At 69.7% G+C, this 47323-nt stretch carries 51 protein-coding genes and 3 tRNA genes (1 of these 54 only partly in view); 32 read left to right on the top strand and 22 right to left on the bottom strand.

Annotated elements, in window-relative coordinates; all coding sequences use genetic code 11:
* Window positions 1–634: 634 nt before the first annotated feature.
* A complete protein-coding gene (locus B042_RS0112580; RefSeq protein ID WP_028648590.1) occupies window positions 635–943 on the bottom strand; it encodes a hypothetical protein in 309 nt (102 codons plus the stop codon).
* A 258-nt stretch (window positions 944–1201) separates the two neighbouring features.
* On the opposite strand from B042_RS0112580, the gene B042_RS0112575 reads away from it, so the two are divergent.
* From B042_RS0112575 to B042_RS0112555, 5 genes are all read left to right on the top strand, one after another.
* Window positions 1202–2032 (top strand): helix-turn-helix transcriptional regulator, encoded by an 831-nt coding sequence (locus tag B042_RS0112575; RefSeq protein ID WP_081748752.1) that lies wholly within the window; start codon window positions 1202–1204, stop codon window positions 2030–2032.
* Window positions 2033–2177: 145 nt separating this feature from the next.
* Complete coding sequence (locus B042_RS26545) at window positions 2178–2300, top strand: DLW-39 family protein (protein ID WP_014912962.1); 123 nt, start codon at window positions 2178–2180, stop codon at window positions 2298–2300.
* A 165-nt stretch (window positions 2301–2465) separates the two neighbouring features.
* Window positions 2466–2538: transfer RNA gene (locus tag B042_RS0112565), tRNA-Ala, on the top strand.
* 721 nt (window positions 2539–3259) lie between these two features.
* Window positions 3260–3586 carry a WhiB family transcriptional regulator gene (locus B042_RS0112560; protein WP_051415656.1) on the top strand — a complete coding sequence of 109 codons (327 nt, stop codon included), beginning with the start codon at window positions 3260–3262 and terminating at the stop codon, window positions 3584–3586.
* A 175-nt stretch (window positions 3587–3761) separates the two neighbouring features.
* On the top strand, window positions 3762–4349 hold the full coding sequence (locus B042_RS0112555; RefSeq protein ID WP_231493977.1) for a DUF1707 and DUF4870 domain-containing protein: 588 nt from the start codon (window positions 3762–3764) through the stop codon (window positions 4347–4349).
* A gap of 77 nt (window positions 4350–4426) precedes the next feature.
* Here B042_RS0112555 and B042_RS0112550 read toward each other — a convergent pair whose 3' ends face one another.
* Window positions 4427–5029, bottom strand: coding sequence for a hypothetical protein (locus B042_RS0112550; RefSeq protein WP_028648586.1), 603 nt, complete (start codon window positions 5027–5029; stop codon window positions 4427–4429).
* Window positions 5030–5271: 242 nt separating this feature from the next.
* Between B042_RS0112550 and B042_RS0112545 the strand changes: the two genes are divergently transcribed.
* Together B042_RS0112545 and B042_RS0112540 are read left to right on the top strand one after the other, a co-directional pair.
* A complete protein-coding gene (locus B042_RS0112545; protein ID WP_028648585.1) occupies window positions 5272–5796 on the top strand; it encodes a peptidylprolyl isomerase in 525 nt (174 codons plus the stop codon).
* 41 nt (window positions 5797–5837) lie between these two features.
* A complete protein-coding gene (locus B042_RS0112540) occupies window positions 5838–6752 on the top strand; it encodes a rhomboid family intramembrane serine protease (protein ID WP_197024286.1) in 915 nt (304 codons plus the stop codon).
* 156 nt (window positions 6753–6908) lie between these two features.
* Here the strand turns inward: B042_RS0112540 and B042_RS0112535 are convergent, their stop codons facing one another.
* The 8 genes from B042_RS0112535 to B042_RS0112500 form a co-directional block, all read right to left on the bottom strand.
* Window positions 6909–7163, bottom strand: a complete 255-nt coding sequence (locus B042_RS0112535) for a cell division protein CrgA (RefSeq protein WP_028648583.1) — start codon at window positions 7161–7163, stop codon at window positions 6909–6911.
* Window positions 7164–7321: 158 nt separating this feature from the next.
* Window positions 7322–9145 (bottom strand): Stk1 family PASTA domain-containing Ser/Thr kinase, encoded by a 1824-nt coding sequence (pknB, locus tag B042_RS23035; protein ID WP_036554826.1) that lies wholly within the window; start codon window positions 9143–9145, stop codon window positions 7322–7324.
* 89 nt (window positions 9146–9234) lie between these two features.
* The gene (locus B042_RS0112525; RefSeq protein ID WP_028648582.1) at window positions 9235–10695 is read right to left on the bottom strand and encodes a protein kinase; all 1461 of its coding nucleotides are present in this window, start codon (window positions 10693–10695) and stop codon (window positions 9235–9237) included.
* On the bottom strand, window positions 10695–12161 hold the full coding sequence (locus B042_RS0112520; RefSeq protein WP_028648581.1) for a penicillin-binding protein 2: 1467 nt from the start codon (window positions 12159–12161) through the stop codon (window positions 10695–10697). Before B042_RS0112520 ends, B042_RS0112525 begins: the two co-directional genes overlap by 1 nt.
* A gap of 2 nt (window positions 12162–12163) precedes the next feature.
* Window positions 12164–13570 carry an FtsW/RodA/SpoVE family cell cycle protein gene (locus B042_RS0112515; RefSeq protein WP_028648580.1) on the bottom strand — a complete coding sequence of 469 codons (1407 nt, stop codon included), beginning with the start codon at window positions 13568–13570 and terminating at the stop codon, window positions 12164–12166.
* 4 nt (window positions 13571–13574) lie between these two features.
* On the bottom strand, window positions 13575–14969 hold the full coding sequence (locus B042_RS0112510; protein WP_028648579.1) for a Stp1/IreP family PP2C-type Ser/Thr phosphatase: 1395 nt from the start codon (window positions 14967–14969) through the stop codon (window positions 13575–13577).
* Complete coding sequence (locus B042_RS0112505; protein WP_081748757.1) at window positions 14966–15463, bottom strand: FHA domain-containing protein; 498 nt, start codon at window positions 15461–15463, stop codon at window positions 14966–14968. The genes B042_RS0112510 and B042_RS0112505 overlap by 4 nt, the downstream gene beginning before the upstream one ends.
* A 293-nt stretch (window positions 15464–15756) precedes the next feature.
* Entirely contained in the window at window positions 15757–16482 is a 726-nt protein-coding gene (locus B042_RS0112500; RefSeq protein ID WP_051415661.1) for a DUF3662 and FHA domain-containing protein, read from the bottom strand.
* A gap of 256 nt (window positions 16483–16738) precedes the next feature.
* Between B042_RS0112500 and B042_RS0112495 the strand changes: the two genes are divergently transcribed.
* The 9 genes from B042_RS0112495 to pheA all read left to right on the top strand — a co-directional run bounded on the left by B042_RS0112495 (window position 16739) and on the right by pheA (window position 23699).
* A tRNA-Leu gene (locus B042_RS0112495) sits at window positions 16739–16821 on the top strand.
* Window positions 16822–16931: 110 nt separating this feature from the next.
* Window positions 16932–17549 carry a TenA family protein gene (locus B042_RS0112490; protein WP_028648576.1) on the top strand — a complete coding sequence of 206 codons (618 nt, stop codon included), beginning with the start codon at window positions 16932–16934 and terminating at the stop codon, window positions 17547–17549.
* A 181-nt stretch (window positions 17550–17730) separates the two neighbouring features.
* Window positions 17731–18060, top strand: a complete 330-nt coding sequence (locus B042_RS0112485; protein WP_028648575.1) for a rhodanese-like domain-containing protein — start codon at window positions 17731–17733, stop codon at window positions 18058–18060.
* Between the two features lie 90 nt (window positions 18061–18150).
* The gene (locus B042_RS0112480; RefSeq protein ID WP_028648574.1) at window positions 18151–20196 is read left to right on the top strand and encodes a PAS domain S-box protein; all 2046 of its coding nucleotides are present in this window, start codon (window positions 18151–18153) and stop codon (window positions 20194–20196) included.
* Window positions 20197–20318: 122 nt separating this feature from the next.
* Window positions 20319–20912, top strand: coding sequence for an ATP-binding protein (locus B042_RS0112475; protein WP_028648573.1), 594 nt, complete (start codon window positions 20319–20321; stop codon window positions 20910–20912).
* A gap of 95 nt (window positions 20913–21007) precedes the next feature.
* The gene (locus B042_RS0112470; protein WP_197024284.1) at window positions 21008–21361 is read left to right on the top strand and encodes an STAS domain-containing protein; all 354 of its coding nucleotides are present in this window, start codon (window positions 21008–21010) and stop codon (window positions 21359–21361) included.
* A 9-nt stretch (window positions 21362–21370) separates the two neighbouring features.
* A complete protein-coding gene (locus B042_RS0112465; protein ID WP_028648571.1) occupies window positions 21371–22198 on the top strand; it encodes a glycosyltransferase in 828 nt (275 codons plus the stop codon).
* Between the two features lie 36 nt (window positions 22199–22234).
* A complete protein-coding gene (locus tag B042_RS23030) occupies window positions 22235–22741 on the top strand; it encodes a DUF4446 family protein (protein ID WP_231493976.1) in 507 nt (168 codons plus the stop codon).
* Window positions 22742–22751: 10 nt separating this feature from the next.
* Entirely contained in the window at window positions 22752–23699 is a 948-nt protein-coding gene (gene pheA, locus B042_RS0112455; RefSeq protein ID WP_028648570.1) for a prephenate dehydratase, read from the top strand.
* A gap of 151 nt (window positions 23700–23850) precedes the next feature.
* Here the strand turns inward: pheA and B042_RS26105 are convergent, their stop codons facing one another.
* Complete coding sequence (locus B042_RS26105) at window positions 23851–24012, bottom strand: hypothetical protein (protein ID WP_197024282.1); 162 nt, start codon at window positions 24010–24012, stop codon at window positions 23851–23853.
* A 142-nt stretch (window positions 24013–24154) separates the two neighbouring features.
* On the opposite strand from B042_RS26105, the gene serS reads away from it, so the two are divergent.
* On the top strand, window positions 24155–25435 hold the full coding sequence (gene serS, locus B042_RS0112445; RefSeq protein WP_028648569.1) for a serine--tRNA ligase: 1281 nt from the start codon (window positions 24155–24157) through the stop codon (window positions 25433–25435).
* Between the two features lie 66 nt (window positions 25436–25501).
* Here serS and B042_RS0112440 read toward each other — a convergent pair whose 3' ends face one another.
* Complete coding sequence (locus B042_RS0112440; RefSeq protein ID WP_028648568.1) at window positions 25502–26038, bottom strand: bacterial proteasome activator family protein; 537 nt, start codon at window positions 26036–26038, stop codon at window positions 25502–25504.
* A 34-nt stretch (window positions 26039–26072) separates the two neighbouring features.
* Window positions 26073–27047: an NAD(P)H-quinone oxidoreductase gene (locus B042_RS0112435; RefSeq protein WP_028648567.1), complete on the bottom strand. Its 975-nt coding sequence runs from the start codon at window positions 27045–27047 to the stop codon at window positions 26073–26075.
* Window positions 27048–27225: 178 nt separating this feature from the next.
* Here B042_RS0112435 and B042_RS25020 point away from each other — a divergent pair, with 178 nt between their 5' ends.
* The 5 genes from B042_RS25020 (at window position 27226) to B042_RS23025 (ending at window position 32114) form a co-directional block, all read left to right on the top strand.
* Complete coding sequence (locus tag B042_RS25020; RefSeq protein WP_155989054.1) at window positions 27226–28800, top strand: MinD/ParA family protein; 1575 nt, start codon at window positions 27226–27228, stop codon at window positions 28798–28800.
* An 82-nt stretch (window positions 28801–28882) separates the two neighbouring features.
* A complete protein-coding gene (locus B042_RS0112425) occupies window positions 28883–29812 on the top strand; it encodes a universal stress protein (RefSeq protein WP_028648565.1) in 930 nt (309 codons plus the stop codon).
* Between the two features lie 85 nt (window positions 29813–29897).
* The gene (locus B042_RS0112420; protein WP_028648564.1) at window positions 29898–30827 is read left to right on the top strand and encodes a universal stress protein; all 930 of its coding nucleotides are present in this window, start codon (window positions 29898–29900) and stop codon (window positions 30825–30827) included.
* A gap of 128 nt (window positions 30828–30955) precedes the next feature.
* On the top strand, window positions 30956–31438 hold the full coding sequence (locus B042_RS0112415) for a DUF1269 domain-containing protein (RefSeq protein ID WP_028648563.1): 483 nt from the start codon (window positions 30956–30958) through the stop codon (window positions 31436–31438).
* A 67-nt stretch (window positions 31439–31505) separates the two neighbouring features.
* Window positions 31506–32114 carry a GAP family protein gene (locus tag B042_RS23025; protein WP_231493974.1) on the top strand — a complete coding sequence of 203 codons (609 nt, stop codon included), beginning with the start codon at window positions 31506–31508 and terminating at the stop codon, window positions 32112–32114.
* Here the strand turns inward: B042_RS23025 and B042_RS27075 are convergent.
* Window positions 32041–32400 carry a helix-turn-helix domain-containing protein gene (locus B042_RS27075; protein ID WP_369797699.1) on the bottom strand — a complete coding sequence of 120 codons (360 nt, stop codon included), beginning with the start codon at window positions 32398–32400 and terminating at the stop codon, window positions 32041–32043. The genes B042_RS23025 and B042_RS27075 overlap by 74 nt on opposite strands.
* A gap of 21 nt (window positions 32401–32421) precedes the next feature.
* On the opposite strand from B042_RS27075, the gene B042_RS26100 reads away from it, so the two are divergent.
* The 7 genes from B042_RS26100 (at window position 32422) to B042_RS0112370 (ending at window position 36644) form a co-directional block, all read left to right on the top strand.
* Window positions 32422–34020 carry a polymorphic toxin-type HINT domain-containing protein gene (locus B042_RS26100; protein ID WP_028648562.1) on the top strand — a complete coding sequence of 533 codons (1599 nt, stop codon included), beginning with the start codon at window positions 32422–32424 and terminating at the stop codon, window positions 34018–34020.
* Window positions 34021–34029: 9 nt separating this feature from the next.
* Window positions 34030–34386, top strand: a complete 357-nt coding sequence (locus B042_RS0112400; RefSeq protein WP_028648561.1) for a hypothetical protein — start codon at window positions 34030–34032, stop codon at window positions 34384–34386.
* A gap of 39 nt (window positions 34387–34425) precedes the next feature.
* Window positions 34426–34815 carry a hypothetical protein gene (locus B042_RS23020; protein WP_036554822.1) on the top strand — a complete coding sequence of 130 codons (390 nt, stop codon included), beginning with the start codon at window positions 34426–34428 and terminating at the stop codon, window positions 34813–34815.
* 186 nt (window positions 34816–35001) lie between these two features.
* The gene (locus B042_RS0112390) at window positions 35002–35403 is read left to right on the top strand and encodes a hypothetical protein (protein WP_028648560.1); all 402 of its coding nucleotides are present in this window, start codon (window positions 35002–35004) and stop codon (window positions 35401–35403) included.
* Between the two features lie 249 nt (window positions 35404–35652).
* Window positions 35653–35907, top strand: coding sequence for a helix-turn-helix transcriptional regulator (locus tag B042_RS27070; protein WP_081748750.1), 255 nt, complete (start codon window positions 35653–35655; stop codon window positions 35905–35907).
* Window positions 35904–36143, top strand: a complete 240-nt coding sequence (locus B042_RS25715; protein WP_155989050.1) for a hypothetical protein — start codon at window positions 35904–35906, stop codon at window positions 36141–36143. Before B042_RS27070 ends, B042_RS25715 begins: the two co-directional genes overlap by 4 nt.
* Window positions 36144–36335: 192 nt before the next feature.
* Entirely contained in the window at window positions 36336–36644 is a 309-nt protein-coding gene (locus B042_RS0112370) for a hypothetical protein (protein WP_028648558.1), read from the top strand.
* Window positions 36645–36737: 93 nt separating this feature from the next.
* Here B042_RS0112370 and B042_RS0112365 read toward each other — a convergent pair.
* Both B042_RS0112365 and alc read right to left on the bottom strand, forming a co-directional pair.
* A tRNA-Ser gene (locus tag B042_RS0112365) sits at window positions 36738–36826 on the bottom strand.
* An 85-nt stretch (window positions 36827–36911) separates the two neighbouring features.
* Window positions 36912–38036, bottom strand: coding sequence for an allantoicase (gene alc, locus B042_RS0112360; protein ID WP_028648557.1), 1125 nt, complete (start codon window positions 38034–38036; stop codon window positions 36912–36914).
* A gap of 136 nt (window positions 38037–38172) precedes the next feature.
* Between alc and dnaN the strand changes: the two genes are divergently transcribed.
* Window positions 38173–39318: a DNA polymerase III subunit beta gene (dnaN, locus tag B042_RS0112355; protein WP_036554820.1), complete on the top strand. Its 1146-nt coding sequence runs from the start codon at window positions 38173–38175 to the stop codon at window positions 39316–39318.
* A gap of 208 nt (window positions 39319–39526) precedes the next feature.
* Here dnaN and B042_RS0112350 read toward each other — a convergent pair whose 3' ends face one another.
* The 3 genes from B042_RS0112350 to B042_RS0112340 all read right to left on the bottom strand — a co-directional run bounded on the left by B042_RS0112350 (window position 39527) and on the right by B042_RS0112340 (window position 41593).
* Window positions 39527–40345, bottom strand: a complete 819-nt coding sequence (locus tag B042_RS0112350; protein ID WP_028648555.1) for a DUF2786 domain-containing protein — start codon at window positions 40343–40345, stop codon at window positions 39527–39529.
* 136 nt (window positions 40346–40481) lie between these two features.
* Complete coding sequence (locus tag B042_RS0112345) at window positions 40482–40919, bottom strand: hypothetical protein (RefSeq protein ID WP_028648554.1); 438 nt, start codon at window positions 40917–40919, stop codon at window positions 40482–40484.
* A 167-nt stretch (window positions 40920–41086) separates the two neighbouring features.
* Complete coding sequence (locus tag B042_RS0112340; protein ID WP_028648553.1) at window positions 41087–41593, bottom strand: NUDIX hydrolase; 507 nt, start codon at window positions 41591–41593, stop codon at window positions 41087–41089.
* 426 nt (window positions 41594–42019) lie between these two features.
* Between B042_RS0112340 and B042_RS0112335 the strand changes: the two genes are divergently transcribed.
* Window positions 42020–42220, top strand: coding sequence for a hypothetical protein (locus B042_RS0112335; RefSeq protein WP_028648552.1), 201 nt, complete (start codon window positions 42020–42022; stop codon window positions 42218–42220).
* A gap of 165 nt (window positions 42221–42385) precedes the next feature.
* Window positions 42386–45304: a BTAD domain-containing putative transcriptional regulator gene (locus B042_RS0112330; protein ID WP_028648551.1), complete on the top strand. Its 2919-nt coding sequence runs from the start codon at window positions 42386–42388 to the stop codon at window positions 45302–45304.
* A 6-nt stretch (window positions 45305–45310) separates the two neighbouring features.
* Here B042_RS0112330 and B042_RS23015 read toward each other — a convergent pair whose 3' ends face one another.
* From B042_RS23015 to B042_RS23010, 3 genes are all read right to left on the bottom strand, one after another.
* Window positions 45311–46090 (bottom strand): oxygenase MpaB family protein, encoded by a 780-nt coding sequence (locus tag B042_RS23015; protein WP_036554849.1) that lies wholly within the window; start codon window positions 46088–46090, stop codon window positions 45311–45313.
* 203 nt (window positions 46091–46293) lie between these two features.
* Complete coding sequence (locus tag B042_RS0112320; RefSeq protein ID WP_028648550.1) at window positions 46294–47040, bottom strand: IclR family transcriptional regulator; 747 nt, start codon at window positions 47038–47040, stop codon at window positions 46294–46296.
* A 2-nt stretch (window positions 47041–47042) separates the two neighbouring features.
* Window positions 47043–47323 carry the 3' portion of a sugar kinase gene (locus B042_RS23010; RefSeq protein WP_231493972.1) on the bottom strand. It continues 670 nt past the right edge of the window, so 281 of the gene's 951 nt are visible here — the last part of the coding sequence; its start codon lies beyond the right edge, outside the window — the gene reads right to left on this strand; the stop codon is at window positions 47043–47045.

Raw genomic sequence — 47323 nt, 5'->3', positions numbered from 1 at the left:
CGTTAAGTCCCTTTGCGCTGATGGTACTGCCCTGTGGTGGGGTGGGAGAGTAGGTCGCTGCCACGGTTTTTTGTTGGGGTCGGGGTTGTTCCTTTGGGGGTGGCTCCGGCCCTGTTTTTTTGTGTGCGGGCTTGTGCAATCGTGAATATGTGGCGAAGCCCCTGCCGCTGGTCGACAGCGTGCGGGCGCTATCCGCCGACCGTCGGACGGCGGCAGGCACCGCCCCTTCGGGGCCTCCACGGCATAGCCGGAGCACCACAGGGCTCACAGGCTCCCGACGGGTTCGGCAGGAGCCCGTGACAGGAGTCCCCCGTCGCTGGGGCGGAGTACACCGCGGAGGGGACCACGGGGTGGACGGGGGAGGGCGGGGGTACCGCGGAACGGTTCGCCCCGGGCCCAGGGGAGGGGCTACTTCTCCTCGTCGGCCTCCGGAACCTCGATGAGCTGCCTCAGCAGCGCCACGAAGTCTTCGTCGCTCATCGCTGACCAGTCCACATGCTCGTTCATGTTCAGGAAAGTCCCCAAACTGGGGATCTATAAGCCTGTACCGCGAGATTGCTTGGCGAAGAGTCCGTGAACGGGGTGTGAGCGCAGTTCAGCACCGTGGCCGCCTTCGGCCACGAGAGTGTGGTCCCTAGACCCGCTGGTGGAGTGCGCTCCGGCACTCGGGGCACCGGCAGCGCTTGTTGTAGCCCGTCACGGTGCCGTGGGGCAGGGAGGGGTCACGCTGTTCGGTGAGCGTGGCGTCGAGCTGCTCGCCGAAGGGCTTGAGGATGCGTGCGGTGGAAAAGACCTGCTTGGCGCTGGTCTCCAGCTCGGACGCCGCGTCGTCGATGTGCTTCCCCATGCGGAGTTTCGCGATGAGACGGGACCGGGTGCTCGGAGGCATCTGGGCCTCCGCGTTCGCGATCAACTGCTCAGCGTCGTCGATGGGGTAGCTCAATGGATGTCCTCTACGTGTGCGGGATCGCATGCCCATCGTACGTGCTTCCCGCTCTCTCCCCGTCGAGTGAGATCTCTGCGGCCGCGGTTTCCCGAATCGGCTCAGGGCGGGGCTCCTGTGAAGGATGGGCAGTCTGTCGTCCCTGTTGATCCTCATCCGAGGCGAATCCGGGGCTGTTTTGTAGAAACGCATTGCTAGACGCTAGGTGCCGTGTTTCGCTGAGGGCGCACCTTCGTCTGCGCGATTGGAATCGTGCTTATGAGCAGCCCCACGGTTCGTCGTCGTCGACTCTCCACCGAGCTCCGCCGCCACCGTGTCGAGGCGGGTATGACCCTCGGCGACGTGGCCGCGGAGCTGGAGTGGTCACCGGCCAAGCTCGGCCACATCGAGACCGGCATCCGCAAGTGGCCGTCGGTCACGGAGATTTCGGCTCTACTGTGCCTGTACGGCGTCACGGGCGGCCGGAGGGAGGCGATCCTCACCCTCGTGCGGGAGTCGCGTCTGCGGCCGTGGTGGACGCAGTACGAGGACGTTCTGCCGTCCGCCTACGTCGGCAACGAGGCAGGAGCCGCAGCCGTCCAAGTGTACGCGGGGATCCTGGTGCCGGACTTGCTCCAAGTGCCCGAGTACACGGCTCTCGTCGCTGGTGCGCTGGGGTACGGCGACAGGGAGGGCGAGCGGATGGTGGCGGCCTACCTCAAGCGCCAGGAGCTCCTGGAGCCCGGGGGGTCACTCCGGTATCACGCGGTCCTGGAGGAGGAGGCGCTCCAGCGCACCGCCTCGGACCGGGGGCTGCTCCGGGCGCAGACGGCCCGGCTGCTGGAGGCGGTCGCCCTCGAACGGGTGACCCTCCAACTGATACCGACCTCGGCCGGCCCGCACCCCGGTGCCGCGGGCCCCTTCTCCGTGCTGGAGTTCGACGATGACGAAGCCGCGCTCGCCTATGTGGAATCGACCTCGGGAGGGGTGATCGTCGAGGCGGAGGAGCAGGTGGGGGCCTGCCGACGGGTATGGGGGGAACTCACCCGGATCGCGGCGTCTCCGGCGGCGACCACCGGGATCCTTCGGCGAATGGCGCTGTTGACCTGACCCGGATGCGTGAATCGGTCCACTGCGGCGGGAACCGCCCCGGATTGCTTGCTAGTCTCGTGGTGTCAACCTCGTAAAGTTCTCTGTGGTACCCGCCGATCGGTGGGACAGCCGCACGAACCGGACGAACGAAAGGGTCCAGACAGTGAAGAAGATCATCGTTCTGGCGCTGGTGGCCCTCGGGGCTTTCGCCGTCTACCGCAAGATCCAGGCGGACCGCGCCGAGCTCGACCTGTGGACCGAGGCCACGGCGGCCAGCGAGAGCTGAACAGGACTGGGCGCGCCTTCAGGGGCTCGTCCAGATGTGACACGAGGACGTGGGTGGGCCGGTACCCGTGGTGCGACCCACGCCTTTGTGCCGCGGGTCCCTGAGACGTGGTTCCAACCATGACCGAGGGCACCTTCGGATGAAGGTATGCTCTGTGTGGGTCCAGGGGCCATAGCTCAGCTGGCAGAGCGCCGGTTTTGCATACCGGAGGTCAGGGGTTCGACTCCCCTTGGCTCCACTCGTCTTTTCCCAGTTCGAAGACGTAACGACGGCCACCCAGGCGAACGCCTGGGTGGCCGTTTCGTGTTGCGCACCGTATTCGGGCTGTCCTGGTGGCCGTCTCCCGTCTTCCACGCGTCCTCCCGGAGCGGGCGGCCGGAGGTCCCGTGAGCACGGGACCTCCGTCAGTAAGGGAGACGGAGCAACGCCCGTAATGCCCGAAATAATAACCTTGGTCATTATTCGATGAATGGGTTGCTCTTCGTGTTCGGAGCGAGTCTGGCATAGTCCGTTCGGGTGGGGTCGCGAACGTGGCTCTGATGCCCTTGGCCTAGGGCCGTCCGGGGCCTCCTCTCCTGACATGGTAGGAAACACCAGGTCACCACAGTTATGTCGAATTTCTGTAGATTTCTGGCTCTGTGGGCCGCTGCCACCAGATGAGATGACTCTCCGTGTGTGTATGATGACACTCCCCCGAAGTGCAATGGTCCGAGTGGACCAGATGAGAAATAGGCCACTTGGGGACTGTTGGTGGACTGGGACGATCCGTAGTTTCGACACCAACGACAACGAGGAAGACAGCGTGCCGAAACGATCAACCCCCGAAGACGAACCGTGCGGCCCCCGCGCGGCCTCGTGCACCGTCCTCGGAACGGCCCGCTTCTCCTCTCCCGCCGACGGACGCGTCGGCTGACGGATGTTCCGATCACTGCACATGCTGATCTTGGGAGTGGGGCAACATGTGGAATGAGAAGATGGCTGCCCGAGCCAAATGTCGGGAGATTGATCCCGACGCCCTCTTTGTTCAGGGCGCCGCGCAAAACCGGGCCAAACTGATCTGCCGGGGCTGCCCGGTGCGGACCGAGTGCTTGGCGGAGGCACTGGACAGCCGCATCGAGTTCGGTGTCTGGGGCGGGATGACCGAGCGCGAGCGCCGGGCCCTCCTGCGCCGCCGCAAGGACGTCACCGACTGGCACGGCCTGCTCACCAGTGCCGAGCGCCGCTACGAGGAGGAACGGGCCCGTGTGGGCGACGACCGCGGAGTGCGGGTCGCCGCTCGCGGGTAGCCCGCGGCCGTTCGGGAAGGGGGAGCCCCGAACTCGGCCGGGTACCGGCCCGATGTCAGGGACCGGTCAGGGTCTGCCCGGATGTACGCCATCCCTGTGATGGCCGATGATGGAGGGAGCACGGCCGCTTCGAGAGACCGGGGCCGTGCTCCCGTCGGCACAGGGAGTGGATGTGGTGGTGCAGGAAGGTCGCTACCCGGTCGGCCGTTCCGGGGAACGGCCGCGGCTTCGTCTCACACACGCGGACCGGGATGCCGTGGGCGAGGCCCTACGCGAGGCTTACAGCAGGGGGCAGCTCGACGAGCGTGAGTTCGAGGAGCGTCTGGAACTCGCCATGCTGGCCAAGTTCCAGGACGACCTCGAACCGCTCACCCGTGACCTGGGACCGGACCCGCGGTCCGCCCGGACCCCGGAGGGGGCCTCGAACCGGCCGCAGAGCACACCCGCGGATCGGGTCATCGCCGCAGGAGGCCACGTGGGGAACTACTTCTTCCCCCTGGTGGTCCCGATGGTCCTGTTCCTGGTCAGCGACAAGAGCTCCCCGTACGTCCGACGGCAGGCGATGGAGGCGCTGAACTTCCAGCTCTTCTGCCTCATCACTGCGGTGGTCTCCGGGCTGCTGTTCTGGCTCATCGCGCCACTGCTCGTGCTCGTCTACGTGGCCTTGGCCTGGACCGTCCTGCCGGCGATCGCGGGGGTGGCGACCCTCGCCGGGAAGCAGTGGCGGTATCCCCTGATGTTCCGGGTCCTCAAGGACGACTGACGCCCCGCTCCGGCCCTGCCGCGCGTCGGCACCCGGTGGGGCGCGGACCCGTCATCCCCGGCCCGCGCCCCCGAGGCTCAGCTCGTCGGTCCGCCGTTCCTGTCCGCCCTGTCCTGACCGGTGGCGGCACGAACCTTCTCCTTGGTCTTGGCTGTCGTGGATCGGGCGGCCTCGGCCGCCTTGTCCGCCGCGGCCGACGCCTTCTGCTCCAGGTGGTCGCGGGTCTCACGGACCTGCTCGCGCGCCTGGTCGAGGTGCTCCTGCCATTCCGCGTCCTGGGACGCCCGGCGCAGTCGGACGAGCGAGTACACGAGCACGCCGCCGACCACGGCCGCGCCTCCGATGATCGCTACGCGGGGGACCCGCGACGTGCCGCGGCGGGCGGCCCTCCTCAGCTTGGTCCTCTTGACGGCCCGTGTTCCGGGGGCGACCCTGCCCGCGGCGGCGGTGAGCGCCTCCGCCACTCTGGGCGCCACCGTGTCCTCGACCCGGTGCGCCGCCGTCTCCAGCCGCGGCGCGGTCCAGCCGCGCGCCTGGAGGACTCTCAGGGCCGCCTGGTCGCGTGCCTGGTCCGCGTACGGGCCGAACCGGTCGGCCTGCCCCCTGGCCAACTCCTGTAGACGGATGATGGTGGCATCCGCCTCCTTGCGTGCCTTGCGGCGCTTGGAAGTGATGGACACGTCGTCAGCTCCTTCGGTCATGCACAGGTTCGTCCCCGCCCTGGGGCGGGTCCCCACGTCCTTACCCGTGATCCGGGTGTTATCTCAACTTACGTCCTCTCCGTCTGAGTCCGGCGCTTCGACACCGGCCAGGGATGGTTCGGGTGGAGTCGGTCGTCCACACATCGCTGAGAACAGGGAAAGGGAGAAGGTAGGACGGGTAACGTGATCACGTCAACGCACACGATCGAAAGGCACTGAAGGTGTCGGAATCCAAGGGCCAGCCCACCGCTCGGCTGAACACCTCCATGGGAACCATCGTCGTCAAGCTGTTCGAGGAGGAGGCCCCGGAGACGGTGGCCAATTTCATCGGCCTCGCCGACGGTTCCCAGCAGTGGATCGACCCCACCACGGGTCAGCCGTCCGACAAGAGCCTGTACGAGGGTACGGTCTTCCACCGGGTCATCGACGGCTTCATGATCCAGGGCGGTGACCCGCTCGGCAACGGCCGCGGCGGCCCCGGGTACGAGTTCAAGGACGAGATCCACCCGAACCTGAGCTTCGACCGCCCGTTCCTGCTCGCCATGGCCAACGCCGGCCCGGGAACGAACGGCTCGCAGTTCTTCATCACCGTGGAAAAGCCGCACTGGCTCAACGGCAGGCACACGATCTTCGGCGAGGTCGTCGAGGGGGAGGACGTCGTCTCCTCGATCGCCACCGTCGAGACCGACGCCCAGGACCGCCCGCGTGAGGACGTCGTGATCAACAGCGTCGAGATCACCCGGTAGGGGGCGGTCGTGGACAGACCCAGAGGAGTGGGAAAGCACTGATGACCGCGTCGCAACCGCCCTCCGGAGCGACCCCCGAACCCGCGGCCCCGCGTACCTGCTACCGGCACTCCGGCAGGGAGACGGGGGTGAGCTGCTCCAGGTGCGAGCGTCCCATCTGCCCCGACTGCATGGTCGAGGCGGCCGTGGGCTTCCAGTGCCCGCACTGTGTCGCGGAGGGCAGGCGCCGGACCCGGCGGCCCCGGACCGTCTTCGGCGGCGGGGTGGTCGGTCGGCCCTACGTCGCGTGGACCCTGCTGGGTCTCATGGCCGCGGGCTACCTCGCCCAGATGGCGACGGCCACTCCGATCGGCTCGGCCGGAGCCTCTCCTCTGATCCGAGGGTTCGGCATGCTGGGTCTGGGGGTCACCGAGAACGGTGACGTGCTCGGCGTCCTGGCCGGGGAGTGGTATCGGCTGATCACGGCCGCGTTCCTGCACGGGGGCGTGTTCCACCTGCTGCTCAACGGGTATCTGCTGTACCTGTTCGGCACCCCCCTGGAACGCTGGCTGGGACACGGACGCTTCCTGGCGCTGTGGCTGCTGGGAGCCCTCTCGGGGTCGGTGCTCACCGTGTTGGTCGAACCGCACCAGTTCGCCGTGGGGGCCTCCGGCGCGGGCTTCGCGCTCCTGGGTGCGGTGTTCGTTCTCGGGAGGCGGATCGGGGCGGATCTGCGCATGGTCGGGGTCCTGTTGGTGATCAACCTGGTGGCGACCTTCCTCGTCCCGAACATCTCCTGGACCGCCCACATCGGTGGACTGGTGGCGGGGCTGGTACTGGGCGCCGTCTTCGCCTACGTCCCGGGGAGCCGGGCAGGCGCCAGGGTTCGTACGGCCGTCCACACGTCGCTGACGGCGTTGTTCGCCGTGGTGCTCGCGGCTCTACTGCTCCTCGCCCCGGCGATCACCGGGGTCTGACTTCCGTCGAACCGCAGACGCCGACGGCCCCGGACCCAGGTCCGGGGCCGCCGGCGTCGCACGCGCACCAGCCGAACCGCCACGGCGGTGGGCACGTCGAACACGGTTACCCACAGCCTGTGGATAACCCTGTGGAAAACATGGAAAGCGGCTGCGTCAGTGCCAGCGTGTGGACAGGACCACGGCCGCGATGATGCCGCTGAAGCCGATCAGCAGGTTCCAGTTGTCCCAGTCCCGCATGTACGGGATGGACTCGCCGGCGATGTAGTAGACACCGATCCAGACGATGCCCGCGATGAAGAAACCCAGCATGGTCGGCACCAGCCACTGCGGGCTGACCTTGGGCTTCTCCTTCGAAGGAGGCGGCGTGTAAACGGCCTTCTTCTTGCGATCGTTGCGGGACTTGGGCACGGTCGCTGCTCCAGTGCGATGGGCGGTTCAGAACGGTCCACAGTCTACGCCCCGGCAGGGGCCTCCGTCACACCGCCCGTCCCCGCGGCCACCGCCACCGACAGCACCGTGGCCGTGTCCCCGAAGGGACACGGCCACGGCCATGATCCGTCCGCAGGTCAGCGGTTCGGGAAGAAGAGGCTCGGCTGGTCCTCCCCATCGCCCGGCTGGTCCCCGTCACCGCCCGTGGGGGGCTGGTCCCCGTCGCCCTCCGTGGGCTGGGTGGGAGTCGTCGGCTGGGTCGGGACGGGCTGCACTGCGACCGTGACGGTCACGGTCGAGCCCTCGTCCACCATCTGGCGCGGCTGCGGGTTCTGGCCGATGACCGTGTTCGGCGGCGTGTTGGGGTCCTCCTGCTCCTGGACCTCCATAGCCAGGTTGACCTGTTCGAGGGCCTGGTTGGCCTGGGCCCGGCTCATGCCGTTGAGGTCGGGCACCTCCACCTGTTCGGGCCCGGAGGAGACGTACAGCGTGATCGCCGTGTCAGGAGCGGCGGACTCGCCCGCGGCGGGGTTGGTCCCGATCGCGGCACCCGTGGCCACCTCGGCGTCGGCGCGCTCCTCCACGGTGACGTTTCCGAAGCCCGCCTGGTCCAGTGTGTTCTCCGCCTGCGATCGGGGCTGGCCGGCTACGTCCGGGATCTCCTGGGCCTCCGGCCCCTCCGAGACCTGGAGCGTGATCTCCTGGTCGAGGGGGATCTCCTCCCCCTCGCCCGGGTCGACGCCCACGACCGTCCCCGGCTCCGCCTCGTCGGGAACGCCCTCGTCGTTGATGTCGGTGAAGCCCGCCTCGTCCAGTGTGGCGCGGGCCTCGTCCTCGGTGCTGCCGATCACGCCGGGGACGGCGGCCAGTTCGGCTTCTGAGGGCTCACCGCTCCCCCTCAACAGGAAGAAGGCCAGGATGAGGGAGGCGACCACGCCCACGGCCAGGAGCGCCCACAGGGCCGTCTTCCAGGGGTTGGCCTCGCGTCGGTCCCCGTAGCGGTCGTATCCGTCATCGTCGTAGCGGCCCCGGCCGTAGTCGTCGTCGTAGCCCCCCTCGGCCGGGGGCAGGTGCGTGGTGGCCGCGGCGGCGGCCATCGCCATGGTTCCGGCCTGGGTGGGCATACCCGCCAGACCGCGCTGAATATCCGCGCGCATCTCCGCGGCGTTCTGGTAGCGCTCCTCACGGTCCTTGGCCATCGCACGGAGGGTGACGTCCTCCAGCCAGTCGGGGATCTGCGGGTCCACCTCCGTCGGCGGCACGGGGTCCTCGCGCACGTGCTGGTAGGCGATGGACACCGGCGAGTCGCCGGTGAAGGGAGGATGCCCGGTGAGCAGCTCGTAGAGCATGCAACCGGTGGAGTAGAGGTCGCTGCGCGGGTCCACCCGCTCACCGCGCGCCTGCTCCGGGGACAGGTACTGCGCAGTACCGATGACCTGCGAGGCCTGCGTCATGGTGGCCTGGTCGTCGCCCATCGAGCGGGCGATGCCGAAGTCCATCACCTTGACCTCGGCGTTGCGGGTCAGCATCACGTTGGCGGGCTTGATGTCGCGGTGGACGATCCCGTTGTCGTGGCTGTACTCCAGCGCCTTGAGGACGCCGTCGACCAGTTCCGCCGAGCGCTCGGGGAGCAGGCGCCGGTCGTCATCGAGCAGTTCCTTGAGGGTGCGCCCGTCCACGTACTCCATGACGATGTAGGGGAGGGACACCCCGCCCACCACGTCCTCGCCGGTGTCGTAGACCGCGATGATCGCCGGGTGGTTCAGGGAGGCGGCGGACTGGGCCTCGCGGCGGAACCGGGCCTGGAACACGTGGTCGCGGGCCAGGTCGTGCCGGAGGGTCTTCACCGCTACGAGACGGTCGAGACGGAGGTCGCGTGCACGGTGGACCTCGGCCATGCCGCCGCGCCCGACGACGGCGTCGAGTTCGTAGCGTCCACCTAGGAGCCGGGGCTGGGACATGTCGTCTACTCATCCTCGTGTCTTCCGGTGGCCGTCTCTCGGCCGCCGCCTATCCTGAGCGTCACCCGCTCACTGTCTGGTCATGAACTCTAGGGGTTACCGCCGGTTCCCCCCGTGCCACCACCGGTATCCGGTGGAGCGGTCGTCGGGTCGGCGGACGGGACCGGATCCTCGGTCTCCTCGTCTGGCGGGGACGTCTCCTCTCCGGGGGCGGTCGGCTCCCCGCTCGGGCCGGTGGTCCCCCCGGTCTGCTCGCCTTCCGGGGCAGGGCTCTCCTCCTCGGGTGAGGGACCGTCCGGTTCGGAGGGCCACTCCTGCTGGGACCCGCCCCGGTTCGGCGGGTCCAGCGACGCGTTCCCCCCGTCGCCGCCCGAGGGGTCGGGAGAGGAGACCTCCACCGGAGAGCGGTCCTCGCTGACCTCGCCGACCGGCTCGGAACCGGAGGGTGCACCGGACAGGAGGCCCGCCATCATGGCAGCGGCCACGATGGCGGTGGCCGTCACGGCCACGAGAACGACGGGGAGCCGCCCCCTCCAGCCGGATGTCCCGGCCAGCCTAGCTGAGTCTTCCCGCTGATCAGGGGCGGGGACCCGCCGACCGGCGGTTCGGCGGACCCCGTCGGTGTCGGGGAGGGCGGACACCACGGCGGTGCGGGCCAGTGGGCCCACACCGGAGGCGGGCGTCGGCGGACCGGTCCCGGAGTGCGACCGCAGGACGGCGGCCATGTGGGCCACCTCGCTCGCCGACGCGGGACGCTCCTCCGGGTCCTTGAGCAACAGGGCGGAGACGAGGTCGTCGACCTCCGGCGGAACGTGTTCGGGAAGCTCTGGCGGCTCGTCCCGGGTGTGCGCCAGAGCCAGCGCCACCGGGTTGTCCCCGGTGAAGGGCGGTTGCCCCGCCAGGCACTCGTAGGCCACCACGCCCAGCGCGTACAGGTCGGAGGCGGCGCTCGCCGGCTTCCCGGAGGCCTGCTCGGGCGAGATGTACTGCGCGGTGCCCATCACCATGCCGGTCTGGGTCAGGGTCACCGACATGTCCCCTCGGGCGATACCGAAGTCGGTGAGTTTGAGGCGGCCCTTGGGGGTGACCAGCAGGTTGCCCGGTTTGATGTCGCGGTGCACCACGCCGCGGGCGTGGGCGGCGGCCAGAGCCTGGGACGCCTGGCACACCAGGTCGAGGGTCTCGTCCGCGTTCAGGTGGCCTTGGTCCCGCAGCAGTTCGGACAGGGGCGCGCCCACCACGAGTTCCATGATGAGGAACGCGCGGCCGTCCTCCTCGCCGTAGTCGTAGACCTGGGCGATCCCGGGATGGGACAGCCCGGCGGTGATCCTGCCCTCGGTGCGGAACCGCTGACGGGAGGTGGGCTCGGCCATCTGGGACAGATGCAGCAGCTTCACTGCCACGGGCCGGTTCAGCAGGGTGTCCGCGGCCTTCCAGACCGTCCCCATCCCGCCGGAGCCGATCTGCTCCTCCAAGCGGTAGCGCGAACTCAGGACGGTTCCGATGAGCTGGTCGGAACCGCCCCTGCGAGAGGGCTCGTAGTCGCTCACTAGAGAACCACTGCCTCCATCATCTGGCGTGCGATCGGAGCTGCCAGGCTCCCACCGCTGCCGCCGCCGTGTTCGATGACGACCGCTACCGCGATCTGCGGGTCGTCGGCGGGGGCGAAGCCGATGAACCAGTTGTGGGTGCCGAGGTCACTGCCGGTCTCGGCGGTACCGGTCTTGCCGGCGACCTCCATGCCGCTGATGGCGGCGTTGGTGCCCGACCCGCCGGGGGAGGTGGTGACCAGGACCATCATCTCGGTGAGCATCTCGGCGGTGCTGGCGCTGACCGCCTCGGAGTAGACCTCCGGCTGGGTCTCGGTGACCACAGACAGGTCGGCGTCCATCACCGTGTCCACTAGGTAGGGGTACATGACCTCGCCGCCGTTGGCGATGCCGGCCGCCACCATCGCCATCTGGAGCGGTGTGGCTTCGACGTTGCCCTGACCGATGCCGGTCCGGCCCAGCGTGTTGCGGTCCTGCTCCGCCGGGGCCAGGCTCGGGGTGACCCCCATGGGCACCTCCAGCGGGTCGTCCTCCGGAGAGTTGAACCCGAACGCGGTGGCCTGCTCGGACAGGTTGTCGCCGCCGATGTCGATCGCCCAGTTGGCCATTGAGGTGTTGCAGGAGATCTGGATCGAGTGGGCCAGGGTGTCCAGGCCGTCGCCGTCGTCGTCGCACGTGCCGCCGGGCGTGGCGTTGGGCAGGTCGACGCCCAGAGACAGGACGTCCGGGGCGTCCTGCTCGCTGTCGGGCGTGGCGTCCAGATACTCGATGGCCGCGGCCGCGGTCACGAGCTTGAACGTCGAACCCGGGGGGTAGCGCTCGTTGAACGCGCGGTTCAGCAGCGGCTGGCTCGCGTCGTTCTCCATGTTGACGAAGTTGGTGACCGCGGTCTGCGTGTCGGTGATGCTGACGACGTCGTTGGGGTCGTAGGAGGGGTTGGAGACGGTGGCCAGGACGGCACCCGTCTGCGGGTCGATCGCTACCGCGGCCCCCGTGTGGCCGCCGGCCCGCATCCCGTCGAACGCGGCCTGCTGCACCGCGGGGTCGACCGTGAGCTGCACACGGGCACCCTCCGGCTCGCGGCCGGTGATCATGTCGCGGAAGTTGCGCACGGCCAGGCGCTCGTCGGAACCGTCCAGGAGCGCGTTGTGCGTCGCCTCGATACCGGAGGCACCGAAGGGGCGGAAGGAGCCGATGATCGGCGTGTAGAGGCTGCCACCGGTGTAGACCCGCTGGTAGCGGGCCGACTCGTCCTCGCCGGAGACGTCCTCGGAGAAGGCGACGGACTCGCCCGCGATCTCGATCGGTCCGCGCTGCTCGGTGAGCCGCTCGGTGTACTGGCGGCGGTTGAGCGGGCTGTCCATGATCGCCTCGGCGCGGAAGCCCTGGATGTAGGTGAGCTGGGCCATCAGCGCGCCGAACAGGATCATGGCGAACACGCTGAGGCGCCTGATGGAGGTGTTCATCTTCATCGGCTGATCACCTGGGTGGCTCCCTCGTCCTGGATCGCCTGCGGCGCGGGGCGCCGGGCGTTGTCACTCATCCGTAGCAGCAGGCCGATCATCAGCCAGCTCGCCATCAGCGCGGAACCGCCCGCCGCGAGGAACGGTGTCGTCATACCGGTCAGAGGGATGATCCGGGTGATCCCGCCGAGCACGACGAAGACCTGGAAGCACATGACGAAGCCGATGCCGCTCGCGAGCATCTTGATAAACAGTTCCTTGGAGGCCAGGGCGATGCGCATGGCCCGTTCGACGAGGATGAAGAACACCACGAGGATCGCCATCAGTCCGGTCAGGCCGAGCTCCTCCGCGAGTGAGACGAGGATGAAGTCGCTGTCCGCCGCGAAGATGTTGTGTGCCTGTCCGCCGCCCAGACCGGTGCCGAACATGCCGCCGTAGGCCATGGCGATCTGTCCGTCGACGAGCTGTCCGCTGCCGCCGACCCGGTCGTAGACCTCCTGGTCGAAGGCGTTGAACCAGATGTCGACGCGCTGTTGGAAGTGCCAGAAGATCTGCATCGCCAGCGTCGCCGCCAGCAGGAAGACCGTCAGCCCGATCGCCACCCACGACGAGCGCTGGGTGGCCACGTACAGCATGCCCAGGAACGTGCCGAACAGGAGCAGAGAGGTACCGAGGTCCTTGGTGATCACCAGCAGGCCGATGGCCACGACCCAGCCGACCACCATCGGCATGAAGTCGCGGGGCCGCGGGAGGTCGAAGATCTTGAACCGGCCGACCTTGATCTCCTTGGCCGCAAGGGACAGCACCTGACGCTTGGTGACCAGGTACGACGACAGGAAGATGACCAGGGCGATCTTGGCGAACTCCGAGGGCTGGACGGAGAACGGGCCGAAGCCGATCCAGCGGCGGGCGCCGTAGACGCTGATGCCCAGGCCGGGGATCATCGGCAGCGCGATGAGGATGATGGCGACGAGCGCGCTGAGGTAGGTGTAGCGCTGGAGGACCCGCGGTTCGCGCAGGAAGAACAGCAGGGCGATGGCCAGCCCCATGCCGACCGCCGCCCAGATCAGTTGCATGCCGACACCGGCGTGTTCGATCTCGCCGGAGTCGGCGGCGTCCAGCCGCCAGATCATCGCGACGCCGATCCCGTTGAGGAACAGCGCGCACGGCAGGATCAGCGGGTCGGCGTAGGGCGCGATGAAGCGCAGGGCCACGTGCATGGCGAGCGACATTGCGGCGAAGATGAGGCCGTAGGTCCACATCGCGCTCGGCACCCGGCCGTTGAGGTTGAGGCCAGAGAGCGCCAGTGCCGTCATCGTGAGGACCACGGCGAGGAGGATGAGGACCAGTTCGGCGTTGCGCCGTTTGATCGGGGGGAGTGCGGTGGGCGCCTCGGTCGTGTCCGTGCTCAAGGGGTCACCCCGATTCCTCGGCGCCGTCGGCCGACGTGGTCGGCGTACCGATGTCGGCCGCTTCGTCGCCCGGCTCCGCGGAGGGTTCGGGAGCGGTGTTCGCCTCCGGCTCCGCCTCGTTCCGGTCGGCCTCCTCGGCCGTCTCCTCGCTCAGTGTGGTGAGCCGTTCCTGCGCCTGGGCGGGGCTGTCGACCGGGATGGTGTTCTGGACCGAACTGCGGGTGGACTCGGTGAGGTCGGCGAGGCGCACCTCGGAGGACTCCACCTCCTCCGAGAGGCTGAAGCCCGCGATGTCGGTGTCGATGCCCCGGTAGAGGCTCACGGTCTCGCCGTCGGCGGAGGGGCCGAGGTAGTACTGGCCGTCGATGTACTGGCGTCCGAAGTAGTAGGCACCGCCCGCCACGGCGCCGACGATGACGAGGAAGACCAGGACCATGGGCCACCAGCGGCGGCGCCGGTACTCGAACTCCTGTGCTTTGCCCCCCCGCTGCCGTCCGCCGCGGGCCCCCTTCGGGGCTCCGGGGGCGGTGTCGGAGGGGACCCGTTCCATCTCCGCCGTGTCGCCGGCGGCGTACTGCTCCGGTGCCTTCGCGGCCTCGTCCGGCGGGCTTTCGAGGTCGAGGCGCTGGTCGGCGGCGCCCACCACCTGCGAGTTGGCCGTGGGGCGTTCGGTCTCGGTCTCGATGACATCGGCGATGACGGCGGTGATGTTGTCCGGTCCGCCGCCGCGGATGGCCAGTTCGATGAGCCGTTTGGCGGCCACGCGCGGGTCCGCCTCGGTCGCGAGGGTCTCGTGGATGGTCTCTTTGCGGACCACCCCGGACAGGCCGTCCGAGCACAGCAGGTACCGGTCGCCCGGCTTGGCCTCGCTGATGGAGATGTCCGGGTCGACCGGGCTCTTGCCGTCGAGGGCGCGCAGGATCAGCGAGCGCTGGGGGTGGGTGGCGACCTCCTCCTCGGTGATCTTGCCCTCGTCCACAAGGGTCTGTACCAGGGTGTGGTCGTGGGTGATCTGCTCGAACCGGGGTCCGCGGAGCAGGTAGGCCCGCGAGTCGCCGATGTGGATGAGCGCCACCCGGGGCCCCGACCACAGCATCGCGGTGAGCGTGGTCCCCATGTTCTCGAGCCGGGGCTCTTGGAGGATCCGCTTGGCCAGCGAGGAGTTGGCCTGTTCGACGGCCCGTTGGAGGGCCTCGGTCATCTCCTCCGGCTGGGTGGTCCCGGTGTCGAGGCGGCGGATCGCGGAGATCGCGATCGAGCTGGCCACCTCACCGCCCGCGTAACCGCCCATGCCGTCGGCCACCGCGAGGAGGTGCTGGCCGGCGTAGCCGGAGTCTTCGTTGCCTTCGCGGAGGCATCCTACGTCGGAGTACGCCGCGTATCGGAGAGCGATTGTCATTTGCGCAGTTCCAGGACGGTCTTGCCGATACGGATGGGCTGACCCACCGTGATGGGCTGGGGGCGGCTCAGCTTCTGCTGGCCGAGGTAGGTGCCGTTGGTGGAGTTGAGGTCCTCCACGAACCAGCGGCCCTGGTCGGAGTAGACACGGGCGTGGCGGCCCGAGGCGTAGTCGTCGGTGATGACCAGGGTCGAGTCCGGGGCGCGGCCGATGAGGATCGGCTGCCTGGACAGGTCGACGGTGGTGCCGCTGAGGGACCCCTGGGTCACGGCCAAGACGGTGGGCTCACTGCGGCGCGAGCGCTGGGGACGCGGCGGGGGTCCTCCCTGCGGGGAGGGGCGCCCTTGCGGCCGGGGCCGCTGTTTTCGGCTCTTTTTCTTTTTTTTGGAGGGGCCGAAAAGGTCAGTGCTGATCACGCCGACCGCCATGAGGACGAACAGCCAAAGCACCGCCAGGTACGCGATCTTGATCAGTATGAGGGTCAAGTTGGACATCGAACCGCTCTTCAGCCCCTGTCGTGCTTCGGCCGGGGTGGTACCCGTCGGCACCGCCACCGTGTCTGCCCCACCTTCGGCTCGGTGAGTTGTCAAGGTCGTTGGTTCACGGCCCCGAGGCCGTGGCCAGTCTGCCCGATATGGTCAGGTCTCCGCGGGAGACTACCGTCCCGGGCACGGATCCGACAGCGGTGGCGCATGGACCACCGGATTTCGACCAGTCAGACGTCGGCAGTCGGCCAAAGGTTGCGCCTCTCCCGGGTCTGATCGGTCGAGAATCCGGTCCCCGCCGGTCAGTCCCGCCGGAACGTCATGGTGGTCCGGCCCAGGCTGATGCGCGTCCCGTCCACGAGACGGGCCTGCTGCACCTGCTGGCCGTTGACGAAGGTCCCGTTCGTGGAGTTCTTGTCGACGAGGACCGCGTCGTCGCCCTCCAAGCGGATCTCCACGTGGTGCCGGGACACACCGTTGTCGACGAGGCGCAGGTCGCAGTCGGTGCCGCGCCCCAGCAGCGTCACCGGGGTGGTCAGCTCGAAGGCCTGCTGGCTGCCGTGGCTGGAGAGACTGCCCTCGGCGGTCGCACCGCCGGGGGAGATGATCAGCCGCGGGTAGCCCGCCTGTCGCTGGCCCGCGCTGTAGCCCGGGTCCCTGGTCGGCTTGTTGATGCCCTCGTCACCCAGGATGGCGCCGCGCACCACTCCGGACCGGATGCGGAAGCGACCGGTCTTGAGCCCGTCGTCCGACCTGAAGTGGACCCGTACCGGCCCGACGAAGGAGTAGCCCTGCTCGGTCGCGTAGTCGCGGGCGAGCATGGCCAGTTCCTGCCCCAGGCTGTCGGCGTAGACCTCCAGCCGTTCCTTGTCGCTGGCCGCGAGTTCGACGATGAAGTCGTTGGGCACCAGGGTGCGCCCCTGGGCCACGATCGCCGCCCGCTCGTCCATCTCCCGCTGAACGGCGCTCGCTACCTCGACAGGTTGGAGCTCAGACTTGAAGGCCATAGCGAAGGTGCCTTCGATCATGCCCTCAAGCCTGCGTTCGAAGCGTTGGAGCACTCCCACGAGGTACCTCCCTTGTACTCCACTCCGTATGTGTAGACGATCGTAACCGGGCCCGAGTGCTCCCGGTTTCACGTGTACCCGGGAGAAGAGCCGGCCCTAGGGGACCGAAAAGCGTGTGCAAGCCGCGTTCAGACCGTGCTAGCCTTATCGATGTCGCCAGGCGGGAAGGGTCGAGAAGCCCTGGGAACCCGGCACTACAAGTGAATCACGTTCACCCGGGCGGGTGGCGGAACGGTAGACGCGCACGGTTCAGGTCCGTGTGTCCGAAAGGACGTGAGGGTTCAAATCCCTCCTCGCCCACGAGCTGTTCAGACTCGGCGGTGGCCCCTGGGGGTCGCCGCCGAGTCTTTTCCTGCGTTCGGACCCGCCCCGCCGGACCCCCGCCACCCGCGCGGTGGCACACTGCGCCCGTGAGCATCATCGAACGACTCCACACGATCGGTCGGCCCTGGGTCGACGAGCAACTGGCCCACCCCACGGTCGCGGGTATCGCCCGGGGCGACCTCGACGAGCGCGCGTTCCGCTACTGGCTCGAACAGGACCACCTCTACCTCCTGGACTACGCACGGGCGTTCTCCCGGCTCGCATGGCAGGCTCCGGACGACCACCTGGCCGACCTGGTGGGCATCGCCCACGCCACCCTCAACGGGGAACTGGAACTGCACCGCTCCCTGGCAGGGGAGTTCGGCGCCGACCTGTCCACCAAGGAGAAGGGGCCGGCCTGTGCGGCCTACACCTCCTGGCTCCTGGAGGCCGCGGCCGACTACAGGGACGGGCTCGCCGCCGTATACCCCTGCATGTGGGGCTACACCATGCTGGGCCTGGAACTGGCGAGGAAGGTCCGACCCGAGGACCCGCGCTATGCGCGCTGGATCGACACCTACGCCGATCCGGAGTTCACCACGCTGACCGAGCACTACGCACGGCGCCTTGAGGAGGCCGACCCCGACCCCGAACGCGCCGAGCGCTTCTTCCTTGAGGGGATGCGCCACGAGGTGGCCTTCTGGGACACGCCCTACTCCGGTTGAGTGATGGCGGCGGCCGGTCGCGCCGCCGTCGACCTCGGCGGACACGGTGCCGGGTACGGTCGTTGTCAGGGAGGTCCCGACACCTTCCGTCCCCGGACCCGACGGGGAACTCCCGTGTGGTGACGGTGTCGGCACGGCCTTTCCCTTCTTGCCGTCCGTTCGTGAGTCAAGGGGTCGTTCAATGTTCGGTGGTGTACCCGAGACGGGTGTCACGGAGGTGCCCGAAGGCGCTTGTCTGCTCGATGTCAGGGAGGACGACGAGTGGAGCGCGGGGCACGCCCCCGGAGCGGTGCACATCCCGCTCGGCCTGCTCAGCCAGCGCGCGGGTGAGGTGCCCAAGGACACGAGGGTCTACGTCGTCTGCCGCGTGGGCGGGCGCTCCGCCCAGGCGGTGATGGCGCTCAACCAGGCCGGGTGGGACGCGGTGAACGTGGCCGGGGGGATGCAGGCGTGGGAGCACGCCGGTCTGGAGATGGCGGCGGAGTCGGATGAGGAGCCCAGGGTGGTCTGAGTTTCCCCGGGGAGGGCGTTCGAGCGTCGATTTTGAACGGATTGTGCGAAGCTCCCGCAGTGGGGGGCCTCCGGGTGGCACTATGACGAGGTGAGTTCCGAGCGCGCGCCCCTCAGCGCCGAAGCCGTGCTGGCCGCGTCCGCGGACGCCGTGGTTGGTATCGACGGCGAGCTCCGTGTCACCCTCTGGAACCCCGCGGCCGAGCGCATGTTCGGCTGGGAGGAACGGGAGGTGGTCGGTGGCGAGCTGCCGATCGTCCCGGCGGACCTGGCGGCCGAGCACCGCGCGGTGCTCGAACAGGTGCGCGCGGGGGAACCCCTGTCGGTCCTCACCCGCCGTGTGCGCCGGGACGGCGTCGTCATCGACGTCCGGAGCAGTGCCAGCCGCGTACCCGGGGACGGGGGTGGTGCGGTCGGCTGGGTCCTGGTCATCACGCCGTGTGAGAGCGAGGAGCAGGTCCAGTCCGCGGCCACGGAGCGGGCCCGGCTCGTGCGCCGCCTCACCGACGTGGTCGTGGACATCAACTCCGACCTCAGCCTGAAATCGGTGCTGGACCGGATCTCCACGAGCATCACCGAGCTGACCGGGGCCGACGCAGGCGGGTTCGTCCTCCTCGACGAGGACCGGGTGGAGTTGGTCAGCCTCACCGAACTGTCCGACGGGCTGCAGGGCTACAGCGCCCCTCTGGAGACGAGTCTGTTCGGGGAGCTGCTGCGCAGCGGCAAGTCCGTTCTGCTGGCCAGCGAGGACACTCGGGGACTACAGGACCTGGTGTGGGCGGACCTGCCCGGGCTGCACACGATCGGCCTGGCCGTGTCCAACGTGCACGGCCGCCCCTACGGCGCGCTGTACGCACTCTACAGTCGGCGCAAGGTGGGCTACATCGAGCTGGAACTGCTGGAGCTGCTGGCGGCCCACGCCGGGGTGGCGATCGGCAACGCGATGGCCTACGAGGAGCTCGATCTCCAGCGCGTCCACGAGCAGGTGGTCGCCGACTCCAGCGCGGACGGGATCGCGGTTCTGGACTACAGCGGCCGGATCCGCAAGTGGAACCGGTCGGCGGTGGAGCTCACGGGCTATGCGGCGGAGGCGGTGGAGGGGCGGCATCCGCCGTTCCCGCTGCCCGCGGCGCACGGGATGCCGGTCAAGCACAAGATCAGGGGCGGCCGCTGGCTGGAGATCTTGATGGCGCGCGTTCCGCGCACCCACGAGTGGGTGGTGGACTTCCGCGACATCACGGCGCAGAAGGCGATGGAGGAGGAGCAGGAGTTCTTCCTGGCCACCACCGGGCACGAGCTGCGCACCCCGATCACGGTCATCCACGGGTTCGCCACCACGCTCGCCCGCAAGTGGGAGCGCTTGAGCGCGGAGGCACAGCGGGAGGCCATCGGGACGATCGCCGCCCGGTCGGCGTCATTGGTCTCCCTGGTGGAACGGCTCCGCCTCGGGTCCGCGGCGTCCCGTGGCGCGCTGGACGTCCAGCGGTCCCCGTTCGACCTGGCCGCGCTGCTCCAGGGGGTGGTCCGGACCTTCCGGACCCTGTCGGAGCGGCACACCGTCGAACTGTCGGCCGGGGAGGGGCTCGCCTGGGCCGTGGGTGACCCCCTGGCCACGGGCATGGTCATGGACCAGCTCCTGGACAACGCCCTGAAGTTCTCCCCGGAGGGCGGGACCGTGCGTGTCAGCGCCTGGGAGGAGGGCGACGAGGTCGTGATCGTGGTCGACGACCAGGGGGTGGGGCTGGCTCCGGGCGACGAGGAGCGGGTCTTCGGGAGGTTCGTGCGCCGGGGCGCGCGCGACGACCGGGACGGCGTCGGTGGCCTGGGGCTCGGGCTGGGGCTGTACATCGTCCGCCAGCTGGCCAGGGAACAGGGCGGGGACGTGACCGCGGTGCGGAGGACGAACGGTACCCGGCTGCGGTTCACCGTCCCCGCGCTCCGGGGCGAAGACCAGACGGTGGAGGCGGTGGCGGTCGGGTCCGAGGAGCCGTCGCAGGGGGCCGTTCAGGCGAGCCCGGCCACGGATACGCCCCCAGACGGGCCTCGGGAGGTACAAGAAACCACAAAAAAGTCGAAAAGCCGTGAAGCCTTGCCACACCAGCGATCCGGTGGCCGACACGCGAGTCGTCGACGTTGATTCACGTCACTGTGGGTTTCCACCTGACCTGATCGGGGCATTTCCACCCCGGTGGAATTCGCCCCGTCCACGGGCGGGTTCCGCGCGGCCCGACCAAGCACGAACGCTTAGGGACGAAAGCTGTGTCAGGACACCACACACCACTCGACGACCGGTCGTCCGCGGTCGAGCGGAGCGTCACGCTTCCCTACGCGTCCCTGAGCGTGACCGGAGCCCGGCAGAGGCTGTGCAGTGACCTGCGTGCCGTGGGCATTGGCGACAACCGGGTCGACGACGCCTCCCTCATCGTCAGCGAACTCGTGAGCAACGCCCTGCGCCACGCCTCCCCGCTTCCGGTCCCCGTGAACACGGTCGGGGTCGCCTGGCGCGTGTGGGTGGACCGCCGGTCCGAGGACGGCGGATGGGTGGAGATCATGGTCCGTGACGGCGGTTCCAGCAGCATGCCGCGGGTGGCGCGGCCGTCCGTGTCCGGGCTGGGCGGCCGGGGCCTGGGGATCGTGCAGTCACTCGCCGGGCGCTGGGGTACCGAGATGGACGCCACCACGACCACGGTGTGGGCGGTGCTCGACATCGCCCCCGCCGACATCACGCCCCTGCGGTCGGAGGCCGACGAGAGTCGCTCCGCCGTCGTCTACTCCGATGCGTCGGTGGACGACATGGTCGAGTTGCGGCTGCGCGTCCGGGAGAGCTCCCCGGCGTGGGGTGCCCTGCTCTGATCGAGCCCTCCGGGACCCGGAGGAACGGGACCGATGTCGCGAAACACCGTCAACAAGGTGGCCGGGGGGTCGACGGTGACGCTACAGTCACGACTGTGGAGCTGAAGATATCGAGCCGGTCTCGCGACGTCGCGGTGGTCACCGTGAGCGGCGAGATCGACCTGTACACGGCACCCCGGTTGCGCAGCGGCCTCATCGAGGCCCTGGACGACGGTGTGCGGCGGCTGGTCGTCGACATGTCGCGGACGGAGTTCTGCGACTCGACCGGCATCAGCGTGCTGCTGTCCGCCATGAAGCGCTCACGCGGCAAGGGGGGCGATGTGGAGCTGGTGGCACCCAAGGCGGCGGTCCGCAAGGTTCTGGAGGTCACCGGGCTGGACGAGGTCTTCACGATCCACCGCGACCTGGACGCGTTGCCGGTGGCCGCCGGAACCGGCAACGCCCCCTAGCGGGCGACCGTGCGCCAGGGGCAGACCGACGGTTCCCGCGGCGGGGTCGCCGTGGTGATCGCCGCCAAGGACGAGGCGGACCGCATCGGTGCCACCATCCGTGCGGCCCGCGCGCTGCCCGCTGTCGACCTGGTCGTGGTTGTGGACGACGGTTCCGCCGACACCACCTCTGATGTGGCGCGCCGAGAGGGCGCCCACGTACTGGTCCACGGCCGCAACCGGGGCAAGGGCGCGGCCATGGAGACGGGTGCGGCCGGGGTGCACTCCCTCGACCTCGCCGAAACCGGTGCACCGCCCCGCCACCTCCTCTTCCTCGACGCCGACCTCGGTGAGACCGCCGCGCGGGCGGCACCCCTGATCACCCCGGTCCTGGACGGGCGGACCGACATGACGATCGCCCTGTTCCCCGCCACCCGCCTGCGTCTGGGCGGGCACGGCTTCGTCGTAGGGCTCTCCCGGGCCGGCGTGCTCAGGGCCACCGGCTGGGAGCCGGAACAGCCCCTCAGCGGGCAGCGCTGCCTGACCCGCGCCGCGTTCGAGGCGGCCCGCCCCCTGGCTTCGGGCTTTGGCGTGGAGACCGGACTGACCATCGACGTGCTGCGTGCGGGGCTTCGTGTACTGGAGGTCGAAGTGCGGTTGGAGCACCGGGCGACCGGAACCGACCTGCGGGCCCAGATACACCGGGCACGGCAGTTCGCCGACGTCGCCCGGGCGCTGGCGGTACGCGGTCGCCGGCCGACGGTACGGCGGGGGCCGGGCCGGGCCCGGATGCGTGCGTCCGGGGGCGAACCCGAGCGGGAGGCCGGACGACCGTCCCGTGGGCATCGCCGCGATTAACCGTGCAAGAGCAGTGTGTAGCGATATGATCGCACAGTGTTCACCTTGTTCCTGAATTCTCTCGGCATCATCGTGGGTGTGGGCGGCCTCCTGCTCGGTGCCTCCGCACTCGTCACGGTCAGGAGGCTCGGTGAGGAACGCCGGATGCCTGTGCCGACGGCTCCGGGCGGTGCCTCCGGTGTCGATCCGCGTGCCGTGCGCGACGTCGCTCTCCTGTGCTACGACGCACTGGAGGAGATGTCGGGGGCACGGTCGTTCTCCCTGGCCCTGCTCAACGGTGAGGGCGACGGTGTGGTCCTCACCTCGATCAACGGGCGGACCGAGACACGCACCTACGCCAAGGAGATCCGGGCCGGAGAGTCGGACGGCCTGCTCAGCCCGGAGGAGTACCGGGTGGTGCGCTCCGCGCGCCTGGGCAGTGGTGTCGGTATGCTGCCCCGAGCCTTCCCCGCGACGGAGCGGGACGCCGTGGTCGTCTCACGGCGGCGGGAGGCGGACGAAAGCGCATCCGAGGAGGACACCTCCGACCTCAGATCCGTATAGTTGGAACATCATGCCCAACCGTTACGCCTTCCTCGGGCCCGAGGGCACCTTCACCGAAGCCGCGCTGCGCGACCTGCGCCCCGAAGCGCCCGACGACGCCCGCATCGCCTGTGAGGGGATCCCCTCCGTCTTCGACGCCGTCCGCTCCGGAGCCGTCGACGCCGGTGTCGTGCCCCTGGAGAACTCCGTCGAGGGCGGGGTCACCGCGACTATCGCCGAACTGATCAACGGCGAACCGTTGGTCATCACCGGGGAGACCGCGGTCCCCGTGGAATTCACCCTGTTCACCAAGGACGGGACCGCGCTGGAGGACGTCAAGCGGGTGGCGACCCACCCGCACGCGCTGGCCCAGTGCCGCGGCTGGCTCGCCCAGAACCTGCCGGATGCCGACACGCACGCCGTCTCGTCCACGGCCGCCGCCGCCCGTTCGCTGTCCGAACCCGGATCGCCCTACGACGCGGCGATCTGCGCGTCGATCGCGGGCGAACGGTACGGGTTGCGCTCGCTGGCCACCGGGATCGGCGACCACTCCGACGCGGCCACCCGGTTCATCTACCTGTCCCGGCCCGGAACCCTGGCCGAGCCCACCGGGTCCGACCTGACGTCGCTGGTGGCCTTCATCAACACCGACCACCCCGGCGCGCTCGTCGAACTGCTCAACCAGTTCGCCGTGCGCGGGGTCAACCTCACTCGGCTGGAGTCGCGCCCCACCGGGGACAAACTCGGCAGCTACTGCTTCTGTATCGACGCGGAGGGCCATGTCGCGGAGGCGCGTGTCGGCGAGGCGCTCATGGGTATCCGGCGCGTCTGTCGCGACGTTCGGTTCCTCGGCAGCTATCCGCGCAACGACCAGGCCCTGGAGGCGGACCCGCCGCTGCGCCCCCGCACGGCCACGGACGCCGACTTCGCCGAGGCCGAGCAGTGGCTGGCGCGGATCCGAGCGGGGTACGTGGACTGAACCCGTGGTCCCTCGTCGGCTCGGAACGTGCTCGGGCACCCCGAGGCCGGCGTCTTCGCCGCAGCCACCCCCCTGCTCGTTCCTCGCCGCGGGGGAGACCCCCGCAGACACCGGCGGCGCCCTCGCACTGCTTCCAGCCGTCGCCTTGGGGTCAAAAGCGCGGGCTCCTCGCCGGTGCGGCCTCCTCTGCGGCGGCCCGGCGCAGTTCCCGGTAGAGGGCGAGGCGGAGCGCCGTGTCATGGGGCCGGGCCTCGTCCAGGACGGCGAGGAGCGCGCTCAGTTCCTCCGTGTCCAGCTCCGCCAGCGTCTTCACGTCCACATCTCCCCCGCGTCATGTCGGCGGGCGCTCGCACCCCACCGGCTCTCCACACGAAGTACGAGGTGGGGAGCGGTCCATGACGCGACTGCGGGGAATGGCGTCGTCGTCTCTCGGCGCTGACGGTAACCTGCAAGGCGTGATCGACCTTCGCGCTCTCCGAGAAGACCCCGAACGCCTCCGTGCCTCGCAGCGGGCCCGAGGGGAGGACGCCTCCTTCGCCGACCGGCTGCTCGAACTCGACGCCGCCCGCCGATCGGCGCTGAGCCGGTTCGAGTCCCTGCGCGCCGAGCAGAAGAGCGTGGGCAAGTCCGTCTCCAAGGCCTCCCCCGAAGAGCGCGAGGAACTCCTCGTCCGCGCCAAGACGCTGGCCGCCGAGGTCAAGGAGTCGGAGGCGGAGGCCGGTCGGCTCGCCGACGAACTCGACACCGTGCTCTCCCGCGTGCCCAACCTGGTGCACCCCGACGCCCCCGAGGGCGGTGTGGACGACTACCGGGTCATGGAGACCGTGGGGGAACCGCGGGGCTTCGACTTCACCCCGCGCGATCACCTGGAGCTGGGCGAGATGCTCGGTGCCATCGACACGGAGCGCGGGGCCAAGGTCTCCGGAGCCCGGTTCTACTTCCTCACCGGTGTGGGTGCCCAACTGGAGCTGGCCCTGCTCACCATGGCCATGAACCAGGCGGTGCAGGCGGGCTTCACCCCGATGGTCCCGCCGGTCTTGGTCAAGCCCGCGACCATGGAGGGCACCGGGTTCCTCGGTGAGCACTCGGACGAGGTGTACCACCTGCCGGCCGACGACCTCTACCTGGTCGGTACCTCGGAGGTGCCGTTGGCCGGCTACCACGCGGGCGAGATCCTGCCCGCCGACGCCCTGCCGAACCGCTACATCGGGTGGTCGCCCTGCTTCCGCCGCGAGGCGGGCTCCTACGGCAAGGACACGCGCGGCATCATCCGGGTCCACCAGTTCAACAAGGTGGAGATGTTTGTCTACACCCACCCGGACCAGGCCGACGAGGAACACCTGCGGCTGCTGGCCTGGGAGCGGGAGATGCTGGACAAGCTGGACCTGCCCTACCGCGTGGTGGACATCGCCGGCGGCGACCTGGGCACCAGCGCCGCCCGCAAGTACGACTGCGAGGCGTGGGTCCCCACCCAGGAGACCTACCGGGAGCTGACCTCCACGTCGAACTGCACGGACTTCCAGGCGCGGCGGCTCAACGTGCGCTTCCGCGAGGACGGCAAGACGCGTTTCGCCGCCACGCTCAACGGCACGCTCGCCACCACGCGGTGGATCGTCGCCCTCTTGGAGAACCACCAGCGCGAGGACGGCTCGGTCGTCGTCCCCGAGGCGCTGCGCCCCTACCTGGGGCGCGACGTCCTGGAGCCGGTCCGCGCGCCGAGGAAGCAGAAGGGCTGATCCCGCCCGGGCGAAGCCCGGAGCCCGCCCCGTCCGGGGCGGGCTCCGGCGCGTGCGCGGGAACGGTTACAGGTAGGGTCCCGAAGCCATGCCCTGGTGGTCTCCTCCGCCGTCGGAGCCCTGGAGGCCGGACAGGCCCGGCGGCAGGGCCTTGCGCATGTTCTCCAACTGGGCGCGGGCTGCCATCTGCTGAGCGAACAGGGTCGTCTGGATGCCGTGGAACAGCCCTTCCAGCCAGCCCACCAGCTGGGCCTGGGCGATCCTCAGCTCCGGCTCGCTGGGAGCCGAGCCGTCGGCGAACGGCAGTGTCAGCCGCTCCAGTTCCTCGATGAGCTCGGGGGCGAGACCGTCCTCCAGTTCCTTGATGGAGGAGGTGTGGATCTCCTTGAGGCGGGCCCGGCTTGCCTCGTCGAGGGGGGCGGCCTTGACCTCCTCCAGAAGCTGCCGGATCATGCTGCCGATCCGCATCACCTTGGCGGGCTGCTCCACCATGTCGGTCAGGGAACGCGGCTCACCGCTTCCCTCGTCGTGCTCTTCCTCCTCGGCCCGGTCGGTGCCCATCAACAGGATGCGGGGCTGGTCGTCGTGGTCCGCGTTCGTCATCGGTCTCCTCCACAAGGATGTCGTCGGCCCCCGGTCACAGGGTGAGCAGGATCTTGCCCGTGTGCGCGCTCGATTCCATGATGCGGTGCGCCTCGGCCGCCTCCCGCATCGGAACCGTCCGGTCGATCACCGGCCGGACGGCCCCCTTCTCCACCAACGGCCAGACCTGGTCGCGTACTCCGGCGGTGATGGCCGCCTTCTCCTCGACCGGCCGAGACCGGAGGGTGGTCGCGTGTACGGAGAGGCGCTTGACGAGCATGCGGCCCAGGTCGAGTTCGGCGGAGCGGCCGCCCATGAGCGCGATGACCACCAGGCGCCCGCCGGTCTTCAGGGACCGCAGGTTGGCGTCCAGATAGGAGCCGCCCATGAGGTCCAGGACCACGTCCGCTCCGCCCAGGGCGCGCATCCGCTCGGTGAAGTCCTCGGTCCGGTAGTTGATCGTGGTCTCGGCGCCCAGACCACGGCAGAAGTCCAGCTTCTCGTCGCTGCCCGCGGTGACGGCCACCCGTGCACCGAGTGCGCGCGCGAACTGGAGGGCGAACGTGCCGATACCGCTGCCGCCGCCGTGGACCAGGAGGGTCTCCCCGGACTTGAGCCGTGCCTCCGGCACCAGGTTCGACCACACGGTGCACGCGGCCTCGGGCAGGGCGGCCGCCTCGACCGTCCCGATGCCCTTGGGCACCGGCAGCAGCTGCCCTACCGGTACGGCCACGCGTTCGGCGTAGCCGCCCCCGGCGAGGAGGGCGCACACGGGGTCGCCCACCGCCCAACCGGAGTCGTGGGTGCCGGAACCGAGGCCGGCGATGGTTCCCGAGCACTCCAGGCCCGGGTACTCGGGTGCGCCGGGCGGTGGGGGGTAGGCCCCCTCGCGCTGTGCGATGTCGGCCCGGTTGAGGGCGCTCGCGGCGACCTCGACGACGACCTCCCCGGGACCGGGAACCGGGTCGGGGACCTCAGACCAGGAGAGGGCGTCGGGTCCGCCTGGCGCGGTGATGCGCATTGCGTACATGGGTCCGAGATTACCCGCGCCGTGTTCGGCCCATTCGGGGGATCAGGCCCACATGTTCGCCGAACAGGATGCTTCTCCTGTGCCGTATGGGTATGAGTGGGACCGGGAGCGTTCCTGGTCGGAACCCGCTCCCGGTCAACCCTCTCTCACCCCTCAACGCCTCTTGGGGAGCACTCTGGTGGCACACAAGGAACACGATGGACCGGACCTGAACACCGGGACCCGCGACGAGCCGCTCTGGCACCCGCCCGCGGACGACGCGCGGGAGGAGGGCGCCTCAGACGACGCCGGGCCCGCGTCCGCCCCCTCACCCCGGGAGCAGTGGTTCGGCGGGTTCGAGGGGGCCGAGGCCCCGCCCCCGCCGCCCTACGCCCGGATCCCCGAGGACGACCGGGCACCGTCGCAGGAGGACCCGCCCGTGGAACCCGAGGAGGGTGAGGGGCCGGAGAGCGCGGACGGAGACGACGGCCCGGCCCGGCTGTTCCCCGACCGCCCGGAGCCGGTGCGCCCGTCCCTGCCCCCGCGACCGGTCCGGCCGGGGGCCAAGGAGGCGGAACCGTTCGGCACAGGCCGGACACGGGGGGAGTCCGACGTCCCCGAGCCCGAGCAACTGCCCCCTCTGGAGGTCGAACGCGTCGATCCGGCACCGGCCCCCACCGGCCCGGCCGCGGAGCGGTCCGCGACCGTGCCGGCCCCGGGCGGTGCTCCTGAGCCCGACACCCCCTGGACCGGCCAGACCCCGGTACCCCCGCGTTCGTTGGCCGGGCCACGGGCCGACACCGCGCCGTCGCAGAGTTCGCCGCGCCCGGCCCCGTCCCCGAGGGAGGGCGGCGAGACCGCCGAGTCGCTCAACACCGCCAACCTGGTGCGCACCCGTCGCCAGGGGCCCGACGGCGGGTGGCGCAAGGCCGTGCACACCATGACCCTGGGGCTGGTCACCCCGGGGGAGTCGGCACGGGAACGGCGCCACCGTGAACTCGTCTCCCGGGCGAGTACCCCCGTCGCCGGCGGACACCACCGTGTGGCGGTCCTCAGCCTCAAGGGCGGCGTCGGCAAGACCACCACCACGGTCGCCCTCGGTGCCACACTCGCCTCCCTGCGCGGCGACCGGGTCCTGGCGGTCGACGCCAACCCAGACCGGGGCACCCTCTCGGACAAGGTGCGCCTGGAGACCTCCGCGACCATCCGCGACCTGCTCAACGAGAGCCACCTGGTGTCGCGGTATGCCGACATCCGCGGGTTCACCTCGCAGGCGCCCAGCCGGTTGGAGATCCTCGCCTCGGACCGCGATCCCGCGGTCTCGGAGGCGTTCAGCGAGGAGGACTACCGCGAGGTGGCGCGGATCGTCGAGCACTTCTACTCCATCTGCATCACCGACTGCGGTACGGGGCTGCTCCACTCCGCCATGCGCGGTGTGCTCGGCCTCGCCGACCAGGTGGTGCTCGTGAGTTCGGCCTCGGTGGACGGGGCGCGCAGCGCCAGCGCCACCCTGGACTGGCTGGAGGCGCACGGGTACGGCGGCCTGGTCCGGGGCGCGGCCGTGGTCCTGTCCATGGTCCGGCCCAATTCCAAGAGCAGCATCGACCTGGAACGGTTGGAGGGGCACTTCGCCGGCCGGTGCCGGACGGTGGTCCGGGTGCCGTGGGACGGGCACCTGGAGGAGGGGGCGGAGGTGGATCTGGACCGGCTCGACGCCGGTACGAGGGACGCCTATCTGATGCTGGCGGCCAGTGTGGGGGAGGGGTTCGCCTGACCGTGCCGATCCGTTGGGCGGGGCTCTGGTGCCGTACGCCCCCGTGTCACCAGAATGGAGAGGACACGGAGAGGTTGTGAGGATGAGCGAACAGCAACGCGGTCACACCGTCGTGGTCGGGGTGGACGGCTCCCCCGCGGCCCATGCCGCCCTGGAGTGGGCCGCGGACGCGGCGGCCAGGCGCGGGGTGGGCCTGCGGATCGTGCACGGGCTGGGTATGCCTACGGAGGCCCGCGGTGCTTCGGACCGTGACACCGAGGCCGAGGAGGCGCGCAGGTACGGCAGGGAGCTGCTGTCCGACAGCGCCCACCTGGTCCAGAGGATCCGCCCGGAGGTGGAGGCGGCGACCGTGCTGTCCCCGGAGGACGGTCCGGACGCGGTACTCCACGAGGCGCGGCACGGCGACGTCATCGTGGTGGGTTCGCGCGGGTTGGGGGCCGTCCGGGCGATCGTCCATGGTTCGGTGACCACACGGGCGGCCTCCCATGCCCCCTGCCCGGTGGTGGCCGTCCCGGCCCATGAGGACCGGCCCACGCCCCTGGACGGGCCGCATGAACCCAGGGGGGTGATCGTCGTGGGTGTGGACGGCTCGGAGTCGTCCCGTAGGGCGCTGCGCTTCGGCCTGGACGAGGCCCTGCTCGGTGGTGCCTCGGTGGAGGTGGTCAACAGTTGGGAGGTGCCGCTGCCCGCGGACGTGATGGCGCTCGGGACGGACGTACGGGAGGCGCATGAGGAGGTGTTCGACCGGCAGTCCGAGGAGATCGTCGCTGGTGTGCTCGCGGAGGTGATCGACGACCGCACCGAGCGGGTGGACATCAGCGCGGTCCGTACCCAGACCGACCCCGTCGATTCCCTGGTGGCCGCGGGCGACAGAGCGGATCTGGTCGTGGTCGGCTCGCGTGGCCGGGGCGGCGTGAGCGGCCTGGTCATGGGGTCGGTCAGCCAGGGGGTGATCCGCGGGTCGCGGATCCCCGTGGCGGTGCTGCCCCCGCACTCGGAGGAGACGGAGTGAGAACGGCCGGAGGACGCCGCCTGTGCCGCTGCCGTGTCAGCACTCCTTTTTCGGTGATCATGGAGAGTAGACGTAGGGGGAGAACATGGCCAAGCAGACAGAGCACCATCCCCACGTGGTGGTGGGGATCGACGGTTCGGACAACTCCAACGCGGCTCTGGAATGGGCGGCGGTGGAGGCGGACCGCAGAGGGGTGCCGCTCACACTCGTGTACGCGCTGGGCATGCCGCTGATCGTGACCGCCTACGGTCGGCCGGTCCGTTTCCAGCCGACCCAGGAGATCTCCGACCAGGCCGATCAGGTGATGACCCGGGCCGTGAAGCGGGCCCAGGAGATCGCGCCCTCGGTGGAGATCAAGACGATGACCGACTTGGAGGAGGCACCGCTGGCGATCATCCGCCACTGCCACCCGCACGACCTCATCGTGGTCGGGACGAGGGGCATGGGGTCGGTCGCGTCGGTGTTCGCGGGGTCGGTCAGTGTTCGGTTGGCCGCACACGCACCCTGCCCCGTCGTCGCCGTGCCCGCCGCTGTTGGCGGCAGCCCGAAGACCACGGCCCTGGACAGGGTCGTGGTCGGTGTGGACGGGTCCAAACACGCGCGCCGTGCCCTGGGGCTCGCCGTGGACCTGGTGAAGGAGGGTTCCGGGGAACTCGTCGTGGTCAATAGCTGGGAGGTCGTCTTCCCGCACGACCCGGTGGCACTGACCGCCGCGGGGTACCAGAGGCAGGACGAGGTGCTCGACCGCGAGTCCGAGTCGATGGTGGCCGAGCTGATCGCCGACGTCATCGACGCACAGGGCGACGAGGCGGGCGTCCCGGTCAGCGTGATCCGCACGCCGAAGTCTCCAACGGACGCCCTGTTGGACGCCGCCGAGGACGCGGACGCGATCGTCGTCGGCTCCCGTGGGCGGGGGAGCGTGCTCGGCCTGCTGCTGGGCTCGGTGAGCCAGTCGGTGCTGCACCGGTCGAAGGTTCCCGTGGTGATCCTGCCCAAGCACGCCGACGAGGAGTAGGGGAGGGCGGACGCGATACGGCCGGACCTTTGTCGACCGTTGACCTTGTCCGGAGACGGGTGCGGGAAGGCTCGCACCGGACCGGGCCCGAACGGAGGGCCCGGCGATGACGGGAGATACGTACACCCATGGCTCAGCTCATCGTTCTCGGCGTGGCCGACCGCGACACCGCCGAAGAAGCCCTCGACATCGCCGCCAGCCTCAACAGGCAGGAGCTCCTGCGTCTGCAGGACGGTGCCTACGCCTACAAGGACGCGAAGGGGCGTCCCCGCATCCACCAGACGGTGAACACCACCGGCAGGGGCGCTCTCGGCGGCGCCCTGTGGGGCACGCTCATCGGGCTGATCTTCCTCAACCCGATCCTGGGTATGGCGGTGGGCGCCGCCAGCGGCGCGGTCGCCGGCAAACTCACCGACATCGGCATCGACGACGACATGATCAAGCAGATCGGTGCCCAGCTCGACGACGGGCGCGCCGCGGTGTTCCTGCTCACCGACATCAACGCCGCCGACCGGGTCGTCGAGGCCTTCCGTCCGCTGGACCCCAAGGTCCTCCGGACCAACCTGTCCAAGGACGACGAGCGGGAGCTCGTCGAGGCGCTGCGCGCCTGAGCCGGGCCTCGCCCACGCCGCCGGTGCGCGTCGCGCACCGGCGGCTCAGGTGTTGAGAGGGGAAGCCGTGTCCGGTGTGTTCGCCGGCATGCTGCCGTTCGTCTTCGGCCTCATAGCGGCCCTGCTGTCCGTCGTGGCGGTGATCGTGCTGCTCACGGCCGACGGCGGCCGGGGCAGGGCGGTCGCGTTCATCGCGGTGTGGACGGCCGTGCTGTTCGGTGGCGCGCTCGTCGTCGCACTGCTCACCGGTCTGGGGTACGGCGGCGCACCGCCCGCCTGGGTCGGCGCGGTGCAGTCGCTGGCCGGCACGCTCATGCTGGTCCTCGCCGTGCGGAGACTGCGGAGCTCGCTGCGCTCCTCCGGAGACGGGGACCCCGAACCGCCCGCGTGGGTCGCCACCGTCAACGGGCTCACCCCGGTGAAGGCCATGGGACTGGCGGCCGCCATAGCGGGTCTGGTCCCCAAGAATCTCGCGATGTCCCTCGGCGCGGGCACCGCCATCGGCGTCGGCGGCCTCGGCGCCGGGGGCTCGGCCGCGTTCGCGCTCCTCTTCGCCGTTCTCGGTGCCGTCGGCCTCCTCACGCCGCTGGCGGTGGCTCTGGTCAGGGCCCCGATGGCGACCGCGCACTGGAGCGGGCCCTCACCTGGCTTGTGGCCCGCCATGACACCGTCATGATGACCCTGCTGTTCGTCTTCGGCGGCGTGTTCCTNAGGACCCGTTGGCGGATCACCGGGTCGGTGTCCATCAAGCGCTGTTGGGGGCGGGCCCGGCGGGCCTTGGCGCGTTGGTGGGCGGTGGTGGCCCGGTAGCCGCGCTTGCTGGTGTTGCGGGCCAGCTCGCGGCTGATCACCGACTGGTCCCGGCCGACCAGCCGGGCGATGGCTCGTACGCCTTCTCCTCGCGCGTTGGCGAGCGCGATCTCCTCGCGTTCAGCGAGGGTGAGCATCCGTCGTTCTGGCATGAGCAACCCCTGTGACCTGTGATGTTGCTACGACGGTATGACACCACCGCCTCCTTCGTGGAGTATGCCGCTGTCGTCGCGTTGGCCTCCATCATCGCCACAGCCCTGTTCGCCTCCGGGATTCCACTCCGGATCGGTGATGGGATCGCCGATGCGGTGGATGACGGGTTGAGCGCGGACGGGTCGGTATCCGAAGGAGGCGAGGGAGAACCCGGCTCGGGCGGGTCCGCAGGGTCGACGGACGTCGAGCCGGCTCCCCACAACCCGGAGGAGGACGGGGGCGGTGTCACCCCTGCGGTATGGACCGGCGGCGATGACTTCGTCGTCCAGCAGACGTGGTCCTTCGACGAGTCCTGGGAGTGGGGGACCGGCGGTCAACCCGCCTTCGAGTTCGAGGACCACGGAGACTACAACTGGGACTGCGGCTGGGTCTTCCACTACCTCTGTCGTGCCGGCGGAGGGCTCGCCCAGGGGGCCGATGGGGCCATCGAGGACGGCAAGACCGCCTTGTGCCATGTCCACCTGTGCAGCAACGACAGCTTCGAGGACGCGTGGTCAAACACCTGGGACGGGGTGACATCTCTGTGGGACGACCCACTCGGCAGCCTCGAGGGCATGTGGGACGGGTTCTGGGAGACGCCTCAGCGCAATGACGAGAACCTGTCCGGTGGCGATGCCTTCGCTAAGAACTTCGGATACTGGGTCACGCAGATTCCCGGTACGGTTCTCAAACCCTTCAAGTTCCTCGGTGACGGAGGGCGTTCGCCCGACCGGGATGGCGACCAATCCCAGGATCAGGACGGAATCGACTGCTCCAACAGTTTCGTCCCGGGGACCCCGGTGCTCCTCGCGGACGGTACCGCGAAACCCATCGAGCTGATAGCGGTCGGTGACCGGGTGCTCGCCTCCGACCCGGAGACGGGAGAACAGGGACCACGCGAGGTCACCCACCTCATCACCGGCGGCGGCGCCAAGACTCTGGTCGACGTGGTCGTGGACGACGGTTCGGGTGGCACGGCCTCGGTGACCGCCACAGACAACCACCTTTTCTGGGAGCCGGAACAGGGTTGGACCGACGCGATCGACCTCGAACCAGGCAGTTGGCTGCGTACTTCGGCCGGGGTGTGGGTCCGGGTCGAAGCCGTCGACGTGTACACCGTCGCCGAGCAGGACGTCCACAACCTCACGGTCGAGGACCTGCGGACCTACCACGTCGTGGCCGGGCGGTCACCGCTCCTGGTCCACAACTCGGGTCCATGCCGGGAGGTGGGACCGTACGAGTCGACCGGTTCGGGCCAGGACCTCAAGCGGACTGCTCAGGTCGGTGACGACCAGTGGCACTTCAACACCGGTCACGGGTACGACCGGCCCCACACCGGACCAGGCGGGGTACAGACCGACCTGAGGACCACCGATCTGACCCCCGACCAGATCGAACACCGGATCGTCAACGACGTCTACGACCACATCGACAACGGGGGGGCCATTCCCCAGCCGGGCACTCAGAGCTTCCGACCCCGCCAAGGGACGGTCCAGATCGACGGCCACAGCATCGGATACCGTGTCATCCTCAGACCCGACGGGGCGTATCAACTCTCGACGTACTGGCTCAACCCGTAGGGAGCGCGCATGCCTGACCTTTCCAGGGTGGTCGAGAACCTGAGACTGGCTGTCGAGGGCGGGGGCGCTCAGCGTCGGCAGGACGCCTCTAGGGACTTTGTGGAGGAAATCACCTTCGCGACCACCGACGAGATCCTGGCGATGCTCAGGAGCGAGCTCACGCGCGACTGGATGGCCCTGCCTCCATGGGCCCGCAACCTCGCCTACCGTCTGGCTTGTCTGCAGCGTCCCGACGATCCCGCGCTGTTGCGCGAGGCGGCTGGGGACCTGCTGGCTTTCGGGCCGGACTGGGACGAGCACGCGGAGGAACTACAGCGGCGCGCCGACCGGTTGGAGAGCCCGGACGCGCCCAGCGAACACGCGTGAGCCACACCGAACCCACCCGAGACACCCATGGATGGTTCGATGGAGAAGAAGAGACCGCCGCTCGCGGTGCGGGCCCAGCGGGTTCTGTTGTGGTTCCTCGCCGTGATGATGTTGGGCAACGCCCTATGGTCGGTCGCGGAGGTCGGAGGGGGTGCCTTCGGGGTTGGTTACGCCCTGCCCTACTTCTTCCTCACCGCCTGCTTCGCGCTGTTCGCGGCACGGATCGGCCACGGCGAGAAATGGGTCTGGGTCAGCCTGCTCGTGTTGTACGGCCTGCTGATCCTGTTGCAGGTCGGCCGTGTTCTCGGCGGGGACCCATCCGGCCTGATCGGGTTGCTCTTCCTCCTCCTAGGGCTGGTTCTGTCCCTACGGTCCACGTCACGCAAGCACTTCTCCCGTTCTTGCCGCTCTAGCCCCTACAAGGTGTGATGGCGCCGATCGACGGCCGGCTCGGCGCCCGGCCGGTCGTCAGTGGCCCCGCCCACGCCGGACGAGGAAACGAACGAGGATCCCATGGTCTTCCCTCAGCCTTCTCACCAGTACCCACAGTTCGTCGCGGGCGGCCCCGGCTCTACCGGCGGTCCTGAATCCCCACAGCGTGATCGGGGACCTCGTATGCCCGTTCCGCTCCACGCCCTGAGGGTCATGCTCCTGCTGATGCCCGCGTGGACACTCGTCATGATCCCCAGTTCGATCCGCTGGGAGAACATCCATCTGTTCGGTGTCATGGACGTGCTGTTCGCGCTCTGGCTCATGCTGCCCGCTGTCGTCGCCCTGGTCTGCGCGCTCCTGATGCACCGGGGTGGACGGGCGGTCCTGTACGTCGTCGCGGGGCTGTGCGCGACCATCGTGGGGCTCAATTTCTGGTTCCACGTGTTCGGTGGTCCGCCGGTGCTCCAGGCGATCCCGTTCACCGTGCTCACCGCGGTTGCGCTGTGCTTTCCGTCGTCCTGGCGTTATGCCCGAGAGCGTCAGGTCCGGCGCAGGGAGTACACCGCCGAGGCAGGGGATTTCTGAACGGTGCCGCGCTCGTCGTTCTGCTCAGCGGTCCGGCGGGCGACCGCGCACTGGAGCGGGCCCTCACCTGGCTTGTGGCCCGCCATGACACCGTCATGATGACCCTGCTGTTCGTCTTCGGCGGCGTGTTCCTCGACAAGGGNCTGACCGTCCTGGCGGGCTGACGGCGGCCTCGGCACCGTGTGACCGGAGGCACGTGAAGAAGCCGTGTCGGACCCGTGAGGGGACTGAGGGTCACTCTGCTGCCGTATGGCAGCAGAGGAGGCGGGAATGGATCACGACACCGCCTTGTCGCGGGCGGTTACACGCAGGATGGAGCAATCGGGGATGAGCGCCCGCCAGCTGTGTCGGAGGGCTGGAATGGACTCGGGCAATGTGTCCCGCAAGCTGGCTGGGCGCGGGTGGCGCTACGCGGACCTACACAAGCTGGCTGCTGCGCTGGGCGTCGCCCCTCATCTTCTGGTCGCCGAAGCCGGTCGCCTAGGGAAGGAGGAGAGGGAATGAGCGAGACGTGCAGCCCTGAGGGAGTGGACGCGGTGATGATTCGCGGACCGCGCAGGCCCGGGGAAGATCTGGCATCGGTGATCCGTAGGGCATTGATGGCGCTGAACGACCGCGACCGGTTCGCCGAACCCGAGCCCGAACCGCTCCCGGTGGATGAACCGGACGCCTGGGACTACACCGAGGACGGGGAACACATTCGTGTCGTGGGAACCGACATCGTCGTTCCTGCCAAATAGGGAGCCTCGTGAGCTTCTACTGTGTGAACCCTGTTCGGTTGAGGGGGAGCCGGGACGGCGACGGGCCCGGACACGTGCAGCGGGGTCGGCGCTTGGGTGTGGTGCTCTCACGTCTGGACTGGTCGACCGTGGTCGTGGTCTCCACATCCACCAGTGACCAAGGTGCGTCCTCGGAACCGTTGGTCGCCTCGTGTGCGTCTGGAGGACCTGGAGACGACGGCGCTGATCGATCAGATGACCGCCATGGACGCCTCTGATATCGCGTCTTATTTCGGCGGATTGACGTCTCCCGAAGAGACCAGGAACTCCACCGTGTGCTTTCGCTCTGGGTGGGGATTCCCCGAGCATCCGGATGAACCCATTCACGGAATCCGCTTCTTGATCCGGGTTCTTCCCACCGCAGGATTCGGTTACTCGACTCCTGCGCCGAAACAGAGGTCGGTCGATGCCACTATCGTCGATACTTCACTTCCGGACCTCTATCAAGCAGCCTCCATGTGACCGCCGCACACTGAAGGCCGGTGGCCCGTGGGGACCACCGGCCTTCGGTGTGACTGCTGCGGGGCGCTGACCTGGGCCAGGACCCGGATTCGGCGGAGGGTGTGGGATTTGAACCCACGAAGCCCCGTCAAGGACTTGGTGCTTTTCAAGAGCACTGCACTCGGCCGCTATGCGAACCCTCCCGGTGGAGCACGACGCTCCGCCAGTCATGGTAGGGCATGCGCCGCTCTTGCACACCCGGCTTCCCGGGGGCCGTCCCGCTGGCCCTCAGCCGGCCAGCTCCTCCCAGCGCCGGACCAGGGCGGCGTGGCCGACGTCGGTCAGCGAGCCGTACACGCGCAGGCGGGCGATCCCGCCGTCGGGGAAGACGTCGGTGCGCACGTGGGTGACGGTGAGCGGGGTGTCGAGGAGAAACCGGTGCGGGCTGTCGGGTTGCAGCCTCGTGCGGTCGACGATCTCGAACCACGTGTCCGGGTCGTGCTCGGCGTCACATCCCAGGACGGTCACCCACCCGGCGGCGTTGCCCTTCAGGTAGGCGGTGTCCACCTCCAGCGCGCGGACCGAACCCTGCGCAGCGAGCCGGAGGCGCACCCAGTCGTTGCCGTGGTCCCTGCGGCGGCGGTTCTCCCAGCCGTCGTCCATCTTCGCTGACCGGCCCGGGGCGATGATGTTCTCCGGTGGGGAGTAGAACCGGTCGGAGGCGTCCTCGACCGTCCCTCCGTGCTCCAGGGCGGCCAAGTCGAACCCGCCCAGGGCGGACAGCCACGCCGGGTCGGCGACCGGTGTGCCGTACACCCGCAGGCGGGCGATCCCGCCATCGGGGAACTGCTTGAGCCGCAGATGGGTCCAGCGCCGTCCGACGGCGGTCGCGAAGTCGTTGGCCGCGTGCCCGTATACCGGGGTGCGCGGCACGATCTCGGTCCACTCGGCGGCCATGAGCGCCTCGGGGGAGGGCGCGCCCTCGACATGGGTGGCCTCGACGCTCACCTCGGCGGGGTGGTTGCCGCGGAAGTGCGCGGTGTCCACGACGATCCCCTGGACGACTCCGGGCAGGCCGAGCCGGACCAGGGCCCAGTCGTGGTCGTCGTCGGCGGGGTGGGGCTGTTCGGCACTGGTGCCGCGTCGGCGGCGGGTCTCCCAGCCGTCCATGGCCTTGCCTTTGTGGCCGAAGGCCTCAGGGTCGAACACGGCCGGGCCGGGGACGAGCAGGTTCTCCCGGTCGGCGAAGAACTCGTCGTTGGCGGCGAGGACGGAGCCGCCGAGCCGTCGGCCGGCGAGGTCCGTCAGGCCGGAGAAGTCGCGTGTGGCGGGCCTGTGGTCGGCATAGGGGTCCCCGCCCCGGTAGGGGCGGGCGTTGTAGTCGCGGGGATCGACGGAGGCCGGTGGCGTCATGCTCTTCCCGTGGGCTGTGGAACGTGTGGTGTTCCCACGATCCCAGTGCGGGGCCGTGCGCGTCCACGTCCGGGCCATGGATTGTCGGTCCTTCTGGGTAGGTTTCCCGGTGTCGACACCATGAGGAGGCAGTGGCGTGAGACTGCGAGTGGACCGCGACGCGTTCGCCGAGGCGGTCGCCTGGACGGCTCGTGCCCTTCCCGCCCGGCCCGCCGTGCCCGTGCTCGCGGGCATGCGCCTGCGGGTGGCCGAGGACGGCACCTCCCTGTACCTGTCCGGGTTCGACTACGAGGTCTCCACACGGGCGTCGGTCCACGTGGTGGCCGAGGAGGCGGGTGCCGCCCTGGTGCCGGGCCGCCTGCTGGCGGAGATCGTGCGCAACCTTCCGCAGGGGTCGGTGAGCATCGAGAGCGACGGACCCAAGCTGCTCGTCACGGGGGGCGCGGCACGCTTCACGCTCGTCACGATGCCCTTGGAGGACTATCCGGACCTGCCGGGAATGCCCGGCGTCATCGGATCGGCGCCCTCCGACGTGCTGGCGGCGGCGGTCCGACAGGTCACGCCCGCGGCGAGCCGGGACGACACCCTTCCCATGCTCACCGGTACGTACATGGACTTCTCAGGCGACACCCTGACCCTCGTGGCGACCGACCGCTACCGGATCGCGCTGCGCGAGATGTGGTGGCAGCCCGCTGAGCCGGGGATCGACACGGCGGCCCTGGTGCCCGCCCGTACGCTCGCCGACATCGTGCGCGGCCTGGTGAGCAAGTCGAACGTCGATATCGCACTCGCGGCCGACGAAGGCCGGCCGATCGGTGCGGTGGACGGCATGGTGGGGTTCGAGAACGGGGAGCGCCGTACGACCACGCGGCTCATCGACAGCGATTTCGTCAGGTACGCCTCCTGGTTCCCCACCGAGTTCGCCGCGCGGGCGGAGGTCGCCGTGGGCCCGCTGCTGGAGACCGTCAAGCGGGTGGCGCTGGTCGCCGACCGGGGGACCCCGCTGCGGTTGGCCTTCGCCGAGGGGGAGGCCGTGCTGGAGGCGGGGTCGGGCGATGACGCCCAAGCCGTCGAGTCCATGGGGGTCGCCTACGAGGGGGATCCTCTGCGGGTGGCGTTCCGTCCGGACTACCTCATCGACGGTCTCGCCGCCGTGGAGACCGATACCGCTTACCTGCATTTCACCGAGCCGACGAAACCCGCGGTGATCACCGACGTGCCCGCCAAGGAGGGCGCCGCGCCGGCCTTCCGTTATCTGGTCCAGCCGCTGCGGCTCTCCTGAACAGGGGCGGAACCGGGATCTCCGGGACTTCTCCGCCGATGTCCACAAGTTATCCACAGGTGTCTCGAATGCCTGTGGATAACCCAGGGCCATGGGTGTTCAAAAGGTGCGGGTCTTCCCCGGGAAGGCTGCTTGTCATGGCTTTGACATGCGAACACGTCGAAGATCCACAAGTCGGGGCGGCCTGTGGATAACTTCGCGGTCCGGGCTATTCGCCCTCGGTCAGAGTGGACGTCCCGCCGGCGTTCACCGAAGCTCCCAACCCCAACTCCGCCTCGCGCCCGCGGCGGTACCCGGCTCGGTACCCGGCTGCGCTGTGCGTGCGTTCGGGGCGGTGTTTGCGCAACTGCGGGAACTGCCGCTGGAACTCCTCGCTGACGCGGTGAACGTCGTCGCGCAGCACCAGTTCCGCCCCGCGGGACGATTCCACACCGCCGTTCTCCCCCGTACCGCCGGAGTCCTCGGCCCCCTCATGGGAGGCCGCCTCCTGGAGCCGGGCACGGAAGTCGCGGATGCGTTCGGCCACGGCCTGTCCGTAGGCCCGCACGAACGACCGGTAGTAGCGCTTGCGTTCGGTCTCCAGTTCCGAGCGCGTGTAGTTGCGCAGTTCCCGGATATCGCTCACGTGCGTCGAACTCATGAACCTGGCCGAGGCCTCCATCTGCATCGAGATGGACGGCAGCAGCATACGCAGCGCCTCCAGAGCGTCCACGGTACCCACCAGGATGATGGTGCGGTCGGCGTTGGTGGCGTTGTTGCCGCGCACCGCCGACTGGCAGCCGTACGCCGCGGCGATGTCCGCGAGGGCGCGGACCCGTGCCTTGCCGTGGCCGCCCACCCCCGTGACCGTGTAGTCCATGCGGTTGATGGCGTCGGGTGCCTCGCCCCGTTCGGCTCGTGCCTCGGCCTCGGCGATCGCGTGCCGGGTCATCAGCTCGGCTGCCTTGGCGGTGAACGCCTGGCTCTCGGCATCGGTGACCGCGGGGTCCTCCGCCATGCGGAGAAGCCCGCGGACCCGCTCGACCATCTTCTGACGAGCAGCTTCAGTCATCGGCGCCCGGTCGTCTCCCTAGGTGAGTGTCGGTGGTTCCGCCCATCGGCGGGAAACACCGAGCCTAGGCCTTCTTGTTCCCGACCACCATCGTGGTGCCCCCGAAGGCGGGCTAGTTCTTGTCGCCCGCCACCATGGCGACGATCCCGATGATGACCCACAGGACCAGGCCCGCGCCCAGACCGGCGAACAGGGCGCCGAACAGCCCACTGAAGATCGCGAAGCTGCTGATCACGGATGCGACATAGCTCACGATGGCGGTGGCGCCGCCGCCGAGCAGAGCCGGAGCCGCCGCGTAGCGGAACGGATAGGTGGCTGCCCACCGGCGGCCCCGGCGGTCGGCCTTCTTGCGGAGCACCCCGCCGACTCCACCGATCAGGGCGAAGAAGAAGATTCCGGTCGTCACCGCCCCCGGGATACCGGCCAGGCCGAAGTTCATCAGGAAGGAGAGGGCGCCGGCGACCGAGCCGCCCACGACCGACGCCCCCCAGGGCCAGATCATCGTCGCCGAGGCGACAGGAGTGAATGCGTTACCGCGCTCCAGCGTCATGTTCACCGCTCCAGTCGAATCGCGTGACGCCCGTCCTCGCACGGCCGTCTCCTCCAGCATGCGCTCCGGGGCCCGCCGTGACATCAGGGCACGTCCCTGATCTACCCCGGAGGCACCCCTGCGGCACCCGGGGCGGGGCCGTACGCGGCCCCGTCTCCGTCCAACGATCAGCCGGCCGCCGGAGTGCCCGGCGCGGCCTGGTCACCGATCGCGGCCAGGTCGGCCCACAGGTGCGCCCAGGTGGTGCGGAACGCGGGGAGCAGGGGCAGCGACTCGGTCTCGGAGACGGGGACCCAGCGGACCTCGTCGCTCTCCGCGTTGCCGACGCCGAAGGGCGGCAGGTCGGGGACGCGTGCAAGGAAGGTGTCGTACCGCCACACGGTGAGGTCGTGTTCGTAGCTGCCGACGATGGTGAAGTCGCTGAGGTCTCCCGAGACCTCTTCCCGGAATTCGCGGACCGCGGCTTCCAGCGGGGTCTCGTCACGGTTTCGCGCTCCGCCGGGAATGCCCCACATTCCACCCATGTGTGTCCATTCTGCGCGGTTCTGGAGGAGGACATGGCCGGTACCGGTCACGTCGGTGGAGTAGAGCAGAAGCCCTGCGGCTCCGTAGACTCCCCAGCGTCGGCCTCCGCCGGGCAGGTGCACCCAGCCGTTGCCGTCTCCGTCCAGCATCGAGTCCTCCATCCGTGTCGCGCCGACCTCAGGCCGGTCCGTTCTCCCCCATGTTCCACCCCGGAGATGGCGCCTGCCCGAAGGGGACCTCCCCGGGGCGGCGATGCTATACCGCCACACCTTCTGTGAACCCGTCGCCGGGGCGACCTCTTCCCCGAGTGGGGCAGAGGTGAAAGCGGACTGAAAGCGGGACGGAAGATGCTCTTCTTAGTGTGGAGCACGTTCGACGCGACCGGCTCCCACGAGAGGACGGCTCGTTGCCGGTCCGGAGTTCGTTGGACACATGCCACCCGTGGCGCGTCGCAGGCGGAGCCGCCGCGGGTGGCCCTCCACCCCCGGGGGGGCGGGTCCGTGGTACTTGGTAGTAACAGAAGGCGTAGGGCCGCGCTGCGGCTTTACACGAGTGCGGTGAGACGAGGAGTCCGAGTGCCGAAGATGCTGATGGTCGACGAGGAGTTCGACGCGATCATCTCGGGTATCGAGCCCGCGGCGAAGATGCGGCCGATGGACGACCCGGCCCCCAGGGAAGGGGTGCCGGCTCAGTCGGAACCGCGTGAGGGGGCCCCTGCCAAGGAGGAGCCCGCCAAGAGCGAGCCTGCCAAGGAGGAGCCCGAGGAAGGCGCATAAACCGGATCGAGCATCCGAAAAGTCACTCCGAGTGCTGGTACAGAGGGGGCACTCGGAGTCTTTTTCCTGCCCTTGTCCGTACAGGGAAGCACTTGCCCTTGCTAGGGTTCCTTCGTGGAATTCGGTGTTCTTGGTCCCATCACCGCTTGGTCCGACGGACGACGGATTTCGGTCGGCGGACCTCGTCAGTGCTGCGTACTCGGGGCACTGTTGGTGCACTTTCGCCGAGAGGTCACCGTCGATCAGTTGATCTCCTACCTGTGGAGCGGTGACCCCCCGAGGACCGCCAGATCCGTCATCCAGGTGCAGATCTCCCACCTCCGGCGGGCCTTTCCGGGGCACATCCGCACGACACCGGGCGGATACGCACTCGATGTGGACGCCGAGGCCGTCGACCTCCACCGTTTTCGCCTGCTGAGGGACGCCGCCTCGTCGGCAGAGCCAGAGAGGGCCGTCGAACTCCTGGAACAGGCACTGTCCTGCTGGCGCGGGGTCCCCTTCTCCGGGGTCGGATCGGACTTCCTCGAACAGTCCGTGGTCGCCCCCCTGCGCGAGGAGCACTCGTCCGCCGTGATCGCGTGGGCGTCCAACGCCCTCGAACTGGGCCGCTGCGCCGATGTGGTCTCCCGGCTGACCCCGCTCGTGAGCGAGGACCCGTTCCGGGAGAAGACGCACCACCTGCTCATCACCGCCCTGTGGCGTGACAACGAACGGGCCCGTGCCCTGGCGCTGTACGAGGAGTTCCGGGCCAGGCTCGCCGAGGAACTGGGGGTGGACCCGGGGCCCGACCTGGTCTCGCTCCACGCCCGGATGCTGCGTGGGGACTCCGCGGACGAGACGGGGGCGCCGGGGCAGGGCGACCGCTACCTGGTCCGCAGCGACCTCCCTAGGGACCTGCCCGATTTCACGGGGCGGAGGGAGGCCCTGCGACAGCTGCACGAGATCTCGGCCTCGGGCGAGGACCGCGCCAAGGTCTGCGTCATCACGGGGACCGGTGGCGAGGGCAAGACCACCACAGCGGTCCGCTTCGGTCACGAGTGCGCTCCGTGCTACCCCGACGGCCAGATCTTCATCGACCTGTACGGATACACGGCCAACAAGGAACCCCTCGACCCGGCCGCCGCCTTGGGGGCGCTCCTGCGCGCCGTCGGAACGGCCCCCGAGTCCGTACCCGACTCCCTGGATGAGCGCTCCGCACTGTGGCGGGCGACCCTCATGGGGCGCAGGGTCCTGCTCGTCCTAGACAACGCCATGGGTTACGCGCAGGTCAGCCCCCTGCTGCCGTCCTCCCCCGGTTCGATGGCGCTCATCACCACCCGCAACGAGCTCTCCGGCCTCAGCGGTGCCTCCTTCCTGTCACTGGGCATGTTCGACGAGGCGTCGTCCCTGGAACTCCTGGGCCGGGTGCTAGGGGAGGAGCGCGTTCGGGAGGAGCCGGACCAGGCGCGGGAGATCATCCGCATCTGTGGCGGACTCCCGCTCGCCCTGAGAGTGATCGCCGGGCGCATGCTGAGCCGACCGCGGTGGTCCTTCGCGCACGTCGCCCGCAGGCTCGGTGACCAGAGCCGCACGTTCCGCGAGCTGAGTGTGGAGGGGCAGAGCGTCGAGACGGCGATCGACCTGTCGTTCCGGAGCCTCAACGCCGACCAGCGGCGGACCTTCCTGCTGCTGGGGCTCATGATCGGGGACACCGTCGATCTGGGCGGGGCGGCGACCCTGCTGGGCCTGTCCTTCGACGACGCCGACGACGCCCTCCAGGAACTCGTGGGGATGTGCCTGCTCGACGAACCGCAGGGCGACGTCTACCGCTTGCACGACCTGGTCAAGGAGTTCGCGCTCAGCCGCAGCGGCGTACTGGAGCCCGGGAGCGGGGAGGAGGCCAGGAAGAACCTGGCGGCGTACTACCTGTCGATGGCCGAGCACGCGGCCGAGCTCATGGGCAGCCGCTTTCGCGACCGCGAGACGACCCACCGCACGGACCTGTCCGGCCGGGCCGACGCCGAGGAGTGGTTCTCCCGCCACCAGGAGAACCTCGCGGACACGATCGAGTACTTCGCCTCCTGCGACAGCGGGGACCACGCGTGGCGGATGGCCGACTCCGTGTGGCGCTTCTACGCGCTCCACGGGCACATGGGGCTGCTGATCAGCTCCCAGGAGCGGGCACTCCAGGCCAGCGACGACCAGGGGAACCTGCGGGGCCGCGCCGTGACGCTCATCGGGCTGGGTATCGCCCACTACATCTCCGGCCGTTTCGACGAGGCGCTGGCCTTCCTCACCAAGGCCAGGGTGCTCCTGGAATCGGTCGGGGACCGCCGGGGCATCATCCGCGCCCTAGCCAACCTCGGTATGGTCCACGAGCGGATCGGTCGGTTCGGCGAGTCCCTGGAGGCCTTCCAGGGGGTACTGGACTACGCGGTGGAGATGGGCGACACCGAACTGGAGGCCCATCAGTGGGGGAACCTCGCCGTGCTCCGGCAGACGCTCGGGCAGTACCGGGAGGCCCTGCACTGCGCGGAACAGGTGATCGCCAAGACCGTGGGCCAGGACCAGGACGAGGCCAGGGCGCACGCCAAACGCGTCATGGGCGAGGCCGGGACCGGGCTCGGGGAGTTGGCGGACGCCTTCCGCCACCTGGAGGAGTCCCTGGAACTGTCCGCCCGACTGGGGTTCGTGGGCAACCGGATCTACGTCCACAACTCCCTTGGCAACGCCCACCGGGCCGCCGGATCCTGGGACGAGGCCGTCGGTGCCCACACGGCGGCGCTGGAACTGGCGGAGGAATCGGGTGACCGGAGCGGTGACGCGGAGATCCTCACCGACCTCGGCCTCACGTATGCTGCCGCAGGACGACCGGGCGAGGCCGCCGTCGTGCTGGAGCGGGCCCATGCCACGGCGCAGGAGCGGAGCGAGCGCTACGCCGAGGCCCGCGCCGCCCTGGCGCTGGGGCGGATCCCGGCCCCGACGGTGCCCGCCGACCGGGCCCGTGAACTCCTCAAGGCGGCCGAGCGGACCTTCGCCGAGCTGGACCTGGGCGAGGCCGACCAGGCCCGTGCGGCACTGCTGAGCCTCGAATCCGTCGTTTGAGGGCGTTCAGGTGACGGCTCTCCGCCGCCGGGGCGGCCGGGTCCAGCCGCCGTTCCTGCGCATCGACCGCAGGTAGAGCCTGCCCGGGAGCGTGCGCAGCGCGTTCGGAAGGTGCGGGTACAGGGCCCGTACCGCCCGCATGAGTCGGTCGAACCACCGCTGGTGCCGCGCCGACCACGGAATGCGGAACGCCTCGCGCAGGTCCGGGGGCAGGAACCCGCCCGCGAGGAACCGCTGCGCGCGGGTGAGGGGCCACAGCAGCCGGTTGTGCGGCCGGAACAGTTGCCGGGAGATCTCCAGGGCCGGCCCGCCCACCTCCAGCCGTGTCACGGCCCGGCGCCAGTAGGCGTCGAACCCCTCCGGGGTGGCGGGCCAGTCCTGGGCGGGCAGGCCGAGGGCGGTGGCGTAGACGGAGGCCTCGGTCAGGAGAGCCGCCGCCTCGTCCGGTTCGAGGCGCCTGACCGTCAGTTCGTACATGCGTGTCCACGTGTGGAACAGCGTGGCGGCGACCCACAGCAGCAGTTCGGGGTCGAGGGCGTCGTACCCGGGGCCGCGCACCTTCCGGTGGAGCGCGCGGACGATCGCCTGGACGCGGGCGCGCTCTTCGTCGGTGCCGAAGGAGGTCCCGTACACGTAGTAGAGCGTGCCGCGCAGCCGGTGCAGGGGCCGGGAGGCGAAGTCGCTGTGGTCGTACACCCCCCGGGCCACGCCCGGGTGGGCGATCTGGAGGAGGACCGCGTACGCCGAACCGATGAAGAGGCTCGCCTCGGAGTGGACTCTGAGCATCGGCGAGGTGGGGTGGTCGACCCGGGGTCGGTGCGGCAACGGGCCTCCCTGTACGCGGTCTGCCGTTCGCGGGGACGTACTCGGACGGTGATCATTCCCGTCCGCGGGGCGGGCGAACCGTTCCGGCGGCTCACGCTGTGGGGCGGCGCTCTGGTGATCGCCGGACAGGCGGTGGCGGCGGTGGCCGGGTGGCGTGGTGCCGGTCAGGGTCGGCGTCGGCCCAGTTCCTCGCTGATGTCACGGGCCGCGGCGGTGAGCCGCCCGGTCAGCGCCAGCAGGCCCTCCCGGTCCAGCACCATGCGGGGAGCGGAGACCGAGACCGCAGCCACCGGACGTCCGTCGGCGCCCAGGACCGGTGCCGCCACACAGTGCACGAACTCCTCGTGTTCCGCCTCGTCCAGCGCCCACCCCCGTTCGGCGGTCAGGGCCAGGTCCGCGTCGAGCGCGGCCCGGTCGGTCAGGGTGGCGGGCGTGCAGCGCGCGAACGGCGGCGGGCCGAGCAGGGTGTCGCGCTCGTCCTCGGACAGGCGGGACAGGATCGCCTTGCCGACGGCCGTGGCGTGCAGCGGGGCGAGCGCACCCACCCGCGAGTACATGCGCACCGTGTGACGTGACTCCACCTTGTCCAGGTACACCACCCGGCCGTCCTCCAGCGCGCCCAGGTGGACGGTCTGCCCGGTGGCCTCCCCCAGGTTCCGCAGGTGCCGGGCGGCCAGGCCGCGCACGTCGAACCCCTCCAGCGCGGCCGCGGCCAGGGTGGCCATCCGCGGACCCAGCCGGTACCCGCCGTCATCGGTGCGCAGGACGAACCGCTGCTCCTCCAGGGTCCGCAGCAGCCGCAGAGAGGTCGTGCGGTGCACGTCCAGGCGTCGCGCCAGTTCGCTGATCGTGGTGGGGCCGTCCGCGAGTTCCACGAGGATGCGCATGGCCCGTTCGACACTGGAGGACACCGTCAGTCCCTCCCCCGCGGGTCGCGACCGGGTCGCTGCCCAGTCTCCCGGGCCGCCGCGTGCCCCGGTCCGGGGGTGGGGGCGTCACCGGGGATCCCCAGGACCCTCCCTGCGGTCCGCGCGCCCTCGGCCAGGCAGTCGGGGACCGCCGCCCCCTCCAGTAGCCGCCCCAGGAACCCGGCGGCGAAGGCGTCGCCCGCGCCGACGGGGTCGACGACCGACACCCGGGGCGCGGGCTGGAACCAGGACCGGTCGTGCCGGACGGCCATGGCGCCCTTGGCCC

It is taken from the genome of Nocardiopsis sp. CNT312, assembly GCF_000515115.1.
GTDB lineage: Bacteria > Actinomycetota > Actinomycetes > Streptosporangiales > Streptosporangiaceae > Nocardiopsis.
Note: the sequence above shows the minus strand (reverse complement) of the source record. Positions and strands in the feature narration are given on the sequence as shown.

Excerpts from the sequence above, each read along its gene's own strand:
- B042_RS0112485 (WP_028648575.1), top strand. The coding sequence starts at position 17,731 with ATGTTCGGTGGTGTACCCGAGACGGGTGTCACGGAGGTGCCCGAAGGC.
- alc (WP_028648557.1), bottom strand. The coding sequence starts at position 38,036 with ATGACGCCACCGGCCTCCGTCGATCCCCGCGACTACAACGCCCGCCCC.
- B042_RS0112560 (WP_051415656.1), top strand. The coding sequence starts at position 3,260 with ATGTGGAATGAGAAGATGGCTGCCCGAGCCAAATGTCGGGAGATTGAT.
- B042_RS0112415 (WP_028648563.1), top strand. The coding sequence starts at position 30,956 with ATGGCTCAGCTCATCGTTCTCGGCGTGGCCGACCGCGACACCGCCGAA.
- B042_RS0112440 (WP_028648568.1), bottom strand. The coding sequence starts at position 26,038 with ATGACGAACGCGGACCACGACGACCAGCCCCGCATCCTGTTGATGGGC.
- B042_RS0112400 (WP_028648561.1), top strand. The coding sequence starts at position 34,030 with ATGCCTGACCTTTCCAGGGTGGTCGAGAACCTGAGACTGGCTGTCGAG.
- B042_RS0112500 (WP_051415661.1), bottom strand. The coding sequence starts at position 16,482 with ATGATCGAAGGCACCTTCGCTATGGCCTTCAAGTCTGAGCTCCAACCT.
- pheA (WP_028648570.1), top strand. The coding sequence starts at position 22,752 with ATGCCCAACCGTTACGCCTTCCTCGGGCCCGAGGGCACCTTCACCGAA.
- B042_RS25715 (WP_155989050.1), top strand. The coding sequence starts at position 35,904 with ATGAGCGAGACGTGCAGCCCTGAGGGAGTGGACGCGGTGATGATTCGC.
- B042_RS0112390 (WP_028648560.1), top strand. The coding sequence starts at position 35,002 with ATGCCCGTTCCGCTCCACGCCCTGAGGGTCATGCTCCTGCTGATGCCC.
- pknB (WP_036554826.1), bottom strand. The coding sequence starts at position 9,145 with ATGTCCCAGCCCCGGCTCCTAGGTGGACGCTACGAACTCGACGCCGTC.
- B042_RS0112575 (WP_081748752.1), top strand. The coding sequence starts at position 1,202 with ATGAGCAGCCCCACGGTTCGTCGTCGTCGACTCTCCACCGAGCTCCGC.
- B042_RS0112425 (WP_028648565.1), top strand. The coding sequence starts at position 28,883 with ATGAGCGAACAGCAACGCGGTCACACCGTCGTGGTCGGGGTGGACGGC.
- B042_RS0112435 (WP_028648567.1), bottom strand. The coding sequence starts at position 27,047 with ATGTACGCAATGCGCATCACCGCGCCAGGCGGACCCGACGCCCTCTCC.
- B042_RS0112505 (WP_081748757.1), bottom strand. The coding sequence starts at position 15,463 with ATGTCCAACTTGACCCTCATACTGATCAAGATCGCGTACCTGGCGGTG.
- B042_RS27070 (WP_081748750.1), top strand. The coding sequence starts at position 35,653 with ATGGCAGCAGAGGAGGCGGGAATGGATCACGACACCGCCTTGTCGCGG.
- B042_RS0112350 (WP_028648555.1), bottom strand. The coding sequence starts at position 40,345 with ATGGTCGAGCGGGTCCGCGGGCTTCTCCGCATGGCGGAGGACCCCGCG.
- B042_RS26100 (WP_028648562.1), top strand. The coding sequence starts at position 32,422 with ATGTTGCTACGACGGTATGACACCACCGCCTCCTTCGTGGAGTATGCC.
- B042_RS0112340 (WP_028648553.1), bottom strand. The coding sequence starts at position 41,593 with ATGCTGGACGGAGACGGCAACGGCTGGGTGCACCTGCCCGGCGGAGGC.
- B042_RS0112420 (WP_028648564.1), top strand. The coding sequence starts at position 29,898 with ATGGCCAAGCAGACAGAGCACCATCCCCACGTGGTGGTGGGGATCGAC.
- B042_RS0112510 (WP_028648579.1), bottom strand. The coding sequence starts at position 14,969 with ATGACAATCGCTCTCCGATACGCGGCGTACTCCGACGTAGGATGCCTC.
- B042_RS23015 (WP_036554849.1), bottom strand. The coding sequence starts at position 46,090 with ATGCTCAGAGTCCACTCCGAGGCGAGCCTCTTCATCGGTTCGGCGTAC.
- B042_RS0112520 (WP_028648581.1), bottom strand. The coding sequence starts at position 12,161 with ATGAACACCTCCATCAGGCGCCTCAGCGTGTTCGCCATGATCCTGTTC.
- B042_RS0112345 (WP_028648554.1), bottom strand. The coding sequence starts at position 40,919 with ATGACGCTGGAGCGCGGTAACGCATTCACTCCTGTCGCCTCGGCGACG.
- B042_RS0112540 (WP_197024286.1), top strand. The coding sequence starts at position 5,838 with ATGACCGCGTCGCAACCGCCCTCCGGAGCGACCCCCGAACCCGCGGCC.
- B042_RS23020 (WP_036554822.1), top strand. The coding sequence starts at position 34,426 with ATGGAGAAGAAGAGACCGCCGCTCGCGGTGCGGGCCCAGCGGGTTCTG.